The organism is Candidatus Paceibacterota bacterium (assembly GCA_026195275.1).
In the GTDB taxonomy this organism is placed as follows: domain Bacteria; phylum Patescibacteriota; class Minisyncoccia; order Phycocordibacterales; family JABMNX01; genus JABMNX01.
The window spans coordinates 112,179-155,612 of record JAPHQU010000003.1 but is presented as its reverse complement, the minus strand read 5'-3'; the positions used below and the strand labels follow the sequence as shown (position 1 = coordinate 155,612).

Genomic DNA, 43,434 nt, shown 5'->3' with positions numbered 1-43,434 from the left:
TTCATATCAATAACCTCCTGATGGGCAGGTGAGAGCGGGCGGAATCTGAGGGGTGAGAGTTCAGCGGCTACTCCGTGGTGGTAGCGATAGAGTGTCTCAATACGGAGAAAAGAATCGGCATAGATAATACGCGCGCCGAGTTTGCGCGCGAATGTGTCGGCGAAGACGCGCACGTCAACATATGGACGCACCGGCGATTTGTATGCACTCGCACTCTCACGCTCAAGCACGATTGTCTTAATATCGGCGCGGGGGAGCGAGAGGAAGCTTCCGGTACCAACGATAATGACCGGATGTTTTTCTGTGAGCGCTTTATTCCATCGGTCTCGTTGCTGCTTCTTGGTGAGTCCGCTGTGGAACGCAAAGAGATATGCCCGGATTCCCTTTTCCGATTGAAGTGCGAAGTGTTCAACGTCGTGCATGGTTGGCATCACGATGAATACTGACTGCTTCCGTGCGAATGCTTCGCGCATGATCCCCCGATAGGTTGAGAAGCGCTCGGCGCGGTCTGCTTGGTAGACCAATCGTTCGTGGGAGAGCGCAGGACCTTCCTCGTTGGATACAACACTCTCTTCCAGTTTCTTCGGATCACTGAGGATCGCTTTCGGGACGAGTGTATTGATGAGTGCGCCGAGTGATGAGGCGCAGTACGTTGCTGTCTCTTCCGCAGCAGCCATGAACGCTTCTGAAAAGACACGCGCTTCGCGCACATGCTCAACTTTTTTTATCGGGTAGGGTGATTGTCGCAGGCGTGTCTTTGCGTCACGCACACTCTCACTTCCCAAGACGATTGCCGGGGTGAGTGACTTGCGTATAGGAACAGACACCACTGTCCCCGGCACGAGATTCTCTTTAGAGAAATATGAAAGTCGGTCCTTGGTGATACCGCGCGAAATCGGGATAACATGTATCAAAAACATTACGTACAGCATAGCAGATACCGTGCCCGGGGAGCCAATTTGTAAAAGCGTCTCCGAGCCCGTACAATAGAGCCACAACACACTATCTTTTATGCAAGAAAGCTTCTTTATCAAAGGACTCGGAGGAGAGAAAAAACTTCGCGGCGAGGTGACGGTGAATAGCGCTAAGAACGCAGTTCTTAAGGGTATGGCGGCGAGCATACTCTTTGAAGATGAGGTGCGACTCTCTCATGTTCCGGATATTGAGGATGTACACCGCATGACCGAGCTCCTCGAGGCGTTGGGTGCGAACATAGAGAAAGACGGACGCGAATACACGATCCACGTAGGCGAGAGTGTTTCAACGACACTTGATACCAAGCTCTCTGACAGGCTCCGCACCTCAATTGTACTCACCGGCCCGCTACTTGCTCGCTTTGGTGAGGTGCACTTCCCGCACCCTGGCGGGTGTGTTATTGGCGCTCGACCAATCGACTTTTTCCTTGAGGGGTTTGAGCGGTTTGGCGCTCGCGTCTCACACGAGGACGAGAGATATCACATTGCCGCGCCTGCAGGTGGGCTTAAGGGTGCGAACATCTTCTTTCGTGCACCAACACACACGGGGACTGAGACTATGATGATGACCGCAGTGCTTGCTAAGGGCAAGACGGTTCTCAAAAACTGCGCAATGGAACCGGAGATCGTGGATCTCGCGAAATTCCTCAATGCATGCGGCGCGAAGATCGTTGGCGCCGGCACACCAACCATCGAGATTGAAGGTGGCGACCTTCTCCGGGCGGAAGGGAAAGCGTACCGTGCGCTGCCGGATCGAATCGAGACCGGGAGCTTCCTGATCCTTGGCGCGCTCGTTGCGGACGAGCTCACTATTCGTGGGTGTAACCCCGAGCACGTCGAGGTGCTCACGGATATCCTCAAAAGCTCCGGTGTTCCAATCCAAATTGAGGGAGACGCAATACATATCCGCGGCAATGCGAAGATCCCCAAAGGATCTTTTCGTCCAATCGACATCCGGACGCACGAGTACCCGGGATTTGCGACCGACCTTCAAGCACCGATGACGGTCTTTCTCACGCAGGCGGTGGGGGAGTCGCTCGTCTTCGAGACAATCTTCGAAGGGCGTCTCAACTATACAGACGACCTTGTGCGCATGGGTGCCGATATCGCAATCTGGGACCCGCACCGAGCGCGCGTCAAAGGGTATACACCACTCATCGGGCGCACGCTCGGGAGCCCGGACCTCCGGGCGGGTCTGGCGTTCATTATTGCGGCTGCGGTTGCAAAAGGGAACTCGCTCATCAATAATGTTTACTATATTGACCGTGGGTATGAGCGTATTGAGGAGCGACTCAAAGCACTCGGACTTGATATTGAAAGAACTACTCGCACTGAATAACACCCATGTCATTTTTTACACCAAAACTCGGCATTGACCTTGGTACCACCTATACACTGGTGTTTGTTCCTGGTAAGGGGGTGGTTTTGAATGAGCCGTCGGTGGTCGCCGTCTCAGAACAAGAGAACAAGATCCTCGCGGTTGGAAACGACGCGAAAGAGATGATTGGTCGCACACCGGAGAGTATTATCGCGTACCGTCCGATGCGCGACGGTGTTATTGCTGACTACAAGGTCGTTGAGGCAATGCTTCGCTACTACATGAAAAAAGCGCTCGGTCCGTGGAATTTCTTTCGTCCCGAGGTGATGATCTCGGTGCCGGCAGGAGTTACTTCTACTGAGCGTCGCGCGGTCATTGAAGCGGCAACAAACGCCGGTGCGAAGAGTGCGTATGTCGTGAAAGAGCCGATCCTCGCCGCAATCGGTGCCGGTATTCCGATCCAAGAAGCGCGCGGACATATGATCGTTGATATTGGCGGTGGCACCATTGATGTCGCCGTGATCTCGCTTGGTGGCATTGTTGCGTCAACGTCAGTGAAGTGCGCCGGCAACCGCATTGATGCCGCTATCACTGACTATATTAAGAAGGTATACAATCTTGCCATTGGCGACAAGACTGCAGAAGATATCAAGATCAACATTGGCTCGGCGGTTCCGCTAGAAGAAGAGCTCACTATGGTGATCAAGGGTCGCGACTACCTCACCGGACTCCCGCGTTCGGCCGATGTCCGCACGAACGAGATCGTGAAGGCAATCACACGAGAGCTTCGTGAGATGGTTGGTGCGATCCGCAATGTACTACAAGACACCCCGCCAGAGCTCTCGGCGGATATTATTGACCAGGCGATCATCATGACCGGCGGCTCGTCTCAGTTGCGCAACTTACCCGAGTTGGTCTTCCGCCGCACTGGAGTAAAGGCATATCTCGCGAAAGAAGCAGCGTACTGTGTGGTGAAAGGAACCGGAATTGCTCTCAACCACCTCGATACCTACAAAAAGAGCATCATTGCAAAGAGTTAGGGACGCTTGACAAATTATATAAATAGTGTATAGTATACATAGTATAGTTTGGTCCGATAGGGAGACCAAAGGGATACCGGCTCCAAAAGCCCGGGGGGAGAGAACAGATGTCGAATTATTTTGTTGACTCACACGGCAACGTCTGGCCCAGTCACGCCGCCTATCTGGCAGCGGAGCGCGGCTACAAATAATCCTTCGGCGACACCAACAAGGCGGCAGCATCACACATGATGCGCCGCCTTTTTCTTTTTTTGGTATGATAGAGAGCACATGAACGAACTCGAGCAGATACTGAAAGGTGAACACCTTCATCACGCGTACCTTATCGAAGGAAATGCGGACGCGGTCCCGGGGATGGTTCAGTGTATTGAGTCTGTCTTACAGGTGACCGCAATAGGGAACCCCGATATGCACGTCCGTGCATATGGAAGTTTCGGGATTGATGATGGGCGTGAGATCCAGTCGCTTGAGAGTAAGCGTGCGGCGGAGTCCGGGAAGAAGATCTTTGTCATTTTTATGGAGCGTATGACTCGCGAGGCTCAGAACGCGCTTCTGAAGACTTTTGAAGAGCCGACAGCGGGGACTCATTTCTTCGTTATCACACCGAGCACGAAGACACTCCTTCCGACGCTTCTCTCGCGTATGGAGGTGGTCAGGGTTGCCGGTCGAGCCGGTCGAGAGAGGCTTTTTGCTCGACAATTTCTCAGCGCATCGGGGCCGGAGCGTCTTGCGCTCATTAAAGAGATTATTGAAGAGAAGGATCGTGCGCGGGCACTTGAGTGTGTGAACGAGCTTGAGGCTGAGCTCTACGAACGCACTGACTTTTATGGAGAAGATACGGTGCCGACCGATGCGTTTGAAGCACTCCAGAGTACCCGCTCGTACCTCACCGACCAATCGTCATCGGTTAAGATTCTCCTTGAGCACCTTTCTCTGGTGCTTCCACAACTCTCATAAATACTTGTCATGAAAGAAGAACTCATCGTTGTTGCACTCACTTTTTTCCTCCTCTCGGCGTCGTTTGTGTTCGCCGCCGTTGACACAGCACACATTGGCTTTGTACGCTCAACCATTTGGTTTGACCGTGAGCCGTTCTTCTCGGGCGAGACTGTCCGTGTTTATACCACGCTTGCAAACAGTACCCCAGCAGACTTTAGAGGAGTTGTTGAATTCTACGATGGTGATACATCGTTTGGTACAACCGACGTGTCACTTGAGCGGAATGGTGGCTTTCAGACTGTGTGGACTGATTGGGAGCCCACAGAGGGGGATCACGCGGTGCGGGTTGAGATCACCTCGGGTGAAGTTGTTGGGCCGGGAGGTAAGTCAGAAGCACTTGTGTTTGATACCGAGCCTGCGCAAACGCTCACGCGGTTTGTTGATACAGACACCGATGGTGATCGTATCGGGAATAGGGAAGACAGTGACGACGATGGTGACGGCATCCCTGACGTAAATGACGCAGAGCCACTTGTCGCCTACAGCGAGCTCATGGAGGAGAAGCTTGAAGAAGAAAGCACGAGCACACCGAAGCTCCAAGAAGCCGCCGGAGATCTGGTGGTTCGCGTGGCTGAGGTCGCCTCAAGCACGGCGCCGAAGATTCAGTCGACCGCAAAGAAGACAGCCGCTGTGGTTGAGGAGTTTCGTGTTGATCAGAAGAAGCGTGTCGATGACCAGATCGGGGTGGTGAAGGAGCGGATCGCAGAGAAGAAGGCGATCTCTCTTGAGAGCGGCGAGTCAAAGAACGCTCCGTTTGACCAACTACAGTTACTTGCGCTCACGCTCGCCGGGTTTACTTTCAGCAACACGATAGTCTTCTACCTTGCTGTGGCACTGCTCTTGTATGTATTGCTCATGAAAAGTGCCCCGTGGATATATCGGAAGTTTCGGGGAGGGGAACAGTGGTAGTATAGAGATATGGATACATTTATACTCATTTTAGTAGGCGCAGTTGGAATCATCTTTGGATACAGTATGAGTCGCGCACACATGCGCGCAAAACTCGCCATCTTTGCGAACACTGAGCGTGCGCCGGGAAAGCAGAAAAAGAAAAACGTTCTCCTTAAACACCTCCATGACCACGGGAAGCTCACCAACGCTGAGGCACAAGAGCTCCTTGGGGTATCGGACACGACTGTTGTGGTCTATTTTGATGAGCTTGAGGCAGAAGGGAAGGTGGTGCAGGTGGGAGAAACTGGCCGAGGAGTGCACTACACGCTCGCGAACTAGCGAGAGGAGTCCACAAAAAACGCCAACCAAAGGTTGGCGTTTTTTGTGGCTCTGGGAAGCCCTGTTTTAATAAACGCCAGGCACCCCTGGCGTTTCCGCAATGTGGATATCTGATGTCAATTCATTGAGGGGTTGATTTTGCGCTTCCATGATTGGTATGTCGGACATCTGAAATTGATTTTGGTGCGCAAAACCGTTATCCTAATACCTATAAACCAACTACCAAATTTATGACATACGATTTTTCAACATTAAAAGCGCGAGTAAAGGATACCGAGGATTGGCTACGGAAAGAATTCCAGGGTATTCGCACCGGGCGCGCGACACCGGCGCTCCTCGACAATGTGCTCGTGGAATCATTCGGCACACGCGTGCCGCTCAACCAGGTCGGCAGTGTGGGTGTCGAGGATTCGCGTACACTCCGGGTCTCGGTATGGAATGCTGAGCAGGTTAAGGATGTAGAGAAAGCAATCACCGACGCGAATTTGGGTGTGGGGGTCTCGTCTGATGGAGGTGGAGTTCGGGCTACCTTTCCGGAGCTTACTGCAGAGCGGCGCACGACTCTGATCAAGCTTGCAAAAGATAAACTGGAAGAAGCGCGCGTATCTCTCCGAGGTGTGCGAGACGACGTATGGAATGATATCCAGAAGAAAGAGAAGGACGGCGAGATCTCCGAGGACGAGAAGTTCCGCTACAAAGAAGATATGCAGAAGGTGGTCGACGAGGGCAACAAGGCTCTTGACGCGCTAATGGTCAAAAAGGAAGAAGAAATCCAAGGCTAGCTCATGAATGTTCTGATCTTTCTTGTAGTACTCGTTGCACTCATCCTTGTGCATGAATTCGGGCATTTTATCATCGCGAAGCGCTCAGGTATTCGTGTGGACGAGTTTGGTATTGGGTTCCCACCACGGCTCTTCGGCAAGAAGTTTGGTGAGACCCTCTACTCGATAAACCTCCTACCGTTTGGTGGGTTCGTGCGTATCTACGGCGAGAATCCTGAAGAAGTCACGGAGACGGAGAACGGGCGTGCTCTGGTTCATGCTCCAAAGTATATACAGGCGGCAGTGCTTTTTGGCGGGGTGTTTTTCAATATCATCTTTGCATGGATACTTTTCTCGGGTGTGTTCATGGTAGGTACGCCGACTCTTGTTACTGAGGGGGATCAGTACCAAAAATACATCTCTGACACGCGCGTCATGGTTATGAATACACTTGCTGGTTCACCGGCAGACCGCGCCGGGCTTGCGGTGGGTGATGAGATCGTCTCGATTATAGCGGCGGGTGAGCGGGTAGAGCCTTCTTATGCGACTGATGTCTCAGCGTTCGTTGCTTCTCATGGTGAAGAAGCTGTTGAGTTTGAGGTGGCGCGCGGGGGAGAGGTGTACAATATATCGACACAGGCCGAAGCAGGAATCATTGAAAGTGACCCGGAGACATACGCAATTGGTATCGGTATCGGGCGCGTTGGTACGCTCACGCTCCCGCCGCACCGCGCAGTCATTGTGGGTGCCGAGCAGACCGCTCTCCAGCTCGTGAATGTCGCCAAAGGAATCGCGACGTTGCTTTATGACGCGTTGTTGTTCCGTGCCGACCTCTCAGGCATTGCGGGACCGGTGGGTATCGTCTCACTTGTGGGGAGTGCATCTGCGCACGGTCTTATTGCACTTGCAAACTTTGTTGCGCTTATCTCGCTTAATCTTGCGGTCATCAACTTGATCCCATTCCCGGCACTCGATGGCGGCAGACTTCTCTTTCTTGCGATTGAGGCAGTGAAGGGTTCGCGAATCACCCTGCGCGTCGCGCAGACATTCAACCTCATTGGCTTTGCGCTTTTAATACTCCTTATGCTCGCCGTCACCTACAACGACATCCTCCGCCTCCTTTCCTAAATCTTGACGTCCGACGTCAAGATTTATCGTCAATCCCGCTTGAAGGTCCGACCTCCAAGCGGGATTGACGCATCACACACAGTATGGTATCGTCCAATCCAGAATTAAGTATCATTCACATCACACAGACGAAACGGAAGGAGAATCCCATGCGGATCATTATTCTCGTGGCACTGTTTATGTTGAGTGTTGCCACATCCGCCTTTGCGGGAAGTGCTATCATTTTTGACGATGGTACAATCAGGATTCTAAAGGAAGATGATGTCCTTTCCAAGGAGCGGATCAACGTCCCCGACGAGGCCATCGATGCGTACCCAGACGTCGTGAAAGCAGCGATCAAGAACCCCGGCACAATCGTGCCAGTCGAAACCAAGACAACGATGGAATCCGGTCTCTTCACGGTCTCGGTGACGAAGCAGGTCGTCGAAGGCCTGATGCGGACCGGGAACACAGTTGCGTTCACCGGAGCGGGTGAGCCCATGCACTCCGAAGCGTACAACTTCGTGACGATCCTCGGACTGCTTGCGGTTGCATCCTTGTTGATTGCGGTCACGTTGGCATGGAAGGGTGTCAATATGTTCGTCGCCTTCGCCACCGCCACCGCCTTCACCGTCACCGCCGTCACCGCCGCCACCTTCACCGCCTTCACCGCCTTCACCGCCTTCACCGCCTTCACCGCCGTCACCACCGCCGCCGCCGTCACCGCCGCTCTAGAGGATAAGAAAGCGGAGTGTATCGTCGCGACATCGGTGTTCATCGGACTGCTCGTACTCATCATGAGTGTGCCGTTCTGGTGAGTTCATTCTTTACCTCAACCCCCCCCCGAGCACGCAGTGCTCGGGGGTTCTTTTTGACCGCAGCTCTTAAACGCGGTACTATTTGGGCACTATGCGGCAATCACAACTCTTCACCAAGACTAGAAAAGAAGCCCCTTCTGACGAGGTTTCCAAAAATGCACAGCTTCTCATCCGTGGCGGCTATATCCACAAACGCATGGCCGGTGTGTACGAATTCTTACCGCTTGGTCTTCGTGTTTTCAACAAGATCACTGACGTTATTCGTGAGGAGATGAACGCTATTGGCGGGCAAGAGCTCAAGCTCACCGCACTCCAAGATCCGGCGATATGGAAGAAGACCGACCGCTGGAGTGATGAGGCGATCGATGTGTGGTTCAAGAGCGAGCTCGCGAACGGCACTGAGGTGGGTTTTGGTACAACACACGAAGAACCGATCACACAGCTCTTCTCAGAGTATATCTCTTCATACAAGGACCTTCCGCGGTACGCGTACCAGTTCCAGACAAAGTTTCGCAATGAGCTGCGTGCAAAGAGCGGCATCATGCGCGCGCGCGAGTTCGTCATGAAGGACCTCTACTCGTTCTCTCGCTCGGAAGAGGAATTCCGTGAGTTCTATGAGCAGGCTGCGGAGGCATACATGAAGATCTTTGACCGGCTTGGTATTGGTGACCGGACATACCGCACCTTCGCATCAGGTGGTGCGTTCAGTAAGTACAGTGACGAGTTCCAGACACTCTCGGACGCCGGCGAGGATACTATCTACATACACGAAGAGAAGGGGATTGCAGTTAATAAAGAGGTCTACACTGACGAGGTGCTTAGAGATCTCGGAATCACGAAGAACGAGCTCAAGGAAGAGAAAGCAGTCGAGGTGGGCAATATCTTCCCCTTGGGAACCCGCTTCTCGGATGCACTCAACCTTACCTACAAAGATGAAGAAGGAAAGGCACAGCCGGTTACTATGGGAAGCTACGGTATCGGCCCGGGGCGGCTCATGGGCACAGTCGTTGAGGTGCTCGCCGACGAGAAAGGAATCGTGTGGCCGGAGGAGATAGCGCCGTTTCAGATGCACCTTGTCTCGCTCGCGGGCGATGACGAGCGTGTCTCGGTGTATGCCGACGAGCTCTACGAGCGACTCACAGCGTCTGGTGTTGAGGTGCTCTATGACGATCGTGACCTGCGCGCAGGGGAGAAGTTTGCTGACAGCGACCTTATTGGTGTGCCAACACGTATTGTGGTGAGCAAGAAGACCCTTGAAGCAGGAATGATTGAACGAGTGGACCGCAGGACAGGAGAGGTCGATATGATCAAGGAGGAAGTATTGTTTGTGTAGCGTATGTCGCTCCTCGATACAATCAAGTCATACTCTGAGAGATTCCATCGGTGGTTCTCGGACGATATTGGTATTGACCTCGGTACCGCAAACACATTGGTGTACTTGCGTGGACGCGGTGTGGTCATCAATGAACCGTCAATCGTCGCGGTTAATCAACGTACCGGCCAGGTGGTTGCTGTTGGTAAGCAGGCAAAGGATATGCTCGGCCGTACCCCGGCGCATATTAGCGCAGTACAGCCGCTTATTGACGGAGTCGTCTCTGACTTTGAGGTGACCGAAGAGATGCTCGCGTATTTGATAAACAAAGCGCAGGAGGGAAAGCGAGCGTTTCTTGGTCCGCGGGTGGTCATCGGTGTGCCTTCAGGGATTACGAGTGTTGAGATCCGCGCGGTGCGTGACGCGGCGCAGAATGCCGGTGCGCGCGAGGTGCACATCATTGAAGAACCGATGGCGGCCGCGATCGGTATGAAACTTCCCGTGCATGAGCCTATGGGAAGTATGGTGGTTGATATAGGTGGCGGGACCTGTGATGTTGCGGTTGTCTCGCTTGGTGGCATTGTGCGGTCGAAGAATATTCGGATTGCCGGCGATAAACTCAATCGAGATATTGCGGCATATATTCGCGGTGAGTTTAAGATTCTTATCGGCGAGCGGACTGCCGAGGAGCTCAAGATTGCGGCCGGCTCACTTGTTGATGGGTCCGAGCCGATCGAGGCAACTGTGCGTGGGCGAGACCTCGTGACCGGGCTTCCGCGCGAGGTTGTGATAACTGACGCCGATATTCGAGAAGCAATCTCGGTATCTATTAACCATCTTATTGACGCAGTTAAAGAGGTGCTCGAGACAACACCGCCAGAGGTGCTCTCTGATATTATGCAACGGGGGATTTATATCTCCGGCGGCGGCGCGCTTATTAACGGACTTTCGACAATGCTTGCGTCAGAGCTTGGGATTCCGGTGTATGTAACACATGACCCACTAACGGCAGTTGTGCGCGGCACCGGTATTGTTCTTGAGGATATCGAACGTTATCGAGAGGTATTGATAGAGAATGAAGATGAACTTTCGCCGACGGAATAACGGAATAAGCATTGCCGGCAAAGGGCGTCGTGTCCCTCGGTCACTTGTGGTGGTCATTATCAGTGTCCTTATGCTCATTGGTATTGATCAGGTAACGCTCGGCGCACTCTCTCGCACCCTTCACACGGTTGGGGTGCCTCTGTGGCGTACACAAGCGGGGATCCTTAGTGTCTTTGGCGACCTCGGATCCGCTTTTCATGACAAGAGAGTACTTGCCGAAGAAAATGATCGGCTTCGGGAAGAGATCGACCGCCTCAAACTAACCTCACTTGCTAGCGAGGTTGTTCGCTTGGAGAACGAAGATCTGAGAGAAGTGTTGGGGCGCGGTGAGTATGCTGAGCGCATCGCTGCCGGGGTGCTTGCGCGGCCGAATCGTACACAGTACGACACATTTATCATTGATATTGGAAGTCGACATGGAGTGACACGAGATGCGCGTGTCTTCGCGATGGGCGGTATTGGTATTGGCACCATATCAGAAGTGTATGCAAACACAGCTTTGGTTAGTCTGTATTCAACTCCGGGGCGCATAACTGATGTGCTCATCGGAGTTGATGATCCGGTAGCTACTGTTGCAACAGGGCGTGGTGGTGGGGATTTCGAGATGCATATTCCTCGTGGGGTTGCTGTCTCTGAGAGTGAGGCAGTTTTCTTCCCGGGGCTCGACGGTGGAGTGGTTGGTATGGTCGGAGATGTGGGTGCACTTCCTACCGATTCTTTTCAGACAGTCTTGGTGAGAAGCCCTATTAATATCCATTCGATTAGAGTGGTAACAATAGAACTCTAGAACATGAAATTGTATTTTGCGACAACAACACTTTTCTTTCTGAGTATATTCTTGTTCCCTTGGTTTGTAACAGCAGGTCTTGGGCTTTTGATCGTCGCTCGTTATTCGGGATACGAGGTGGTCTTTGGTGGCCTTATGATGGATCTTCTGTATGGGGTGGATATACCCGCGTTTTATTTTGGGGCGTATATCTACACCATCATCGGTATTGCGGTATTGTTCTTTGGGGTATATATCAAACGTCATTTGGTCTTCTGCCAGAGCTAGCAAGACGAAGCGCGCAGTTCGTTCCTGACTTCGGGGGATGGTACAATACCTCCCATGAGTCGCCAAATCCGTACATTCCTGAGACGTCTTTTAGGAAAAAGTAAAAACCGAGAAATCAACCCGGATGAGATATTTCTTGATTCGAGCAATCTGCCGGAGTTTGATCGTGACCAATTTGAAGGACGTCTCGAACATCCTATACCGAAGAAGACACAGTCTCTGGTCTTGTTTGTCTTTGGCGGTCTTCTCGTCTTGTTCTTGATTCAGATCGCCGATCTTGAGGTCCGTCAGGGCGCTGCGTTCGCATCTTTAAGTGAAGGCAACCGACTGCGCAACTCGATAATCTTCGCGGAGCGCGGCGTTCTCTATGACCGAAATGGCCTCGAGCTTGTATGGAACGAAGCGGGTGAAGATGCGCACGCACTTCGAGTATACCGGCAGATGGATGGGTTGGGGCAGGTTCTTGGGTATGTAGGATATCCACTTAAGGACACTTCCGGTGTCTATTACCAAAAGGAATATCGAGGTAAAGGGGGTGCTGAACTTCTCTTTAATGATCGACTCGAAGGATCAAATGGGATTAAAATACAAGAGGTTGACGCGCTTCAAGAGGTCACCTCGGAGAGCATTACTCGCCCCGCGGAAGATGGCGAGAATATCACACTCTCAGTTGACGCTCGATTAAATCAAGCACTCTACAGGCTTATTCGTGATCGTGCGGGGGAATCAGGCTTTGTTGGGGGAGCAGGGGTGGTGATTGACGTGGAAAGCGGTGAGGTTGTTATTCTCGCAAGCTATCCGGAGTACGCACCACAGGTGCTTACCGACGGAGAACCACACGATCTCATTGACGCGTATGTAAGGGACCCTCGAAAACCGTTCCTTAATCGTGTTGTCTCAGGGTTGTATACACCCGGCTCAATCGCAAAGTTGATCGTGGCAAGCGGTGCGCTCATGGAGGGGGTCATCACCCCAGAGAAAAAGATTCTGAGCACCGGCTCAATTCGCGTGCCACACCCATACTTGGAAGATGTCTACTCAACCTTTGTTGACTGGAAGGCACACGGGTGGGTAGATATGCGTGAGGCGATTGCGTACTCGTCAAACGTTTACTTCTATGAGGTTGGCGGAGGTTTTGAAGATCAGCCGGGTATCGGAATCGATGCAATAAACACCTACGCACACCTCTTTGGCTTTGGGAAATCAACCGGAGTGTTCTTTGGGGAGGCGGGAGGAGTGATTCCGAACCCAGAGTGGAAGGCGGAAACCTTTAACGGTGATGAGTGGCGTATTGGAGACACCTACAACACCGCAATCGGGCAATATGGGTTTCAGGTAACACCGATTCAGGTTGCGCGTGCGGTCGCAGCGATTGCTAACAACGGGAAGCTTCTCACCCCATCTCTTGAGAAAGGGGCGCCTGTTAAGTTTGAAACCATTCCAATAGACGAGGAGTATTTACAGGTAGTCCGTGAAGGAATGCATCTCGGCGCCGAGGAGGGCTCTGCGCGAGCTCTTAATACACCTTATGTATCTATCGCGGCCAAGACCGGCACCGCGCAGTTGGGGGTACGAAAAGAGTTTGTGAATTCGTGGGTCGCGGGGTTCTTTCCATACGAAAAACCTCGCTACGCGTTTGCGATCATCATGGAGCGCGGGCCGGTCAGCAATCTTGTGGGAGCGTCAGCGGTGATGCGTAGCTTCATCGAGTGGCTTCATCGCGAGGCACCAGAGTATTTGGAGAGTGTCAATTGATTTTTCGGAGGAAGGCCGTATAATAATTTCTAATATATGCCAGAAGGAGATAGCTTTTTAACACAAGAGAAGTTCGAAGAGCTCACGAAGGAGCTTGAGCATCTAAAGACGACCAAGCGAAAGGAAATCGCTGAGAGTCTTGAGTACGCTCGTTCGCTCGGGGACCTCTCAGAGAACGCTGAGTACCAGGAGGCGCGCGAAATGCAGGCTGCGACTGAAGAACGTATCAGTCAACTTGAGCGCATTCTCAAGAATCCGCAGATTGTCTCGCACAAAAAAAGCGACGTAGTCAGCCTCGGCTCTATCGTTGTCATCCAAAAGGAAGGGGAGAAGGATACGCACGAATACACGATCGTTGGCTCGGAAGAGGCGAATATGCAGGAGCGTAAGATCTCCTATCTCTCACCACTCGGTGAAGCAATGATGGGTAAGAAGAAAAAAGAATCTTTTACCTTTAAGACGCCGACCGGAAAGCAGCAGTATACGATAATTTCGGTTGTGTAAGAGGAACATCTCATTGAAAATGGAAACGCCCCACAGTTAGTGGGGCGTTTTTTGATGAAGGAATCATCTTTCCTGAGTTCAGCGGGTCGGCTTCTGATCGGTAAGCATGAATCCAAGATGTGCCAACAGGACACTTGGCAGCATCAGCGCAAGATATTCCGCATATGCCGGTATGTCGAGACTGTCGCCATATATCCACGCAATCGGCGTCACCCCGATCATGAGTGAGGTGAGCGCAATGATTGACCCTGCGCCGAGGTAGATGACCGCAACTATTGTCCACACGACGGACATAATGATTCTGAAATCCCTTTCGTTGGGAAGAAAATCGTCTTCACAAGACATCATAAAAGACTCCTTGTTGTACGAGCAGTTTCTGTACATATCTATACCCCATATGTATGTTTATGTCAATACATGGCCTGACGCAGAATACCATAAAAATGAACGACTCCGTTTAACCGGAGTCGTTTTTGTTTGCGACAGAGGGCCGCACAGCCACTTACCACCTTGTTTAGATGATAATACGGGCTCTTCCCCGTAGCGCTAGACATACCTCTCGCTTGAGAGACGCACCTGCCGCAAGAAAAGATCTTTATGCAAAGATTTTTTCTTGCGGTACGTACTGGTAACTGTGTCTATTATACCATATACAAACAACTTGTCAAATGCCTGTGTTTTTTATGACGATACGGTACAATGAGCGATATGTTCTGGGCAGACAAAATAGTGGATGATTTTCTTGCTGAGCGAAAGCAGATAATTGATACAAAAGAATCAATTATTATTCGAGATGAAAAGACTCCGTCAGGAAGAGTGCATGTAGGCTCAATGCGTGGTGTAGCGATGCATGGCGTGATCTCTCGGGTTCTCGCCGAGCGCGGAGTAGAGAACACCTACCTCTATGAGTTCAATGATTTTGACGCGTTCGACAGCATTCCAGCGTACCTCGATGAAAAGAAATACATAGAGCATCTCGGTAAGCCACTCTGCGCAGTCCCGGCACCGGATCTGCCTGCGCAGGCGGGAGGGGACGAGAATTACGCTCAGTATTTTGCGAATGAGTTTGCGCGCACTATCGAAGCCTCCGGCTTTTACCCACAGTTTTATTACTCAAGTGATGAATATCGTGCAGGGAAGTACAACGACGTGATCCGCACCGCGCTTGAGCGAGCGGACGACATTCGTCGTATTTATAAAGAAGTCTCCGGCGGTGAGCGCCCCGAGGGGTGGCTCCCGATTATGGTTGTCTGCGAGAAGTGTGGAAAGGTCGCAACAACACGCGCAACATCGTTTGATGCTGAGCAGGTCTCGTATGTGTGTGATCAGGAGATTGGCGGCGCAACGCCGTGTGGGCACACAGGAAGCGTGTCGCCATTTAATGGAAATGCCAAGCTCCCCTGGAAGGTGGAGTGGGCGGCAAAGTTCAGAGTGTACGATGTTGATATTGAAGGAGCGGGGAAGGATCATGCAACAAAAGGCGGCTCAAAGCATGTCGCAAACGAGATTGCGCGTCAGGTGTTTGAATACTCTCCGCCGCATGACTTCTGGTATGAATTCTTCCTTGTGGGAGGCAAGAAGATGTCATCTTCTAAAGGTGCCGGTTCTTCTGCGAGTGAAGTCGCGAGCCTTTTGCCGCCACACATCTTCCAACTCGCGCTTCTCGGACGGCAGCCAAAACGCGCGATCAACTTTGACCCAGAAGGGGACACAATTCCGCTTCTCTTTGATCAGTATGATACGCTCGCGGAGAAGTATGCCACCGGGATTGAGGATGACGAGACGAGACTCTTTGGGCTTATCCACCGCGAGGGAGATATACATGCGCGCTACCTACCACGCTTCTCGCAGGTCGCGTTCATGATACAAATGCCGCACATGGATCTTGAAGATGAGGTAGCGAAGATGAAAGAGGCGCCACTTTCCGAAGCTGATAAAAAAGAGCTCAAGGAACGCGCCTACTACGCGCGCAAATGGCTCGACACCTATGCGTCGGAGCGCTACATCTACGAGCTTCAGCTTGAACGAGTTCCTGAAGAGGCAAAGGAATTTTCAGAGGGGCAGAAAGCGGCGCTTCGCCGTGTGCTTACAGTTGTGCGCGATTCAGAGGCGCTCGATGGACAGGAACTCCACACTGCACTTCATGATATTAAAGCGGAGACCGATACCGAACCGAAAGCATTTTTTGGTGCACTTTATCTCGCGTTCCTCGGGAAGGAGAGCGGTCCAAAGATCGGTTGGTTCCTGAGCGTTCTTCCAAAAGATTTTATTGAGCAGCGACTTGAAGAAGTAACGAGCTAACCCTCACGAGTTGAAAGGGGAAAAGGAGGAGATATAAGAAAAAACGGGCGACACTGATGTGTCGCCCGTTTTGATGTCGCGTTCATCATGGCGCGTATGGCGAGACGCAGTCTTCCATTCGTGCGAAGTGATTTGGCTTCTGCGGGTCACCATCTGACTCAAGGAAGATGCGTTTGCAGATACGTTCGCCGTCGAAGACGAGTGTCATCCACGCCTGATCCGCCGGCCACATGCGGTCATATGGAATCGCATGGAGCGGATGTATCTCAGGTATCAATTCATCCGATTCTCGAGGCTCACCACTCCATTTGTGTGCAAGGTACGTGTGGATGGCGAATTTCGGAGAGTCGTCGATGTACATGTAGAGCATCGCAACTTTCTCCAAGTCGTCAGTGGATGCGGTCAGTTCGAGCTCCTCTTTGAGTTCGCGGATTGCGGCTTGTTCCGGGGTCTCTTCGGGCTCTATTCGGCCGCCTGGCGCATTGAGAAATCCGGCGCCCCAACGTACCTTTTTTTCGCCCAAGACGATGATCTTTGGCGTGATCGGAAACACGAGAGTTGCGTGTTTAAAGTCCATTTTACACCCCCTTACAGAGCTAAAAGTTCAGTATCTTTCCGGATAATACCACGATACACGTTGTGGATAAACGGTTTAGTAGAGTGGGAGAAAGTGTCATATAATAGGATGATAGTGGGAGAAAGTGGGAATTATGCTAATTGGCGAATATACACATTCCTTGGACACGAAAAAGCGACTGTCGCTTCCGAAAAAGTTCCGCACAGAGCTTGGCAAGAAAGTCGTGGTCACACGCGGACTCGATAACTGTCTTTTCATGTACCCTATGTCGGCGTGGAAGGAGGTCGCAAGGCGTCTCCAGGAATTGTCGTTCGCTCAAGCAGACACCCGCGGATTCAACCGCTTTATGCTCTCCGGAGCGCAAGAGGTCGATGTTGATTCTGTCGGCCGCATCCTTGTTCCGGATTTCTTGAAGGATTTTGCCGGACTAACGAGCAAAGTTGTCCTTGCCGGAGTCAATGACCGGGTTGAGATCTGGAATGAAGGGGTGTGGGTCGAGTACAAGAAGCGCATCGAGAAGCAGGCCGATGAGATGGCAGAGAAGCTTGGAGAGATTGGTGCGCTCTAGGACTATGCACCGAAGTGTTCTTTTACAGGAAGTAGTCGAGCAGCTTGCAATACAGCCAACTGACATCGTTGTTGATGCTACGTTTGGCGCTGGTGGCCACAGTAGTGAGATTGCACGACATCTCGACTCAAAAGGCGCCCTCATTGGCTTGGATGTCGATGCTGCGGCACTTGCTCGCGGAGAGGAGGTGCTCAAGGATGTCGCACCCGCAGTGCATCTTGTTCGGGAGAATTTCCGAAACGTCGATAAGGTGCTTGATGAGCTTGATATCAAAAAGGTAGACGTTGTTCTCTTTGATCTCGGCTACAGCTCTACACAGCTTGAGACAGGTGGACGCGGTTTAAGTTTCCAAAAAAATGAACCGCTTCTCATGACACTCTCAAGCGAGGTGGAGGAGGGGACACTTACCGCACGTGAAATCGTGAACGAGTGGACCGAGGAGCAGATAGCCACCATACTCCACGGGTATGGAGAAGAGCGGTTCTCTCGACGTATTGCTCGCGCAGTTGTCGCAGCGCGCGCGGAGACACCAATCGAGACAACGAAAGACCTTGTAGAGATCATCTCGCATGCGGTACCCGGATGGTATCGACATCGCCGGATCAGCCCGGCGACGAAGACGTTCCAAGCGCTCCGCATTACGGTCAATGACGAGCTTGATGCGATCACTGAGGGGCTAGAGGGTGCATACAGACACCTTGCACCTGGTGGGAGGATCGCCGTCATCACTTTCCACAGTATTGAGGATCGTGTGGTGAAGCGGGTCTTCAGAGGGTGGAAGGAAAGAGGGTTTGGTGAACAAGTCCCCAAGAAGCCGACAGTCCCGAGTCGCGAGGAGATAGCCGGAAACCCACGCGCGCGAAGCGCAAAACTACGTACATTCAGAAAAGAAGAATAATATGACACGATCACGAACTATTTCACATAAAATTCACGGAATTGAACGACAGGTTTGTATCGGTCTTTTCATGTTTTCTCTTATTCTTTTAGGGCTCTATGTGTACTTTGTCGGAGCTTCGGTTGTCGATGTGGTTGTCCGTAAGGAGGTTGACCTGCGTATCGCGGAGGTTAACTCTCGTCTGAGTGAGTTGGAACTTGATTACATAACAAAGAAAGACACTATCAATCTTGAGTTTGCGCAGGCAAACGGCTTCCATCGAATCTCTCAAAAGACGTTTGTTAATCGTGGCACACTCGTCGGAAGTATTTCGTATAACAATGAGTCGCATTAGAGATGAGATCTAGTTTTATCTTTCGTATCCGCCTCGTCTTAGGGATTGTGGCGCTTATCGCTGTCGTCCTCTTGGTTCGTTTGTATTTTGTGCAGATTGTACACGGCGATGAGTTCAGTCAACGAGCCGACCATCAATATGTACAACCAAACCAGAACCTGTTCGACCGCGGTTCAATCTTTTTTGAGGATCGAGACGGCAGGCTGATTTCCGGTGCGACCTTGAAGACCGGCTTCACCGTCTCTATTAATCCGAATACTATTGTTGACCCAGAGGAGGTGTACAGGAGACTTTCTCAGATTATTGATATTGATCGGGAAGATTTCCTCAAGCGTGCAAGCAAGACAGACGACCCATACGAGGAGATTATGAAGCGGGTTCCGCAAGAAGTGGGGGTCGCTATCGATGAACTTGGTATCGTTGGGGTGGGTGTGCATAAAGAACGCTGGCGTTTCTATCCAGGGGGGTCGTTGGCCGCACACACACTTGGCTTTGTCGCGTATGGCGGTGACGAGCTTTCGGGGAAATACGGACTGGAGCGATACTACGAGGATACACTCGCGCGCGAGGGCAACAACCTCTATGTTAATTTTTTTGCAGAGATATTCTCTAATATCAACAAGACGATATTCAAACAAGATACCGAGCGAGAAGGAGACATTGTGGTGAGTATAGAGCCATCAGTACAGCTTTTCCTTGAGCGCACAATCAAGGAGATCCAAGATACATGGAGTTCTCGCCAAACAGCAGGAATCATCATCAATCCTCAGAATGGAGAAATATACGCAATGGCGGTATATCCTGATTTTGATGTGAATCAATTCCAGAATGTGGAGAACGCGACAGTCTTCTCCAACCCACTAGTTGAGGGGGTGTATGAAATGGGGTCTATCATAAAGCCGCTTACGATGGCTGCTGGGCTTGACTCCGGCGCAGTTACCGCGGAGACAACATATTATGACGCAGGGCGTGCGACGTACGATGGGGCAACGATATCAAACTATGACGGTAAGGGGCGTGAAGAAGTTAATATGCAGGAAGTGCTAAATCAATCACTCAATACCGGCGTGGCATTTGTGATGGAGGAGATGGGAACCGAATCATTCAGCGAGTATTTCCTCGGCTATGGAATTGGTGAAGAGACAGGGATCGATCTTCCGGGCGAGGGGGTCGGGTTGATAGGAAACCTTAAGAGCCCTCGCACCATCGAGTATGCAACTGCGTCGTTTGGGCAAGGAATTGCAATGACTCCCATCGCGACTGTGCGCGCATTAGGGACGCTTGCAAATGGGGGGAGATTAGCGACCCCGCATCTGGTCAAGGAGGTACGTTATCGGACCGGACTCTCTAAGAAAGTGAGTCACGTCGACGATACCTATGTCATAAAAAATAGTACATCCGAAGAGATCACTCGCATGCTCGTTCGGGTTGTTGACGAGGCACTTCTTGGCGGGACAGTTGCCCTAGACAACTATAGTGTCGCCGCGAAGACCGGTACTGCGCAAATTGCGAACCCTGAGGAGGGAGGGTACTATGGTGATAGGTACCTCCACTCATTTTTTGGCTATTTCCCGGCGTATGACGCCCGTTTCCTAGTCTTCCTATTTACTATCGAGCCGAAGGAGGTGCGTTATGCGTCGAACACACTCACACACCCCTTTATGGATACGGTGAATTTCCTGATCAATTATTATGATATCCCACCGGACCGGTAGCGCGGATGAATATATCTACATGAAATCATTCTTTAAAAAAATCATCGTTGTCATTTTGCGTCTTGAGGCGACACTGGTCCTGAAGAAGTATCGACCAAAGATCATCGCTGTTACGGGCAGTGTAGGGAAGACGTCAACAAAAGACGCGATTTTTTCGATAATGAGCGCGAAGCATTTTGTGCGCAAGAGCGAGAAGAGTTTTAATAGTGACATTGGCGTACCCCTTACTATCCTCGGATGTAGTAACGCGTGGAATAATCCGCTTCTCTGGACAAAGAATATCGTCGAAGGATTCCTGCTCATTGCACTTAAAAACCATTATCCGAAATGGTTGGTACTCGAGGTCGGCGCTGATCGACCGGGCGACATACAGAAGATTACCGAGTGGCTTAAGCCAGACGCGGTGGTGGTAACGGCACTTCCGGAGGTGCCGGTGCATGTTGAATATTTTGATTCTCCGGAGGAGGTTGTTCGCGAAAAAGAATATCTTGTTGATGCGCTCAAGCCTGAGGGCACACTAATTTTGAACGGAGATGACCCTCGTGTCATGGCGTTCAGAGAAAAACACCGGCACGCAACCACTACTTTTGGTTTTGAAGCAGGCGCGACATTTCTTGCTTCGCACGAGACATATCGTCTCCATGAGCGATTGATGACATTTCGTGTTGATAGTCGGGGGAGTAGTGTGCCGGTAGTAACTCACGACGCGCTTGGGAGGCAGCATATCTATCCGATCCTCGCCGCGTTTGCGGTGGGTTCCTCTTTTGGGCTTGATATGGCGACCATGGCGGATGCGGCAGGGAAGCACAAGACCCCGGCAGGACGCATGAAGGTTCTTGAGGGAGTCCGCAAGTCAGTCATTATCGATGATAGTTACAATTCTTCTCCAGCAGCTCTTAGTGAGGGGCTCACTGTCTTACGAAAACTCTCTGTCTCAGGAAGGAAATTTGCGGTACTTGGTGACATGCTCGAGCTCGGTTCGTATTCCGTAAAAGAGCATCGTAAGATCGGTGAGATGATACCTGAGTGCGCCGACCGACTAATCACTGTCGGTATCCGAGCGCGCGATATTATGAAGAGCGCCATTGAGCATGGTTTTAATGAACAGAATGCACTACACTTTGATAATGCGACACAGGCGGGGGAGGAGCTTGCGCGAGTCCTTGAAAAGGGCGATGTCGCGTTCATAAAAGGGTCGCAGTCTATCCGTCTTGAGAAAGCGGTAAAAGCCGCTCTCGCAGACCCCAAACAGGCTCCAGAGCTCTTGGTGCGACAAGAGGCAGAATGGCTCAAGCGGTAAGGTTATTTTGCCAAGACCAAAAAAATGTAGTATTCTATCAATGCCTCACACATGTGGGGCATTGAAATTTGGCCCTATCGTCTAGCGGCTATTGGAATGAAAAGCAAACTGCTTTGCTTTTCATCCGGTTCCTCGCAACCGCGAGGAAATCGTCGATGTTTACGAGACGATAGGGCAAGCCCTCGTAGAGGGATGTGTCCTGGGTGAGATGCACAAACTCTCATTGGACACTCAGAATAAAAGCAGTACTATTAGGCCCTATCGTCTAGCGGCTAGGACACATCCCTCTCACGGATGAAACCGGGGTTCGATTCCCCGTAGGGTCACAGACACTAAAAGACCGATGCAAAGCATCGGCTTTTTAGTGTCTGCAGGGTTACCTACGGGGAATCGAAAGACGGAGGCGGTATACAAGATCCGCCGCAGGCGGAGGCTTGTCGCCGAGTCCGGGCAGGAGGTTCTTAGTGATTGCCACACCCTATGGGGTGTGGCGAGAGCTTAGAAACCTGACGCCTTCCCCGTAGGGTCACCAGTTAAAAATAAAAAACCCGGCGTGTGGACGCCGGGAAGGGTGGGGTGGAGGGGGCAGAACGGTCGCTACGGGGTGTGCACGTTGCATGCACAAGCAGATCGAGTCCGCCCCCTCCGAGGACGCCAGCACTCAATGAAGAGACTTCATTGAGGTGGCGACTCATCTACATAATACAAAAGATGCTATCAAAAAAGAAACCGCCCACCGAGAATACCTCGGTGGGCGGGGTGTACCTTCTGTGAAAGAGGGTGAATGAAAGGAGTTTTTATTGAGCCGCGATATTGTCCGCATCCGGCTGTCTCGAGACGACGTCAAAGTCGGCCGAAGCAGTGTCTTCCGTGTTGATGCCCATTCGCCGTTTGAGCGAATCGGTCGCAGAAACCAAGTGTGTGTTGTCCAGGTTGAAGCCGAGACGCCAACCATTTTCGTTGAGTGCGTCCAGAAGACTTTGCTGCGCGTATCCGGGTATGTCCATTTTGGTGACGAGATCGCAAAGGGTGTTGAACACCCCTTTCTTCGCATCGTCACCCATCACCACGATTGGCGCGGTTGCTGATACCAGACACTCCTTGGTACCGAGCGTCATCAGGATCTTCACAAGAGTCTGGTGCGCCGGGTGGAGGCTGAGGTTGATCTCATTGCTTTTTGATCGGAACTCGATGATGTCGAGCACCGCATCGAGTGTCTCACTGGTGATCTGGAGATTTTCTGCCGCCATCCTTTGGTAGGCGAGTATCTTCTCCAGATCTTCAGTACCCGATATCTCGGTCGCAAAGACGTGTGTGGTGAGTGCCGCGAACGCGGCGCGAGCAAGGAATAGTCCTTGTGCGGTTGAGACCGCATATTCGTTCTTGTTTTTTGGATCCAACATGTCAAGAATGACCTGTTGGAACGGCTTTGTCTCGCCGATGCCGCCCTGCATGCTATTTTGATCGTTCACTGCGAACTCCTTTCCATAAAGAACAAAAAACCGCCGTAGCGGATGTCACCTATCGTGTGACTAAAGTATAGTAACACGATACCGTATGGTGTCAATGCGTGTATACTGTGTATACTATCCACATGAATAAAGAACTGACACCAACATTCTTCGCACGTCCGACACCTACTGTGGCGGAGGAGCTCCTTGGAAAGATCTTGGTGCGGAGGATCTGCGGGAAAGAATATAGGCACCTGATCACTGAAGTCGAGGCGTACGATGGTTTTGAGGATAAAGCGTCGCACGCTCATCGTGGGAAGACGGCGCGCAACGAGGTGATGTTCCGTGAGGCGGGGACTATTTATGTGTACCTCACGTATGGCATGCACTATATGCTCAATATTGTTACGGGGCCGTTGGAGTATCCGGCCGCGGTCCTCATTCGAGGTGTCTCAGAGATCAATGGACCAGGGCGGCTTACCAAAAAACTGAGTATCACTCGTACACTCAATAGGAAGCAGTTGGGTAAAGACGCGGGTCTGTGGGTCGAAGACCGGGGGGTAAAGATCAAGAAAGATGATATCGTACGTACTCCACGTATCGGTATCCGCTCTGCTGAGGAGTGGACGGAGAAACCGTATCGCTTTGTTGTTAAAGACTAAACACTGTCTCCCTGGGCGTGCTCTCATTAAATCTTGACGTCGGACGTCAAGATTTTTTGTTTCAGCTTCAACTTTTTCGGTGAAATCGGACCAGGCTCCGCCTAGCAACTTCCAACTTTTAACTTTATACTTGGTGCATATGGCATTCGAACTTCTACTTTTTATTGTTGGTTTTGCGATCCTTATCACGAGTGCGCGCATCCTCGTTAGTGGTGCTGTCTCGATTGCGCGCATCCTCAAGATCTCTTCATGGGTCATTGGAATCGTAATTGTTGGTCTTGGCACTTCGATTCCTGAACTTGCGGTAAGTATCTCATCTTCATTTGCGGGGAACAATATCGGCATTGGGGCGATCATTGGCGGGAACACCTTCAATCTGCTCGTCATTCTGGGATTGGTAGCGGCCTTCTCTCCCATCTTTATACGGCGGGAGTGGTATAAAGATATCTTCATTAATATTGGTGCGGTCTTTGCGTCCTCGCTAGTTGTGCTGTTGCCGATCCTGGGTGACCAAGATTTTGTGGGGATCACACGTCTCGAGGGTGTGCTGCTCTCTGTAATATTCGTGATCTGGTTCGTCTTTATGCTTAAACGCAAAGCAATTGAGGGTGACGAGGGAGACTATCAGGTGTTTGCAACATTTGCCTCAGTAGTGATGCTCTTTGTGGGGATGATTGGAGTTTTCGTTGGTGGTCAGTGGGTCGTCTCTGGAGCTGAGGCGATAGCTCATTTTCTCTCGGTGTCGCCGGTTATCATTGGGCTTACTGTGGTCGGTGTCGGCACCTCTCTTCCGGAGTTGACGGTCTCGCTTGTTGCACTAATGAAACGACAGAAAGGAATCGCGGTTGGTAATATTATCGGTTCAAATATATTCGGATTTCTTGGTATCTTGGGTATCACAGGGCTCATTAAACCAATTGCGGTCATTGAACACATCGCGCTCGATATCATCATTGCTGTCATCGTTGCGGTTGTTGTCGCAGTTCTCGCGCTCTTCACTGGCGAGCGCGGCGTGCTTTCTCGCAGAGAAGGAATCCTTCTTGTATTGAGTTATTTTGTATACCTCTTTCTTATTATGATGAATATATAGTATGGAAGAGACAAACAACATCCTTCTTATTGATAAACCAAGAGGCATCTCCTCATTTGACGTTATCAGACGACTCAGAAGGCGGCTCGGCGTGAAGAAGATGGGGCATGCAGGGACACTCGACCCGCTCGCAAGTGGTCTGATGCTGATTGGGGTTGGGGAGGCGACAAAGAAGCTCAACGATCTGATCGGGCTTCCTAAAACTTATGTTGCTGACGTGCTTGTTGGGGAGCGGCGAAGCACAGGAGACAGGGAAGGGGAGGTGATCGAGAGCAAGACGGTTGAATATCTAAAAGAAGAAGATGTGCAAAATGCTCTAAGAAGTATGGTTGGTGTGTTGCGGCTTCCAGTTCCTGTTTACTCAGCGGTAAAGATGGGTGGGAAGCGTCTCTACAAGGAGGCGCGCGCAGGTAGAGAGGTTACCCCGCCGCTTCGTGACATGGAGGTGTATTGCGCCGAGTTAGAGAAAATCGAGGTGAGTGCGGGAAGGGCGACTTTGCGCATCCTGTTTGACGTGGCAAGTGGTGTCTACATCCGCTCGCTTGCCGAAGAGCTTGGTCGTAAGCTCGGATACCCCGCGACTATCAACGACCTGCGCCGTACGAAAGTTGGCGAGTTTAATGTCGAGGATGCTGAGCGCCTCGAGTGAATGTCTCAAAAAATAAGCGACCTGCTTCCGCAGGTCGCTTCTATACTTTGAAAGAGAATTGTCCCCCTTTTTCTTCCACAATCGTTCCTACCACAGTTGGACGAGGGCGTTTTTGGGGAGGGGGTCCGGATCTTCGGTTTCGTGCTGCTTTTCTACCACCATGACTTCCGAAGAGTTTACCGACTGCTTTTTTGTATACGCTCCGGGTCTCCTCCTCGTGGATGTTGAGTGTGTTAAGCGCAAAACGAAGTGCTTCAGGGAAGGACATCTGAGTTTTGTTCTCTTCAACCTTCCTCACGAGTGAGTAGAGAAGCTCATGACTCAGCGTGAGTCCTGTCTCTTTCTCCACCGCTTTGCGAGCCTTAACCACCTCATCGTTAGTAAAGCCCATTGAGACCTCCGTGTTTCAGTTGTGTCTGTCTTTGATTCTATACACAACAAACAAAAAAGAAAAGCAGTCTCTGCTGACACCACATGGTGTTGCTCAGAAACTGCTTGCTTATCCGAAGCGACGCGAAAGAGATTTATATGCTTCCCGAGCCTCTTCAAGTTTTCTGTGAGCCCGCTGTGTGTTCGGGTGTTCTACGACCTCCCTCATCAGTATCTCCCGTGCGGATTCGGGAAGGTCCGTATCTACCACCTTCTTCGCAGCGTCCTCCGGTGTGTAGCCCATGGTTTCGATGAGCTTACATGCCTCTTCTAGAATGTGTTCGTCCATTGTCGGTCTCCCACAATGTTAATCTACTATAATTATACTACACAAAAATAAGTTTTGTCAACCTACGCGAGAATGCTTTCCACGACATCTTTGACGTCTTTGCCGTCTACTTTGCCCTTGAGCTCTGCCATGACCGCCCCCATAAGGATACCCATCTTTGATTTATCGCTGACCCCAAGTTCTTCTTTCTTAGCGCGGGCGACTTCCTCGATTGCGTCTTTGCTCATTGTCTCAGGGAGGTAGGCTTCAAGTATCTCGAGCTCAGCACGCTCAACATCCGCAAGATCAGCACGACCGCCTTTTTCAAATTGCTCGATAGAATCTTGTCGCTGCTTTACTGCGCGCTTAATAACCGCGAGTGCGTCGTCGTCAGAGATCTGCGCGTCCGGCTTCTGTTTTTTTGCGACAAGCTCGTTGGTGAACGCTGCAAGAAGTCCACGAAGAACTCGCAGACGGACCTCATCGCGCGCTTTCATTGCTACAGTCAATTCACTTCGGATATCTTGAGATAACATATGATTCTATTTTAACAGTTTGTGCCGCATATTCAATGATAGTTTTGATATACTGAAGAGGCAATGAAAAACAACTCGTCACACCAGTGGCACACACTCTCTGAAGAAGAGGTCCTACAGATACTCCAAACTGATCGCAACCAGGGCCTTTCGGCGGGAACAGTTTCTTCTCGCACTATCTCCTACGGGGAGAACAAACTGACCCAGGAGAAAGTGCGTGGAGTCTTTGGCTTGATGTTGAATCAGTTTGGGAACCCGTTGGTCTTTATCTTGCTTGTGGCGGGGCTCCTCACGCTCTTTTTGCGAGAGTATCTTGATGCGCTCGTCATCGTGGTGGCGCTTTTCATAAATGTTGCCGTGGGAACTCTTCAGGAGCGTCGTGCGTCGCAGGCATTCAACAAGCTCAACGCATCACAAAGCAAAGAAGCAACCGTGTTGCGTGACGGACGGCGCATGGTCGTCCCCGCAATCAGTATTGTTCCTGGGGACGTGGTGATTCTGGAAGGTGGCATGTCCGCTCCCGCTGACATGCGCCTGATACATGACCGGGACATGTATATGAACGAGGCGGCGCTTACGGGGGAATGGGTTTCTGTGCGAAAGGATGCCGGTCAAATCCACAAGGAAGCGACACCTCTTGCTGAGCGGGACAATATGGTGTGGATGGGAACACTCGTCGCTTCCGGTTATGGAACGGGGGTTGTGGTCAAGACTGGAGACGAGACCGAAGTTGGTGGTATTGCCTCAGGACTCCAGTTGGTTGAGGTTCGTCGTACGCCGCTACAGCAGAATGTCCGGTACATCGCTCGTTTCCTCTTGTATGTGATCCTTGGCGCGACAGCGCTCATCTTTCTCCTTGGGGTATTCCACGGAGAGACGATTGTCGACATGCTCCTGATCACAGTCGCGATTGCGATCGCCTCAATGCCTGAGGGGTTGCCGGCAGCGGTTACTGTTGTGCTTGCGGTCGGTATGGAATCAATCTTGAAGCGGGGTGGTCTGGTGCGTAATCTCCTTGCTGCCGAGACATTGGGTTCAACAACGATCATTCTTACCGACAAGACAGGGACGCTCACTGAGGCGAAGATGAGTGTGAGTGGTCTCTATACTCTTGAGGGGATGGACCACAAGAACACAGATTCGATTGGAGATAATTACACCCTCCTTAGGTCAGCCATATTGGCATCTGATGCATTTATCGAGCGACGTGAAGGGTCTGCCGGGGAAGAGGAGGAAGAGCAGATTATCATCCACGGTCGACCTGTAGAGAAAGCGCTCGTGTCTGCCGGAGTAGATGTGGGCATCTTGCAAGAGGGTATTTTCCGAGAATCGCCGCGACTTGATTTTTTGCAGTTTGAGTCACGGCGGCGTTTTGCGGCGTCTCTTCATAGCGGAGAAGGGAAGACGTCGAACGTCTTGTATGTAAGTGGCGCACCGGAGCCGCTCTTGGAGCGGTCAACACACCTGCTCTATGAAGGGAAGTCGCGTCGCCTCACTCCTGAGTCAAGAGAGCGGTTTATGCGCTGGCAGCAATCAATGAGTGCTGACGGGTATCGATTTATTGCGCTTGCTAAGCGAGATGTTGGGTTTGATGTGATTCCGACCAATGATCCGGATGAAGCGGTCTTACAGGGTCTTGTGTTTATTGGTCTGATCGCTTTTTCCGACCCGGTACGTGCCGACGTTGCCGAGTCAATCCGCGAAGTGCGTAGTGCTGGTGTGCGGGTGGTTATGGTAACGGGAGACAACGCAAAGACCGCGCGGCAAATTGCGCTTGAGACCGGGATAGCCGACGAGGAGAGCGGGGTACTTACCGGCAGTGACATTGAACGGCTTTCTGACGAAGAATTGTACGATGCGGTTATGCATACGCCGATCTTCGCGCGCGTACTCCCTGAACACAAGCTGCATATCACCCGCGTCCTCAAGGACCACGGTGAGGTGGTTGCGATGACCGGTGATGGGGTAAATGACGCACCAGCGCTTATGAGCGCGGATATCGGCATTGCGGTTGGAAGTGGCACTGAGGTGGCAAAGGCAGCGAGTGACATTGTATTGATCAATAATAGTTTTTCGATTATTACGGGTGCGATCAAAGAAGGGCGGCGGATTATTGATAATCTTAAGAAGATCGTTTCATACCTGCTCTCAACCGGGTTTAGTGAGATTATTGTAATCGGAAGTGCGCTCGCTGTTGGTGCACCGCTTCCATTTTTGCCAGGGCAGATCCTTTGGGCAAATATTGTCGAGGAAGGCTTCATGAGTTTTGCGTTTGCGTTTGAGGGTGCTGAGCGAGGTGTTATGCGTCGCGATCCACGCGATAATCTTTCGAAACGAATCCTTACCACTCGGGTAAAAGAGTTGATCGCCATCATTGCAGTTGTTACCAGTGTCTTCTTGGTCGCGCTCTACTTCTTCTTGCTCTCGCTTAACCTTCCTATTGATGAGGTGCGCACCTTCATGTTTATTGCATTGTCACTTGATTCGATATTCTTTGCCTTCTCGTTCAAGAACCTGCATTATCCGATCTGGAAGATACGTCTCTTTAGCAATACGTACCTCTTTCGTGCGCTTATCGTAAGTACCGTACTCCTCGTTGGTGCGGCAACGCTGCCACCGCTTCAGAAGCTCCTCTCGCTCGTTCCGCTATCACTTTTTGAGTGGATAGCTCTTGTGGGAGTCGGCCTGTTCAACCTTCTTGTTATTGAAACCACCAAATATTTCTTGTTTGAGCGGCGCAAGAGAGGGTGATAGAATGAGCACATGATCGACTTCACCGCTCTCGCATTTCTCATTTTCATCGTTGTAATATTCAATGCCTTTATCTTGTGGTTCATTTTAAAAGGTAAAAAAAATGACGGGGCGGGCGAGCGCGAGGGTATCCTCCTTATGCAACGCGAGCTCCAGGAGCTTCGCAATACTATGGACCGCAAGCTCGGTGAAGGCACCGAGACCATGCGTGAGTCGGTGAAGACCCAATTCACCGAGAGTCAGCGGTTGATGCGCGATATCAATAAAGAAGTCAGTGAGCGGCTTATGAGTGTTGTGAAAGGAGTGACTGAGGTCTCAGAATCCTCCAAACAAGTCTTCACTGTTGCCGAGCAACTTCAGAACCTCGAGAAGGTGCTCAAAAACCAGAAACAGCGCGGCAACCTCGGCGAAGCATCGCTTCAGCTCGCGCTTGAGAATATTCTGCCTGCAACCGCGTATAAGACACAGTACCAATTCCCGGGAGGGGAGACCGTGGATGCGGTCATTGAGACGAAAGATGGACTTATTCCGATTGATGCGAAGTTCTCACTCGACAATTATCGCCGGCTTGCGGATGAGACTGATGATGTGCAACGTGAGGTGCTTGAGAGAGAATTTAAGAATGATCTTAAGAAGCGAATTGACGAGACTGCGAAATATATTCGCCCTAAAGACGGCACACTCCCGTTTGCGTTCATGTACATACCTGCTGAGGCAATCTACTACGATCTTTTGGTTAACGAGGTCGGTTCAGTTAAGGTAAATACCCGCTCGCTCATCGACTATGCATACAAAGACAAGAACGTAATCATCGTCTCGCCGACAACATTTGCGGCGTACCTCCAGTCGGTACTTTACGGTTTCCGTGCGTTCAAGGTAGAGGAGTCCGCAAAACAGATTGGTAAGCAGGTGGAAGACCTCTCACGACACCTCAAGGCGTATGATGAGTACTTCAAGAAGCTTGGCAATTCACTGGGGACAACCGTGAACCACTACAACAGCGCACAGAAGGAGCTGGGTAAGATCGACAAGGACGTACTCCGCATCACCGGCTCGGATGTTGGCATCGAAGCGCTTGGGGTAGGGAGGCCGGAGAAGGAGGATTAGTCTCCACTACGCACTCTTGGCCCCTTTGGCACCTACAAAAAACGCCAACCTCAGGTTGGCGTTTTTTATGGCTGAGGAGCGCCACATTCAGAGAAACGCCAGGTGTGCCTGGCGTTTTTGTTTTTGACGTCGACGTTAAGATTTGAGATGCAGATTGGTGGTGCAAAGGGCTCCGGTGGTATCGGGAAGTGTTGCTTTTTTGGCGGTTTTTGGGTATTATAGCCACCACTATGACAGCTGAGAAAGTAACAGAAAAAGAGACAAAGCGAGCGCCAAAGAAGGACGCAAAGGAGGCTGAAAAGAAAGCAGCTCCAGCCAAGCAGGCGCCCGTGAAAAACACTCCAGATACTGGGGAATTCGCGGTGATTGAGACCGGCGGCAAGCAGTATGTGGTCTCTGTTGGTGATGTTCTCACTATTGAAAAGCTTCCCGCAGAGCACAAAGAAGGGGACAAGATTGTATTTGAGAACGTGCTCTTGGTAGACAATGGTAAAGACATGACGACTGTCGGTACTCCTTATATCGATGGGGCGAAGGTTACCGCGTCATTTGTTGAAGAGGGGAAAGCAAAGAAGATCAACGTCATCAAGTTCAAATCAAAGAGCCGATACATGAGAAAGTACGGACACCGTCAACCATACGCAAAAGTACGCATTGACGCGCTTAAGTAATAGAGAAAGAAAAAACCGCCCCGAGGGGCGGTTTTTTAATAATAAGGAGTAATTGTTTAGAAATCTATCAGGAAATTGATACTCTGAAGGTCAAAATGTCCTCTTGTCACCTCATGGACGGATCCACAAACTTGTACTTCTTGCTTAAAGATGTTTTGGTATTTCACTTCAAATCGGCAACCGTCTGGATTACCCGCTAGTATATAAATGTCGGTTCCATAGCCTGGAGCAAGAAACTCATCAGTCTTTGATTCTTCTCGAGTAAGCTTGCCACCAAAAATCCTAACACTAACATGCTGGGCTATACCCCTGTCATGATTGTTGTTTATTCTAACTCTTACATTTTCATTTTCTCCATTCCTCTCCCTCCTGAAAGTTGGGATTAATATCGGGGTATTTGCCAGGCGAATAACTTGTCTGTTTTGAAGCCAAGCAGCTACGGCCACCACGGCAGATATAATGGCCGCAGCAACTAGGATTGTCTGAATTATTAATAGTTCATTCATTTGTAATTGATTTTACTATAACATAGAGCAGGAGGCTTCAATGTTTTTCTAAGCACGATTCTTGAGTGCGCTTTTGATGGTCTCGCTATCTGAGTATTCAAGCTCAGAACCGGTGGAGAGGCCGCGTCCAAGAGTCGAGAGTCTTATCTTGTGCTGCTGAAGCAGGGGAGTGAGCAGTCTCCGCACGTGATTCACGGTGTTCTCTCCTTCGGCATTTACTGAGAACGCGAGAATAATCTCTTTAAGTCCCTCTCCGGTGCGTTCCTTCACCACCTCAAGGAGTTCCTTCTCTCGAATTGAGCGCTCAGGTGTCTTGTCGAGTATCGGGACGGTGCCACCAATTACAAAGTAGCGGCCGGTGTAGCTGCCGGTTCGTTCTATATTGTCGAGGTCAACATCCTTCTCAACGAGCATGAGGGATGATGCATCGCGACTTGAGTCGGCACACACCGTGCATAATTCGCCCTGACCCGAGTGAAAACGCATACACGAGGGGCAGACTTTCGTTTCTTCTTTGAGTGTTCGTATTAATTCAACGAGCTCATTGCGATAACTCTGCGGGGAGGCGAGTAGAAAATAGACAAAACGGCCGGCCTGGCGCGGACCAATCCCCGGAAAGCGTGTAAAAAGCTGGGTTAGTTTGTGAATAGTATTCATAGAGACTGCGTCTAGAAATCGTCCGTGTTTGTTGATGATTCTGCACCATGGAAGTCGCTCTTATCGATTGAGAGGAAAGTCGATCGTCTGTCATCGAAGTAGAGCTCAACACTGCCGACAGGACCATTTCGATGCTTCTCAACAAGGATCTCGGCAATGTTTGGGCGGTCTGAATTCTCATTCATCCGGTCATCGCGGTGGATGAACATGACCACGTCGGCGTCCTGCTCAATCGACCCGGAGTCGCGGAGATCGGAGAGACGAGGCTTACCACGGCGTTGTTCAACTGCACGCGAGAGCTGAGAGAGTGCAATAACCGGCACATCAAGCTCGCGTGCCATTCCTTTAAGTGCGCGTGAGATTTCGGTTACTTGCTGAACCATAGAGTCTGAGTTGCGCGAGTTGGTCGGCATAATGAGCTGGAGATAGTCGATAATGACGAGCCCGAGCCCTTTTTCATGCTTGAGGCGGCGTGCGATTGCGCGCATCTGAAGAACGTTGCTTGAAGACTTATCATCGATATAAATCGGCGCCTGCGAGAGGGTGCCGAGTGCTTCTTGGATCTTGTCGAACTCTTCATCAGTGGAGAGTTTTCCGGTGCGGAGCTTCCAGGCATTGACGTGTGACTCAGCCGCGAGCATGCGGTCAACGAGCTGCTGTGAGCTCATCTCAAGTGAGAAGATACCCACCGGCACCTTGTGGTGGACCGCCGCTTGTCGGGCGATATCAAGAGCGAGTGAGGTTTTCCCCATTGACGGACGCGCGGCGAGGATGACGAGGTCTGATTTCTGGAATCCGGCGAGAAGATCATCGAGCGCTCGGAAACCACTCCTGACACCTCGTATCTCATCTTTCGACCGGTGGAGGTGTTCAAGGCGCTCCCATGCTTCGGCAAGGGTATCCTTGATCTCGACGAATTTCTGGAGTGTGGGGGAGTTAGTTACCTCAAGGATCTTTGATTGTGCGCTATCGAGTACGTATTCAATATCGTTACTTTCTTCATAGCCAAGTTCGCTAATATGGTCTGCTGCGCCAATAAGGTTACGCATCATTGCCTTCTTCTGCACTATGTCCGCATAGTGTTTGATGTTTGCTGCAGACGGCACGAAATTGACCAGCTCACTGAGGTAGGAGCCACCGCCAACTGAATCGAGCTGTTTCTTTTCTTTTAATTTACTTGAGAGAGAGAGGATGTCGATTGGCTCATTCTTCTCGAGAAGCTCATTCATGTTTGTGTAGATGATGCGGTGCTTCTCACTGTAAAATGCTTCCGGGCGTACCAAATCTACGATCTCATGCATCGCCTCAGGCTTCAGCATGATTGATCCAAGGAGTGCCTTTTCAGCATCAATGTCTTGTGGGGGGAGTCTGAGTTCTTTTGCCATTAGGATTATCTTATCACACACAAAAAAACGCAGGATATTGCTATCCTGCGCTTTATGTGACTTACCTGGGGATTGTGTTCTACCATCCGTAGATAGGCCCCTCCAAGAGACCTTTGTATACGAAGAAAATACCCAGCATAATGAACAGAATCGCCACCAGAACCCCCCCCCACCAGATCAACTGTCCGAGGAAGAGATAGGCAAAGGGCCATATCAGGAAAGGTATCCCCAGTGCGATTAGCGGGCCGCTTTCCATGCCCGCATAGACGACGACACGCCCATAGTAACGGTGCCTCATCAGATGGGCCGGGATTCCAAAAAAGACTAGCGTAAAGAAGATATGTCCCCACACGTTAAGTGCCGGAACAATGAGAGAGGTGGTCAACCCCAATCCGACCGACATGACCAATATAATAAGGGTCCAAGCTAAGGCGTGGAGCCTGTCAGTTTTTAACCTGTCAGTTCTTAAGGACATTGCATCCTCCTTTAATCCTCCAATGGGTCTGGGAAGATAGTAACCTATGCAGAACGTTTTGTCAGCTCAGGTCCTTTTTCCGTGTCGGAGACATCGTATCCTTTCTCTGCGATCTCTTTACGGAGTGTATCTGCAGCGCTCCAGTCTTTCTTCTCGCGGGCTTCTTCGCGTTCCTTTATCAGCTCTTGAACTTCTTCGGGCGCTTTCTTGACCTCTATCTTCTTGGTTTCGCCAGCGAGCATATTCTTCATTTGTTTGTACGATTCAATGAGACCAATACCCAAGACACGGTTCATATCAAGCATGGTTATGCGTTTGTCTTTTTTATCTACAGTGTCATCATCCACGAGCTCCCAAAGGATCGCAATCGCTTTTGGGGTATTGAGGTCATCATTGATTGCTTCACGAAAGCGCGCGCTATATTTTTGGTTAATGGTGCCGTTTCGCGCACCGAGATCAAGGAATTGCTTATGGAGCTTCACAAGGGCGGTGTACGCACCCTCAATCGCATCCCAGGTGAAATTCATCTCTGAACGGTAGTGCGCGGTCAAAAGCCAGTAGCGAAACGCAAAAGGTGCGAATCCACGATCAATGACGTGGCGGAGGTAGTAGGTGTTGCCGAGTGATTTAGAGATCTTTTTACCATCGACGGTGAGGAATGCCGAGTGGAGCCAATAGTTCACGAATCTCTTGCCGGTAATCGCTTCGGTCTGCGCAATCTCGTTGTTGTGGTGGATCGCGATGTGGTCGATGCCGCCTGTGTGGATATCGAAGTGTTTGCCGAGGTACTGAGTCGACATGGCGGAACATTCAATGTGCCAGCCCGGGAAGCCTACGCCCCACGGCGACTCCCATCCTAGGGGTTTCCCAGAGGGGGTGGTGTCCTTCCCGAACTTCCAAAGCGCGAAGTCCTGTTGGCGGTGCTTACCTTCTTTTTTACCGATGCGAGAAATTGTCTCGCTCTCTTCTTTGCTAATGCCGCCAAGTGCGCCGTACGCAGCAAATTTTTCTGTATCGAAATATACGCCATCCTTAAGGGTATATGTGTAGCCTTTCTCTTCGAGAGTCTTGATAAAGGCGATCTGTCCCTCCACATGCTCACTTGCGCGAGGATAAGCAGATGGTGTTTTTATGTTGAGTTCTTTAAGGTCATCCTTGAACGCGCGCATGTAGATGCTCCCAACTTTTTTCATGTTGGTGAGCGTCGCCGGAAGATCTTCACGCGCGAGGGCAAGCATCATCTTATCGTCGCCCGCGTCTTCGTCTGAAGTAAGATGTCCAACGTCGGTAATATTGATAACATGCTTCACTTTGTAGTCGTTGTACTCAAGCACCCTTCGCAGTACGTCTGAGAACACGTACGTGCGTAAATTGCCAATGTGTGCGTAGTCGTAGACAGTTGGCCCACAGCTATACATCCCGACCTCGTGAGGGCGGATCGGCTTGAAGACCTCTTTTTCTTTTGAGAGAGTGTTATAAAGAAAAAGTGGCGCAGACTTTTTTTTCGGCGTGTCGGCGTGTGTATCTTTCTTGAAGTTGAGAAATGAGAAAAGTGAAAAAGACATACTGGGATTTACAGCCAACGGTTTCGTTTAAAGAATACAAACATGAAGAAAGTGGCAACGCCCATGATGCTGAGCACTATCCAGAAGTCGTGCGGTCCTCCAACTATGGGGATGTACGCAGTATTCATACCAAAAATAGATGCAATGAGCGAGAGCGGGAAGGTGACGAATGCCATAATCGTGAGAACCTTCATAACCTCGTTTTGTTTCGTGGAGAGAAGTGAATTGTTTGTCTCTCGGAGCTCGTGTAAGGTATCAAGGTTTACCGAGACTTGATTCTTTATGCGGTAATATTCACCCATGATTGAGTTGATGTGCTTGCCGAAGGATTCTCCGAAGAATACTTTCCCCGCATCAGAGAATGAACTGAGAACTTCATGGTGCGGATTGAGCGCTTGCTTAAGGTTAAGCAGGTCACGACTCACGTTTGAAAGTGCGACCACCATTTCTTTTTCTTTCCCTTCAAAGATATCCTCCTCGATGATTTCAAGCGAGTCCGTAATGTACTCAAGTTCATGCTCGATAGACTTATAGAGTTTACGGAGCATATAAAAGAAGAGGTAGCCGGCGTGCTCTCCAATATCGCTTCGATCAAGGACTGAATTTACCTCAAAGACCTTTGAGAATTTGTGTAGTGGGTCAATGCTGTCATAGCGTGTGGTGATGATGAAATCTTTTCCAATGATAAAATCGACCTCTTGGTTGGGGTCGCCGGTGTGTGTATGGCGAAAGGCAGGGAAGTGGAGGATGAGGTAGATAAAATTGGGATATACCTCGACTCGCGGTTTGAGTGTTGGGAGGAGAAGCTCTTCGGCAATCAGTGGATCTACCTTGTAGGTTTCCATGAGTTCGCGCACCTCATCTGAAGTAGGGGACTCAACGTCGACCCAGGTGAGATGTTTGTGCTTATAGACTGATATCATGTATGTATTGTATACCACTCATGCGTGTTCTTACAACGACACCATACACAGACAATGCACCGGACACGCGACACTCCTGTGATGGAGGAGGTCACGAGGAGGCGAGAGACCCTGTGATTGATTTTGGGGGATGATTTTGCGATAATGAGAGCACTACATCTTATATTAGTGCCTCGGCTCGGAAATGAGAAAGCAAAGCTTTCTCATTTCGCTCACTCTGCGTTGCTAATAATCCAACTTGTACTGCTATGAAATCTATCCAAGGATACAACCGCACCACCCTCATCTCCTCAACGCTTTTCCTTGTTGTCGGCGCCTTTGGTTTTGGTGTGTACGTTGGTGAAGATCTGTGGCGATCCGGTGTCGCCTCTGTTGTCTCACCAGGATCCGCGGAACAGCCTGCTGATGTTGATTTTACTCCGGTGTGGCGTGCCTGGAATGTTCTTGAAGAGAAGTATGTTTCAGCATCGAGCACTGACATGGCGAGCGACCAAGACCGAGTATGGGGTATGATTCAGGGGCTCGCAAGTTCACTCGGTGATCCCCACACAGTCTTTTTCCCACCGGCTGACGCGGAGATATTTGAGGCAGACATCAGTGGCAACTTCGAGGGGGTGGGTATGGAGATTGCGGTGCGCGATGGTGTGCTTACTGTTGTTGCGCCACTTAAAAATACACCAGCATATCGCGCAGGCATCAAAAGTGAAGATCGGATCATTGAGATAGATGGCAAAGACACGCACGCACTTTCTGTGGAGCAGGCAGTAAAGCTTATCCGTGGTGAACGCGGAACTGAGGTGGTCTTCACCATAGCGCGAGACGGAGAGCCTGGACCTCTCTTTATACCGGTTGTCCGTGATGTGATACAGATCCCCACTATCAGCACTGACCCAGGAGACGGTGCGGGGCTTCGCGACGATGGAGTCTTCGTGATACAGCTTTACAACTTCTCGGCGGTGTCACAATATCTTTTCCGTGACGCACTTCGGGAATTTATTCTCTCTGGTTCGGACAAGCTGGTGCTTGATCTGCGTGGCAACCCGGGTGGTTATCTTGAAATAGCGGTAGATATGGCGAGCTGGTTTTTGCCGGTGGGCAAAGTAGTGGTTGAGGAGAATTTCGGACCGAATGAGAAACCAACCGTTTACCGCTCGCGCGGATACGATGTATTCAACGACAACCTAAAGATGGTTATCCTCGTTAACGGAGGTTCAGCATCGGCGTCCGAAATCCTCGCTGGTGCCCTTCGGGAACACGGTGTCGCGACACTGATTGGCGAGCAGACGTTCGGCAAAGGTTCAGTTCAGGAATTGGTGAGTATCACTGACGACACCACTCTTAAGGTCACGGTTGCGCGTTGGCTTACACCGAATGGCAATTCGATCTCTGATGAGGGTCTTGAGCCGGACCTTGTGGTTGAGCTCACCGCAAAGGACGTTGAATCCGGTGTGGACCGACAGACTGAAGAGGCTGCTGAATTCTTACTCTCTCTATAAACGTATATCAAATATTATGAAAATTATCTTACTCAGAGATGTGAAAGGGACCGGAAAGAAGTATGAGGTGAAAGAGGCTTCTGACGGGTATGCAATGAACTTCTTAATTCCTAATCAACTTGCAGAGCGTGCAACACCACAACGTATAAAGGAGATTGAGCAACAGAAGAAAGATGAGTCTGCAGAAGAGCAGATTCAGGCGGACCTCCTTGAGAAGGAGCTTAAGGAACTCAAGTCGCTTGAGCTTGAGATTCCTGTTAAGGCAAATGAAAAGGGATATCTTTTCAAAGGCTTAACCGAGAAAGACATACTTAAAGAACTAGAGAAGCAGACAAACATTACGCTGCCAGAGGGGTCAATCGACCTTAATCGACCAATCAAGGAAGCGGGGAAGCATGTCATCAGCGTATCTATCGGCAACCAATCAGCAAAATTCAAACTTGTCGTCACTGCAGTAGAATAGATCTTCTGGAAGAAAAACAAAAACCACCCGATATGTATCGGGTGGTTTTATTTTGAGATGAGATTTATTTACACGACATCAACTGCCTTTTTCACAAGCTTCTTTCCGTCGAAGCGGATTTTGCGTTGATTGCGGAACTTCACCACACCCTCTTTGAGTGCAAAGAGAGTGTGATCCTTGCCGAGTCCGACATTCTTGCCGGGAAGGATCTTGGTGCCGCGCTGGCGCACGATAACAGAGCCGATCTTTGCCATCGCGCCATCGTAGAGTTTTGTTCCAAGATATTTTGGATTTGAGTCGCGCAGGTTTTTTGCTGTACCACCCGCTTTTCTATGTGCCATACTTCTTTGCTTGCTATACTTATTTAGTATGGAGAGTATACGAGAAATGCTCGTAAAAATCAAGGGTTTCTTCATGTTTCCACCGGCAGATCTGGTAATCGTGGCTATTGTGATCCTTGTAGGCTCAGCCGGCTTTGGACTTGGGCGACTCTCAGCACTTGAGGTCGAGAAAGTCCCGGTTTTTATAGTGGATCCTGAAATACAGAGTGCTTCAGTTACTGATGGGGTGGGGGAGGCGAAAAGTGTCCTAATCACCGGGTCTGAGGCGGTGGTTGGGTCAAAAAACAGCGATAAGTACCACTTTCCGTGGTGTTCCGGTGCGCAGCGCATTGCTGAGGTGAATAAGGTCACTTTTCCCTCGGCCGCTGCTGCTCGGGCCGCAGGGTATATTCCCGCGTCTAACTGTGAAGGGTTGGAATAGATGATAAACTATCTCTATGATCATTCTCGATATTGAAGCGTCAGGAACTGAGTATCACAAACATTCGATTATCTCAATCGGAGCACTCGATTTCAATAATCCCACCAACCAGTTCTATGACGAGTGTCGTATCTGGGATGGTGCGCACATCATGGATGGAGCCCTTGAGGTTAGTGGTTTCAGTGAAGCGGAAGTCACCGATTCGAGCAAGAAGACCGAAGCTGAGATTGTACGAGCGTTCCTCGCGTGGGTGGGGGACACTGACGATCGGACACTCGCGGGGCAGAACCCGTCATTTGACCGCGACTTCATTAAGGCGGGAGCTGAGCGCGCGAAGCTCGATTGGCCGCTCGCGTACCGTACACTCGACACGCACACACTCTGTTATATGCACATGGTGCGCCGCGGGCTTACCCCGCCAACGGAGAAGCATCGCTCGGCACTCGATCTTGATACGATTGCACAGTATGTCGGGGTCCCTGGGCGGGCTGGGGCACATAACGCCCTCGAGGATGCACTTTTGCATGCGGAGGTCGCCTCACGTCTGCTTTACGACAAGAAGCTCCTCCCACAGTTTGAGAGTTTCGATATTCCGTGGCTCAACGGGTGATACACAGTAGAATATGAGGTACAATAGGATGAAATTAGCATAAGAACTATGGATGGAAAAAAGATAAAACGAGAAGGGGAAGAGGAGCTAAAGATCTGCGCAATCAATCGACTGAAATACCCGCGCAACGGAGAAGAAGAGTCTATCGCTGAGCGAGTCGGAAGGATCGCTATCGAATTCACTGAAGGACTAAAGATACTTGAAAAGTATGACCTAGCAGCAACTTTCTTCGGGTCTTCTCGTAGCCTACCAGACAGTGAAGAGTACCAGTTAGCGACAGAACTTTCCGGTCGGCTTTCACGTTCGGGGTTCGCAATCATCACCGGTGGCGCAGCCGGCATCATGGAAGCTGCCAACAAAGGGGCTTATGACGCAGGCGGGCACTCGGTTGGTATGAATATCTCTCTCCCGCAGGAACAGTCAGCAAACCACTACACCACTGAAGCAAAGGATTTCCATTATTTCTTTTCACGAAAAGTAATGCTTACATTTGCGTCAGAAATATACATCTATTTTCCCGGTGGTTTTGGTACACTTGATGAATTCTTTGAGATCGTCACATTGGTGCAGACACGAAAGATCGAGCCGATCCCGATTATTCTCTTTGGTAAAGAGTATTGGACGCCATTAGTGACTTTGCTTAAGGAAGAGCTCTTGGAGAAACACCAGACCATATCTCCGGGTGACATGAACCTCTTTACCATTGTTGATTCGGTGGATGAGGCGTATGAGGCTATCATGGACAAGGTGTGTGTATAACAGAAGAGACACCTTATAGGGTCGTAGATATAATTGAGCATACAACATGTCTTCTCGAGCAAAAAAGTGGTATCAAGATAAACAATCGTTGGCACTAATTTCTGGTGTCGCCAGTACGGCGATAACGCTCATGAACTTCATAAGAGGGCTTATATAAGCCACGCGGTGGTCAGTGGTTGACGCGAACCCCGATCTATTGTGGAGTATTGACAAAAGGTATAAATATGTTAGAATTTAAGAAATTCGGCACCGCCGAGTTTTTTGTTTTATATGACGCCTTTGTCGTGTAAGACAAGTTACCAGACCAAAAAAATCTATGATTATTACACTTTTGGCAATTATGATCACCGCAGTCACAAGCCCTTCCTCTGCGGAAGCGGTTCAGGCAGGGGAGATAGCGTCACTTAAGAAGTCTTCAGCATATGTTGAGCAGTACGTTCGCGTATACTTCTCAGATATTCCGGAGATGGCGGAAGTTGCGCAATGTGAGTCTCGTTTTCGTCAGTATGACGAAGACGGGAACACTCTCCGCGGTGAGGAAAACCGGCGCGATGTCGGGGTGATGCAAATCAACGAGCAGTACCATCTACATGATGCGCTCGAGATGGGCATTGACCTCTACACACTGGAGGGTAATCTTGAATATGCACGACACCTTTATGAGACCATGGGGCTTAAGCCTTGGAAGTACTCAAAGAAATGTTGGGGCACTCAGACGCTCGCACTCGCCCGATAAAAAGAAATACAAAACCGCCCCGAGAGGGGCGGTTTTGTATTTGTCTTGTGGAAAGGGGATTACTTCTCAATTGAGAGTTTGCCGGAGCCAAAGCGCATCATATAAAGGAGCGTCGCGACAATACCCATATTCTTGGTGAAGATGATCTGCTGCATCTGGTCGGTGAAGTCTCCATGAAAGACGAATGAGACAATTACGGTAAACACGGCAAGCGCCACTGCGCCCCAGAAAATCCGATACCCGAGGAGCACCGAGAGTCCGGCGAGGACCTCAACCGCAATTGCAATGGCAACAGCCACGCCGGGTGAGGGGAGACCGGCTGAACCGGCAAAGGCGACTACTGCAGTAAAGTTCGTAACTTTGTCCATTCCAGACATAACAAACATACCGCCGACGAGTACACGTGCAACAAGTGGTGCCCAAGGGACTAGTGTAGTTAATACTTTCATGCCATTTATTAATAGGGGGGTAATATCTTTAGTGTAGGCAATTTATTACAAGGGGAGAAGAGCAGAGATCCTTTATCTGTGGATATATTTAAATTACCTAAGTGTCGCACAATATATCTTTTGCGCTCTAATAAACTACTATAAAAGTACATCTGATAAGGAATAAGAAAAAACTCCGCATCAACAGAGTCCTTACAGCTTTATATAGGTTTATATAGGATTTTTCTTTTTATTGACTTTCCTTACATCCGCGATTTGCTTCCTGAAGATTGCATTCTCGATTCACACCTGTTGTGGGATTTTTCTTTCTACCTGTTGACTCCCCTGTCCCATTAGTGTTTAGTTGTTCTAGAAGTGCTTTTGACCTAGAGGAGGCCGGTGTTATGGCTGAAAAAGAGAAAATATCGAGTGTCACGGAAGAACAACCCATAGACCCAACGTGGCTTCTTCTCCAGATGCTTGCTGCCTTGGAGGGCGATATGAAGGAAGAGGCTCTGGTGGAGCGGCACTATAAATTCATTCCCGCCTCGCAATTCTATGCGGATCTGACAGACTCTGATGCGTCCGTAAAGCTCCCTGATGTAAGAGTGTTGACCAGCTTTACGGTGACTCCGCTCTCAGAAGAAGAGAAGACTGAGCCGCGGACTTTTCACTTCCCCAGTCCTGTGTTCATGGATGGTAACTAAACAAAAGAGATGACCTCTCTCTACCCCACCCCAGTAATTCTGTGGGTGGGTTTTCTTTTTACAAACAAAACACCCCGCTGATGCGGGGTGTTTTGAGTGAATGGTAGTGGAGATTACATCTGCTGACCACCCGTATTCATGTCTGATCCGCCTCCCATGAATTTTGAGACGATCATCCATACTCCTGAGAGTCCTACGAGGATGTAGATGACTTTTGCAATGGTTCCGTCCATGCCACCAACCCATGATCCAACATCAGCTCCGGTAAGAGCGAAGAGGAGCCAGTTGAGTGCGCCAATGACGACGAGAAGCCACGCAGCTTTATTGAGCATATCCATATAGCTATATGTACTTTGTAGAAACGTATAAATACGACCTATACTAATTCTCCCATCCAGGGTGTTGAAGCACAACAAAGTATTCCACAGGTCAAACCCTAGAGATATGAAAGCGGATTAAGATACGCGTCATGTGGCGCAACTGGTATGCGTGCATCACTACAGTTGGTGATTTTCTTCACGTCTCCGAGGCGTACTACTTGGACACCCTGACTCGCAAAGACACTAAAGTGGAGGTGTGGGCCGGTTGAGTAACCGGTGTTTCCGCTAAAGCCAATCACTTCTCCAGTTCCGACTCCTTTTCCCGCACGCACGGAGATGTGTGAGAGGTGTGCGTAGAG

Annotated in this window: 50 protein-coding genes and 1 tRNA gene (1 of these 51 cut by a window edge); 34 read left to right on the top strand and 17 right to left on the bottom strand. The window is 50.4% G+C overall.

Annotated elements, in window-relative coordinates; translation table 11 throughout:
* Positions 1 to 920: hypothetical protein (locus tag OQJ98_02435; GenBank protein ID MCW9054816.1), on the bottom strand; the 920-nt coding region annotated here is incomplete at its 3' end.
* Between the two features lie 91 nt (positions 921 to 1,011).
* On the opposite strand from OQJ98_02435, the gene murA reads away from it, so the two are divergent.
* From murA to greA, 14 genes are all read left to right on the top strand, one after another.
* On the top strand, positions 1,012 to 2,313 hold the full coding sequence (murA, locus tag OQJ98_02430) for a UDP-N-acetylglucosamine 1-carboxyvinyltransferase (protein ID MCW9054815.1): 1,302 nt from the start codon (positions 1,012 to 1,014) through the stop codon (positions 2,311 to 2,313).
* Positions 2,314 to 2,318: 5 nt separating this feature from the next.
* A complete protein-coding gene (locus OQJ98_02425; GenBank protein ID MCW9054814.1) occupies positions 2,319 to 3,332 on the top strand; it encodes a rod shape-determining protein in 1,014 nt (337 codons plus the stop codon).
* 270 nt (positions 3,333 to 3,602) lie between these two features.
* Positions 3,603 to 4,289, top strand: coding sequence for a hypothetical protein (locus OQJ98_02420; GenBank protein MCW9054813.1), 687 nt, complete (start codon positions 3,603 to 3,605; stop codon positions 4,287 to 4,289).
* A gap of 9 nt (positions 4,290 to 4,298) precedes the next feature.
* Entirely contained in the window at positions 4,299 to 5,240 is a 942-nt protein-coding gene (locus OQJ98_02415) for a thrombospondin type 3 repeat-containing protein (GenBank protein ID MCW9054812.1), read from the top strand.
* A 9-nt stretch (positions 5,241 to 5,249) separates the two neighbouring features.
* On the top strand, positions 5,250 to 5,561 hold the full coding sequence (locus OQJ98_02410; protein MCW9054811.1) for a winged helix-turn-helix domain-containing protein: 312 nt from the start codon (positions 5,250 to 5,252) through the stop codon (positions 5,559 to 5,561).
* Between the two features lie 230 nt (positions 5,562 to 5,791).
* Complete coding sequence (gene frr / locus OQJ98_02405) at positions 5,792 to 6,343, top strand: ribosome recycling factor (GenBank protein MCW9054810.1); 552 nt, start codon at positions 5,792 to 5,794, stop codon at positions 6,341 to 6,343.
* A 3-nt stretch (positions 6,344 to 6,346) separates the two neighbouring features.
* Positions 6,347 to 7,450 (top strand): site-2 protease family protein, encoded by a 1,104-nt coding sequence (locus OQJ98_02400; GenBank protein ID MCW9054809.1) that lies wholly within the window; start codon positions 6,347 to 6,349, stop codon positions 7,448 to 7,450.
* A gap of 149 nt (positions 7,451 to 7,599) precedes the next feature.
* Positions 7,600 to 8,247, top strand: coding sequence for a hypothetical protein (locus OQJ98_02395; GenBank protein ID MCW9054808.1), 648 nt, complete (start codon positions 7,600 to 7,602; stop codon positions 8,245 to 8,247).
* A gap of 91 nt (positions 8,248 to 8,338) precedes the next feature.
* Positions 8,339 to 9,580, top strand: a complete 1,242-nt coding sequence (locus tag OQJ98_02390; GenBank protein ID MCW9054807.1) for a His/Gly/Thr/Pro-type tRNA ligase C-terminal domain-containing protein — start codon at positions 8,339 to 8,341, stop codon at positions 9,578 to 9,580.
* 3 nt (positions 9,581 to 9,583) lie between these two features.
* A complete protein-coding gene (locus tag OQJ98_02385; GenBank protein ID MCW9054806.1) occupies positions 9,584 to 10,663 on the top strand; it encodes a rod shape-determining protein in 1,080 nt (359 codons plus the stop codon).
* A complete protein-coding gene (locus OQJ98_02380) occupies positions 10,635 to 11,450 on the top strand; it encodes a hypothetical protein (GenBank protein ID MCW9054805.1) in 816 nt (271 codons plus the stop codon). The genes OQJ98_02385 and OQJ98_02380 overlap by 29 nt, the downstream gene beginning before the upstream one ends.
* 3 nt (positions 11,451 to 11,453) lie before the next feature.
* Complete coding sequence (locus OQJ98_02375; GenBank protein MCW9054804.1) at positions 11,454 to 11,717, top strand: hypothetical protein; 264 nt, start codon at positions 11,454 to 11,456, stop codon at positions 11,715 to 11,717.
* A gap of 54 nt (positions 11,718 to 11,771) precedes the next feature.
* Entirely contained in the window at positions 11,772 to 13,472 is a 1,701-nt protein-coding gene (locus tag OQJ98_02370) for a penicillin-binding transpeptidase domain-containing protein (protein ID MCW9054803.1), read from the top strand.
* A 36-nt stretch (positions 13,473 to 13,508) separates the two neighbouring features.
* Positions 13,509 to 13,976: a transcription elongation factor GreA gene (gene greA / locus OQJ98_02365; protein MCW9054802.1), complete on the top strand. Its 468-nt coding sequence runs from the start codon at positions 13,509 to 13,511 to the stop codon at positions 13,974 to 13,976.
* Positions 13,977 to 14,054: 78 nt separating this feature from the next.
* On the opposite strand, the gene OQJ98_02360 is transcribed toward greA, so the two are convergent.
* Entirely contained in the window at positions 14,055 to 14,324 is a 270-nt protein-coding gene (locus OQJ98_02360) for a hypothetical protein (protein ID MCW9054801.1), read from the bottom strand.
* Between the two features lie 360 nt (positions 14,325 to 14,684).
* Here OQJ98_02360 and lysS point away from each other — a divergent pair, with 360 nt between their 5' ends.
* On the top strand, positions 14,685 to 16,277 hold the full coding sequence (gene lysS, locus OQJ98_02355; protein ID MCW9054800.1) for a lysine--tRNA ligase: 1,593 nt from the start codon (positions 14,685 to 14,687) through the stop codon (positions 16,275 to 16,277).
* An 85-nt stretch (positions 16,278 to 16,362) separates the two neighbouring features.
* Here lysS and OQJ98_02350 read toward each other — a convergent pair whose 3' ends face one another.
* Positions 16,363 to 16,854, bottom strand: coding sequence for an NUDIX domain-containing protein (locus OQJ98_02350; GenBank protein ID MCW9054799.1), 492 nt, complete (start codon positions 16,852 to 16,854; stop codon positions 16,363 to 16,365).
* A gap of 133 nt (positions 16,855 to 16,987) precedes the next feature.
* Here OQJ98_02350 and mraZ point away from each other — a divergent pair, with 133 nt between their 5' ends.
* The 6 genes from mraZ (at position 16,988) to OQJ98_02320 (ending at position 21,995) form a co-directional block, all read left to right on the top strand.
* Positions 16,988 to 17,422 carry a division/cell wall cluster transcriptional repressor MraZ gene (mraZ, locus tag OQJ98_02345; protein MCW9054798.1) on the top strand — a complete coding sequence of 145 codons (435 nt, stop codon included), beginning with the start codon at positions 16,988 to 16,990 and terminating at the stop codon, positions 17,420 to 17,422.
* Between the two features lie 4 nt (positions 17,423 to 17,426).
* On the top strand, positions 17,427 to 18,320 hold the full coding sequence (gene rsmH, locus OQJ98_02340) for a 16S rRNA (cytosine(1402)-N(4))-methyltransferase RsmH (GenBank protein MCW9054797.1): 894 nt from the start codon (positions 17,427 to 17,429) through the stop codon (positions 18,318 to 18,320).
* 1 nt (position 18,321) lies between these two features.
* On the top strand, positions 18,322 to 18,654 hold the full coding sequence (locus OQJ98_02335) for a hypothetical protein (GenBank protein ID MCW9054796.1): 333 nt from the start codon (positions 18,322 to 18,324) through the stop codon (positions 18,652 to 18,654).
* Between the two features lie 2 nt (positions 18,655 to 18,656).
* Positions 18,657 to 20,369 (top strand): penicillin-binding protein 2, encoded by a 1,713-nt coding sequence (locus tag OQJ98_02330; GenBank protein ID MCW9054795.1) that lies wholly within the window; start codon positions 18,657 to 18,659, stop codon positions 20,367 to 20,369.
* Positions 20,370 to 20,388: 19 nt separating this feature from the next.
* Positions 20,389 to 21,669, top strand: coding sequence for a UDP-N-acetylmuramoyl-tripeptide--D-alanyl-D-alanine ligase (locus tag OQJ98_02325; GenBank protein ID MCW9054794.1), 1,281 nt, complete (start codon positions 20,389 to 20,391; stop codon positions 21,667 to 21,669).
* A gap of 254 nt (positions 21,670 to 21,923) precedes the next feature.
* Positions 21,924 to 21,995 (top strand) — tRNA-Glu (locus tag OQJ98_02320).
* Positions 21,996 to 22,466: 471 nt separating this feature from the next.
* Here the strand turns inward: OQJ98_02320 and OQJ98_02315 are convergent.
* Positions 22,467 to 23,141, bottom strand: coding sequence for a hypothetical protein (locus tag OQJ98_02315; GenBank protein MCW9054793.1), 675 nt, complete (start codon positions 23,139 to 23,141; stop codon positions 22,467 to 22,469).
* A 122-nt stretch (positions 23,142 to 23,263) separates the two neighbouring features.
* On the opposite strand from OQJ98_02315, the gene OQJ98_02310 reads away from it, so the two are divergent.
* The 3 genes from OQJ98_02310 (at position 23,264) to truB (ending at position 25,521) form a co-directional block, all read left to right on the top strand.
* Positions 23,264 to 23,782: a DNA-3-methyladenine glycosylase gene (locus OQJ98_02310; GenBank protein MCW9054792.1), complete on the top strand. Its 519-nt coding sequence runs from the start codon at positions 23,264 to 23,266 to the stop codon at positions 23,780 to 23,782.
* 139 nt (positions 23,783 to 23,921) lie between these two features.
* The gene (locus tag OQJ98_02305; protein ID MCW9054791.1) at positions 23,922 to 24,872 is read left to right on the top strand and encodes a calcium/sodium antiporter; all 951 of its coding nucleotides are present in this window, start codon (positions 23,922 to 23,924) and stop codon (positions 24,870 to 24,872) included.
* Position 24,873: 1 nt separating this feature from the next.
* On the top strand, positions 24,874 to 25,521 hold the full coding sequence (gene truB / locus OQJ98_02300; protein ID MCW9054790.1) for a tRNA pseudouridine(55) synthase TruB: 648 nt from the start codon (positions 24,874 to 24,876) through the stop codon (positions 25,519 to 25,521).
* A 40-nt stretch (positions 25,522 to 25,561) separates the two neighbouring features.
* On the opposite strand, the gene OQJ98_02295 is transcribed toward truB, so the two are convergent.
* From OQJ98_02295 to OQJ98_02285, 3 genes are all read right to left on the bottom strand, one after another.
* A complete protein-coding gene (locus OQJ98_02295; GenBank protein ID MCW9054789.1) occupies positions 25,562 to 25,912 on the bottom strand; it encodes a hypothetical protein in 351 nt (116 codons plus the stop codon).
* Positions 25,913 to 26,020: 108 nt separating this feature from the next.
* A complete protein-coding gene (locus OQJ98_02290) occupies positions 26,021 to 26,239 on the bottom strand; it encodes a hypothetical protein (protein ID MCW9054788.1) in 219 nt (72 codons plus the stop codon).
* A 62-nt stretch (positions 26,240 to 26,301) separates the two neighbouring features.
* Positions 26,302 to 26,754 carry a GatB/YqeY domain-containing protein gene (locus tag OQJ98_02285; GenBank protein ID MCW9054787.1) on the bottom strand — a complete coding sequence of 151 codons (453 nt, stop codon included), beginning with the start codon at positions 26,752 to 26,754 and terminating at the stop codon, positions 26,302 to 26,304.
* A gap of 63 nt (positions 26,755 to 26,817) precedes the next feature.
* Between OQJ98_02285 and OQJ98_02280 the strand changes: the two genes are divergently transcribed.
* From OQJ98_02280 to rplU, 3 genes are all read left to right on the top strand, one after another.
* Entirely contained in the window at positions 26,818 to 29,505 is a 2,688-nt protein-coding gene (locus tag OQJ98_02280; protein MCW9054786.1) for an HAD-IC family P-type ATPase, read from the top strand.
* Between the two features lie 12 nt (positions 29,506 to 29,517).
* Positions 29,518 to 30,612 carry a DNA recombination protein RmuC gene (locus OQJ98_02275; protein MCW9054785.1) on the top strand — a complete coding sequence of 365 codons (1,095 nt, stop codon included), beginning with the start codon at positions 29,518 to 29,520 and terminating at the stop codon, positions 30,610 to 30,612.
* A 329-nt stretch (positions 30,613 to 30,941) separates the two neighbouring features.
* A complete protein-coding gene (gene rplU, locus OQJ98_02270; GenBank protein MCW9054784.1) occupies positions 30,942 to 31,283 on the top strand; it encodes a 50S ribosomal protein L21 in 342 nt (113 codons plus the stop codon).
* A 56-nt stretch (positions 31,284 to 31,339) separates the two neighbouring features.
* On the opposite strand, the gene OQJ98_02265 is transcribed toward rplU, so the two are convergent.
* From OQJ98_02265 to OQJ98_02240, 6 genes are all read right to left on the bottom strand, one after another.
* Entirely contained in the window at positions 31,340 to 31,789 is a 450-nt protein-coding gene (locus tag OQJ98_02265) for a hypothetical protein (GenBank protein ID MCW9054783.1), read from the bottom strand.
* Positions 31,790 to 31,837: 48 nt separating this feature from the next.
* On the bottom strand, positions 31,838 to 32,446 hold the full coding sequence (locus tag OQJ98_02260) for a toprim domain-containing protein (protein ID MCW9054782.1): 609 nt from the start codon (positions 32,444 to 32,446) through the stop codon (positions 31,838 to 31,840).
* 11 nt (positions 32,447 to 32,457) lie between these two features.
* Positions 32,458 to 33,831, bottom strand: coding sequence for a replicative DNA helicase (gene dnaB, locus OQJ98_02255; protein MCW9054781.1), 1,374 nt, complete (start codon positions 33,829 to 33,831; stop codon positions 32,458 to 32,460).
* Positions 33,832 to 33,910: 79 nt separating this feature from the next.
* Positions 33,911 to 34,234 carry a hypothetical protein gene (locus OQJ98_02250; GenBank protein ID MCW9054780.1) on the bottom strand — a complete coding sequence of 108 codons (324 nt, stop codon included), beginning with the start codon at positions 34,232 to 34,234 and terminating at the stop codon, positions 33,911 to 33,913.
* A 116-nt stretch (positions 34,235 to 34,350) separates the two neighbouring features.
* Positions 34,351 to 35,871: a cysteine--tRNA ligase gene (gene cysS, locus OQJ98_02245; GenBank protein ID MCW9054779.1), complete on the bottom strand. Its 1,521-nt coding sequence runs from the start codon at positions 35,869 to 35,871 to the stop codon at positions 34,351 to 34,353.
* An 8-nt stretch (positions 35,872 to 35,879) separates the two neighbouring features.
* Positions 35,880 to 36,794, bottom strand: coding sequence for a magnesium transporter CorA family protein (locus tag OQJ98_02240; protein ID MCW9054778.1), 915 nt, complete (start codon positions 36,792 to 36,794; stop codon positions 35,880 to 35,882).
* Positions 36,795 to 37,042: 248 nt separating this feature from the next.
* Between OQJ98_02240 and OQJ98_02235 the strand changes: the two genes are divergently transcribed.
* Both OQJ98_02235 and rplI read left to right on the top strand, forming a co-directional pair.
* Positions 37,043 to 38,290, top strand: a complete 1,248-nt coding sequence (locus tag OQJ98_02235; protein ID MCW9054777.1) for a S41 family peptidase — start codon at positions 37,043 to 37,045, stop codon at positions 38,288 to 38,290.
* Between the two features lie 16 nt (positions 38,291 to 38,306).
* The gene (gene rplI, locus OQJ98_02230) at positions 38,307 to 38,753 is read left to right on the top strand and encodes a 50S ribosomal protein L9 (protein MCW9054776.1); all 447 of its coding nucleotides are present in this window, start codon (positions 38,307 to 38,309) and stop codon (positions 38,751 to 38,753) included.
* Positions 38,754 to 38,821: 68 nt separating this feature from the next.
* On the opposite strand, the gene rpmA is transcribed toward rplI, so the two are convergent.
* A complete protein-coding gene (gene rpmA, locus OQJ98_02225) occupies positions 38,822 to 39,094 on the bottom strand; it encodes a 50S ribosomal protein L27 (GenBank protein MCW9054775.1) in 273 nt (90 codons plus the stop codon).
* A 28-nt stretch (positions 39,095 to 39,122) separates the two neighbouring features.
* Here rpmA and OQJ98_02220 point away from each other — a divergent pair, with 28 nt between their 5' ends.
* The 4 genes from OQJ98_02220 to OQJ98_02205 all read left to right on the top strand — a co-directional run bounded on the left by OQJ98_02220 (position 39,123) and on the right by OQJ98_02205 (position 41,620).
* On the top strand, positions 39,123 to 39,515 hold the full coding sequence (locus tag OQJ98_02220; protein MCW9054774.1) for a hypothetical protein: 393 nt from the start codon (positions 39,123 to 39,125) through the stop codon (positions 39,513 to 39,515).
* A 16-nt stretch (positions 39,516 to 39,531) separates the two neighbouring features.
* Complete coding sequence (locus tag OQJ98_02215) at positions 39,532 to 40,125, top strand: exonuclease domain-containing protein (GenBank protein MCW9054773.1); 594 nt, start codon at positions 39,532 to 39,534, stop codon at positions 40,123 to 40,125.
* 48 nt (positions 40,126 to 40,173) lie between these two features.
* Positions 40,174 to 40,884, top strand: coding sequence for a TIGR00730 family Rossman fold protein (locus tag OQJ98_02210; protein ID MCW9054772.1), 711 nt, complete (start codon positions 40,174 to 40,176; stop codon positions 40,882 to 40,884).
* Between the two features lie 316 nt (positions 40,885 to 41,200).
* The gene (locus OQJ98_02205; GenBank protein ID MCW9054771.1) at positions 41,201 to 41,620 is read left to right on the top strand and encodes a hypothetical protein; all 420 of its coding nucleotides are present in this window, start codon (positions 41,201 to 41,203) and stop codon (positions 41,618 to 41,620) included.
* A gap of 59 nt (positions 41,621 to 41,679) precedes the next feature.
* On the opposite strand, the gene OQJ98_02200 is transcribed toward OQJ98_02205, so the two are convergent.
* Complete coding sequence (locus OQJ98_02200) at positions 41,680 to 42,069, bottom strand: DoxX family protein (GenBank protein ID MCW9054770.1); 390 nt, start codon at positions 42,067 to 42,069, stop codon at positions 41,680 to 41,682.
* A gap of 383 nt (positions 42,070 to 42,452) precedes the next feature.
* Here OQJ98_02200 and OQJ98_02195 point away from each other — a divergent pair, with 383 nt between their 5' ends.
* Positions 42,453 to 42,755, top strand: coding sequence for a hypothetical protein (locus OQJ98_02195; GenBank protein MCW9054769.1), 303 nt, complete (start codon positions 42,453 to 42,455; stop codon positions 42,753 to 42,755).
* Positions 42,756 to 42,868: 113 nt separating this feature from the next.
* Here the strand turns inward: OQJ98_02195 and OQJ98_02190 are convergent, their stop codons facing one another.
* Together OQJ98_02190 and OQJ98_02185 are read right to left on the bottom strand one after the other, a co-directional pair.
* Positions 42,869 to 43,087, bottom strand: coding sequence for a DUF378 domain-containing protein (locus OQJ98_02190; protein MCW9054768.1), 219 nt, complete (start codon positions 43,085 to 43,087; stop codon positions 42,869 to 42,871).
* A gap of 104 nt (positions 43,088 to 43,191) precedes the next feature.
* On the bottom strand, positions 43,192 to 43,434 hold the 3' portion of the coding sequence (locus OQJ98_02185) for a peptidoglycan DD-metalloendopeptidase family protein (GenBank protein MCW9054767.1). The gene runs 1,131 nt beyond the window's last position; the window shows 243 of its 1,374 coding nt (coding positions 1,132-1,374); the start codon falls outside the window, past its right edge; the stop codon is at positions 43,192 to 43,194.

Coding starts and splice junctions, on each gene's coding strand:
- murA (MCW9054815.1), top strand. CDS start 1,012: ATGCAAGAAAGCTTCTTTATCAAAGGACTCGGAGGAGAGAAAAAACTT.
- OQJ98_02425 (MCW9054814.1), top strand. CDS start 2,319: ATGTCATTTTTTACACCAAAACTCGGCATTGACCTTGGTACCACCTAT.
- OQJ98_02420 (MCW9054813.1), top strand. CDS start 3,603: ATGAACGAACTCGAGCAGATACTGAAAGGTGAACACCTTCATCACGCG.
- OQJ98_02415 (MCW9054812.1), top strand. CDS start 4,299: ATGAAAGAAGAACTCATCGTTGTTGCACTCACTTTTTTCCTCCTCTCG.
- OQJ98_02410 (MCW9054811.1), top strand. CDS start 5,250: ATGGATACATTTATACTCATTTTAGTAGGCGCAGTTGGAATCATCTTT.
- frr (MCW9054810.1), top strand. CDS start 5,792: ATGACATACGATTTTTCAACATTAAAAGCGCGAGTAAAGGATACCGAG.
- OQJ98_02400 (MCW9054809.1), top strand. CDS start 6,347: ATGAATGTTCTGATCTTTCTTGTAGTACTCGTTGCACTCATCCTTGTG.
- OQJ98_02395 (MCW9054808.1), top strand. CDS start 7,600: ATGCGGATCATTATTCTCGTGGCACTGTTTATGTTGAGTGTTGCCACA.
- OQJ98_02390 (MCW9054807.1), top strand. CDS start 8,339: ATGCGGCAATCACAACTCTTCACCAAGACTAGAAAAGAAGCCCCTTCT.
- OQJ98_02385 (MCW9054806.1), top strand. CDS start 9,584: ATGTCGCTCCTCGATACAATCAAGTCATACTCTGAGAGATTCCATCGG.
- OQJ98_02380 (MCW9054805.1), top strand. CDS start 10,635: ATGAAGATGAACTTTCGCCGACGGAATAACGGAATAAGCATTGCCGGC.
- OQJ98_02375 (MCW9054804.1), top strand. CDS start 11,454: ATGAAATTGTATTTTGCGACAACAACACTTTTCTTTCTGAGTATATTC.
- OQJ98_02370 (MCW9054803.1), top strand. CDS start 11,772: ATGAGTCGCCAAATCCGTACATTCCTGAGACGTCTTTTAGGAAAAAGT.
- greA (MCW9054802.1), top strand. CDS start 13,509: ATGCCAGAAGGAGATAGCTTTTTAACACAAGAGAAGTTCGAAGAGCTC.
- OQJ98_02360 (MCW9054801.1), bottom strand. CDS start 14,324: ATGATGTCTTGTGAAGACGATTTTCTTCCCAACGAAAGGGATTTCAGA.
- lysS (MCW9054800.1), top strand. CDS start 14,685: ATGTTCTGGGCAGACAAAATAGTGGATGATTTTCTTGCTGAGCGAAAG.
- OQJ98_02350 (MCW9054799.1), bottom strand. CDS start 16,854: ATGGACTTTAAACACGCAACTCTCGTGTTTCCGATCACGCCAAAGATC.
- mraZ (MCW9054798.1), top strand. CDS start 16,988: ATGCTAATTGGCGAATATACACATTCCTTGGACACGAAAAAGCGACTG.
- rsmH (MCW9054797.1), top strand. CDS start 17,427: ATGCACCGAAGTGTTCTTTTACAGGAAGTAGTCGAGCAGCTTGCAATA.
- OQJ98_02335 (MCW9054796.1), top strand. CDS start 18,322: ATGACACGATCACGAACTATTTCACATAAAATTCACGGAATTGAACGA.
- OQJ98_02330 (MCW9054795.1), top strand. CDS start 18,657: ATGAGATCTAGTTTTATCTTTCGTATCCGCCTCGTCTTAGGGATTGTG.
- OQJ98_02325 (MCW9054794.1), top strand. CDS start 20,389: ATGAAATCATTCTTTAAAAAAATCATCGTTGTCATTTTGCGTCTTGAG.
- OQJ98_02310 (MCW9054792.1), top strand. CDS start 23,264: ATGAATAAAGAACTGACACCAACATTCTTCGCACGTCCGACACCTACT.
- OQJ98_02305 (MCW9054791.1), top strand. CDS start 23,922: ATGGCATTCGAACTTCTACTTTTTATTGTTGGTTTTGCGATCCTTATC.
- truB (MCW9054790.1), top strand. CDS start 24,874: ATGGAAGAGACAAACAACATCCTTCTTATTGATAAACCAAGAGGCATC.
- OQJ98_02295 (MCW9054789.1), bottom strand. CDS start 25,912: ATGGGCTTTACTAACGATGAGGTGGTTAAGGCTCGCAAAGCGGTGGAG.
- OQJ98_02290 (MCW9054788.1), bottom strand. CDS start 26,239: ATGGACGAACACATTCTAGAAGAGGCATGTAAGCTCATCGAAACCATG.
- OQJ98_02285 (MCW9054787.1), bottom strand. CDS start 26,754: ATGTTATCTCAAGATATCCGAAGTGAATTGACTGTAGCAATGAAAGCG.
- OQJ98_02280 (MCW9054786.1), top strand. CDS start 26,818: ATGAAAAACAACTCGTCACACCAGTGGCACACACTCTCTGAAGAAGAG.
- OQJ98_02275 (MCW9054785.1), top strand. CDS start 29,518: ATGATCGACTTCACCGCTCTCGCATTTCTCATTTTCATCGTTGTAATA.
- OQJ98_02265 (MCW9054783.1), bottom strand. CDS start 31,789: ATGAATGAACTATTAATAATTCAGACAATCCTAGTTGCTGCGGCCATT.
- OQJ98_02260 (MCW9054782.1), bottom strand. CDS start 32,446: ATGAATACTATTCACAAACTAACCCAGCTTTTTACACGCTTTCCGGGG.
- dnaB (MCW9054781.1), bottom strand. CDS start 33,831: ATGGCAAAAGAACTCAGACTCCCCCCACAAGACATTGATGCTGAAAAG.
- OQJ98_02250 (MCW9054780.1), bottom strand. CDS start 34,234: ATGTCGGTCGGATTGGGGTTGACCACCTCTCTCATTGTTCCGGCACTT.
- cysS (MCW9054779.1), bottom strand. CDS start 35,871: ATGTCTTTTTCACTTTTCTCATTTCTCAACTTCAAGAAAGATACACAC.
- OQJ98_02240 (MCW9054778.1), bottom strand. CDS start 36,794: ATGATATCAGTCTATAAGCACAAACATCTCACCTGGGTCGACGTTGAG.
- OQJ98_02235 (MCW9054777.1), top strand. CDS start 37,043: ATGAAATCTATCCAAGGATACAACCGCACCACCCTCATCTCCTCAACG.
- rplI (MCW9054776.1), top strand. CDS start 38,307: ATGAAAATTATCTTACTCAGAGATGTGAAAGGGACCGGAAAGAAGTAT.
- rpmA (MCW9054775.1), bottom strand. CDS start 39,094: ATGGCACATAGAAAAGCGGGTGGTACAGCAAAAAACCTGCGCGACTCA.
- OQJ98_02220 (MCW9054774.1), top strand. CDS start 39,123: ATGGAGAGTATACGAGAAATGCTCGTAAAAATCAAGGGTTTCTTCATG.
- OQJ98_02215 (MCW9054773.1), top strand. CDS start 39,532: ATGATCATTCTCGATATTGAAGCGTCAGGAACTGAGTATCACAAACAT.
- OQJ98_02210 (MCW9054772.1), top strand. CDS start 40,174: ATGGATGGAAAAAAGATAAAACGAGAAGGGGAAGAGGAGCTAAAGATC.
- OQJ98_02205 (MCW9054771.1), top strand. CDS start 41,201: ATGATTATTACACTTTTGGCAATTATGATCACCGCAGTCACAAGCCCT.
- OQJ98_02200 (MCW9054770.1), bottom strand. CDS start 42,069: ATGAAAGTATTAACTACACTAGTCCCTTGGGCACCACTTGTTGCACGT.
- OQJ98_02195 (MCW9054769.1), top strand. CDS start 42,453: ATGGCTGAAAAAGAGAAAATATCGAGTGTCACGGAAGAACAACCCATA.
- OQJ98_02190 (MCW9054768.1), bottom strand. CDS start 43,087: ATGCTCAATAAAGCTGCGTGGCTTCTCGTCGTCATTGGCGCACTCAAC.